The 46739-nt window shown below is 72.9% G+C and carries 36 protein-coding genes, 1 tRNA gene and 1 pseudogene; 20 read left to right on the forward strand and 18 right to left on the reverse strand.

Features of this window, described 5'->3' with window-relative positions; translation table 11 throughout:
• Positions 1-198: 198 nt before the first annotated feature.
• A complete protein-coding gene (locus ACWENR_RS09665; RefSeq protein ID WP_452276596.1) occupies positions 199-879 on the reverse strand; it encodes a DUF3159 domain-containing protein in 681 nt (226 codons plus the stop codon).
• An 84-nt stretch (positions 880-963) separates the two neighbouring features.
• Here ACWENR_RS09665 and ACWENR_RS09670 point away from each other — a divergent pair, with 84 nt between their 5' ends.
• Positions 964-1860 (forward strand): phosphatase PAP2 family protein, encoded by an 897-nt coding sequence (locus ACWENR_RS09670; protein ID WP_452276597.1) that lies wholly within the window; start codon positions 964-966, stop codon positions 1858-1860.
• Between the two features lie 90 nt (positions 1861-1950).
• On the opposite strand, the gene ACWENR_RS09675 is transcribed toward ACWENR_RS09670, so the two are convergent.
• Positions 1951-2403, reverse strand: coding sequence for a YbhB/YbcL family Raf kinase inhibitor-like protein (locus ACWENR_RS09675; protein ID WP_452276598.1), 453 nt, complete (start codon positions 2401-2403; stop codon positions 1951-1953).
• Positions 2404-2526: 123 nt separating this feature from the next.
• On the opposite strand from ACWENR_RS09675, the gene ACWENR_RS09680 reads away from it, so the two are divergent.
• Complete coding sequence (locus tag ACWENR_RS09680) at positions 2527-3195, forward strand: maleylpyruvate isomerase N-terminal domain-containing protein (RefSeq protein ID WP_452276599.1); 669 nt, start codon at positions 2527-2529, stop codon at positions 3193-3195.
• A gap of 32 nt (positions 3196-3227) precedes the next feature.
• On the opposite strand, the gene ACWENR_RS09685 is transcribed toward ACWENR_RS09680, so the two are convergent.
• The gene (locus ACWENR_RS09685; RefSeq protein ID WP_452276600.1) at positions 3228-4112 is read right to left on the reverse strand and encodes a DUF1028 domain-containing protein; all 885 of its coding nucleotides are present in this window, start codon (positions 4110-4112) and stop codon (positions 3228-3230) included.
• A 250-nt stretch (positions 4113-4362) separates the two neighbouring features.
• Between ACWENR_RS09685 and ACWENR_RS09690 the strand changes: the two genes are divergently transcribed.
• The 6 genes from ACWENR_RS09690 (at position 4363) to ACWENR_RS09715 (ending at position 10531) form a co-directional block, all read left to right on the forward strand.
• On the forward strand, positions 4363-4788 hold the full coding sequence (locus tag ACWENR_RS09690; RefSeq protein WP_452276601.1) for a Fur family transcriptional regulator: 426 nt from the start codon (positions 4363-4365) through the stop codon (positions 4786-4788).
• Between the two features lie 23 nt (positions 4789-4811).
• Positions 4812-7088, forward strand: a complete 2277-nt coding sequence (katG, locus tag ACWENR_RS09695) for a catalase/peroxidase HPI (protein ID WP_452276602.1) — start codon at positions 4812-4814, stop codon at positions 7086-7088.
• A 204-nt stretch (positions 7089-7292) separates the two neighbouring features.
• Entirely contained in the window at positions 7293-8267 is a 975-nt protein-coding gene (locus ACWENR_RS09700; protein ID WP_452276629.1) for an LLM class F420-dependent oxidoreductase, read from the forward strand.
• The gene (locus ACWENR_RS09705) at positions 8264-9055 is read left to right on the forward strand and encodes an SDR family oxidoreductase (RefSeq protein WP_452276603.1); all 792 of its coding nucleotides are present in this window, start codon (positions 8264-8266) and stop codon (positions 9053-9055) included. Before ACWENR_RS09700 ends, ACWENR_RS09705 begins: the two co-directional genes overlap by 4 nt.
• Before the next feature lie 77 nt (positions 9056-9132).
• Positions 9133-9945 carry an SDR family NAD(P)-dependent oxidoreductase gene (locus tag ACWENR_RS09710; protein WP_452276604.1) on the forward strand — a complete coding sequence of 271 codons (813 nt, stop codon included), beginning with the start codon at positions 9133-9135 and terminating at the stop codon, positions 9943-9945.
• Positions 9935-10531: a TetR/AcrR family transcriptional regulator gene (locus ACWENR_RS09715; protein WP_452276605.1), complete on the forward strand. Its 597-nt coding sequence runs from the start codon at positions 9935-9937 to the stop codon at positions 10529-10531. Before ACWENR_RS09710 ends, ACWENR_RS09715 begins: the two co-directional genes overlap by 11 nt.
• A gap of 11 nt (positions 10532-10542) precedes the next feature.
• On the opposite strand, the gene ACWENR_RS09720 is transcribed toward ACWENR_RS09715, so the two are convergent.
• A complete protein-coding gene (locus ACWENR_RS09720; RefSeq protein ID WP_452276606.1) occupies positions 10543-11154 on the reverse strand; it encodes a TetR/AcrR family transcriptional regulator in 612 nt (203 codons plus the stop codon).
• 92 nt (positions 11155-11246) lie between these two features.
• Between ACWENR_RS09720 and ACWENR_RS09725 the strand changes: the two genes are divergently transcribed.
• Entirely contained in the window at positions 11247-12155 is a 909-nt protein-coding gene (locus ACWENR_RS09725) for a zinc-binding dehydrogenase (protein WP_452276607.1), read from the forward strand.
• A gap of 211 nt (positions 12156-12366) precedes the next feature.
• Here the strand turns inward: ACWENR_RS09725 and ACWENR_RS09730 are convergent, their stop codons facing one another.
• Positions 12367-13602, reverse strand: coding sequence for an MFS transporter (locus ACWENR_RS09730; RefSeq protein WP_452276608.1), 1236 nt, complete (start codon positions 13600-13602; stop codon positions 12367-12369).
• Positions 13603-13684: 82 nt separating this feature from the next.
• Between ACWENR_RS09730 and ACWENR_RS09735 the strand changes: the two genes are divergently transcribed.
• A complete protein-coding gene (locus ACWENR_RS09735) occupies positions 13685-14170 on the forward strand; it encodes a winged helix-turn-helix transcriptional regulator (RefSeq protein WP_452276609.1) in 486 nt (161 codons plus the stop codon).
• 91 nt (positions 14171-14261) lie between these two features.
• Here ACWENR_RS09735 and ACWENR_RS09740 read toward each other — a convergent pair whose 3' ends face one another.
• The gene (locus ACWENR_RS09740; protein WP_452276610.1) at positions 14262-14753 is read right to left on the reverse strand and encodes a hypothetical protein; all 492 of its coding nucleotides are present in this window, start codon (positions 14751-14753) and stop codon (positions 14262-14264) included.
• A 109-nt stretch (positions 14754-14862) separates the two neighbouring features.
• Here ACWENR_RS09740 and ACWENR_RS09745 point away from each other — a divergent pair, with 109 nt between their 5' ends.
• Positions 14863-15636, forward strand: a complete 774-nt coding sequence (locus tag ACWENR_RS09745; protein ID WP_452276611.1) for an ABC transporter permease — start codon at positions 14863-14865, stop codon at positions 15634-15636.
• Positions 15637-15750: 114 nt separating this feature from the next.
• A complete protein-coding gene (locus tag ACWENR_RS09750; protein ID WP_452276612.1) occupies positions 15751-16200 on the forward strand; it encodes an Rv0361 family membrane protein in 450 nt (149 codons plus the stop codon).
• Positions 16201-16261: 61 nt separating this feature from the next.
• On the opposite strand, the gene ACWENR_RS09755 is transcribed toward ACWENR_RS09750, so the two are convergent.
• The 7 genes and pseudogenes from ACWENR_RS09755 to ACWENR_RS09785 all read right to left on the reverse strand — a co-directional run.
• Positions 16262-17329 (reverse strand): DUF2855 family protein, encoded by a 1068-nt coding sequence (locus tag ACWENR_RS09755; protein ID WP_452276613.1) that lies wholly within the window; start codon positions 17327-17329, stop codon positions 16262-16264.
• A gap of 85 nt (positions 17330-17414) precedes the next feature.
• Positions 17415-19703 carry a transglutaminaseTgpA domain-containing protein gene (locus ACWENR_RS09760; RefSeq protein ID WP_452276630.1) on the reverse strand — a complete coding sequence of 763 codons (2289 nt, stop codon included), beginning with the start codon at positions 19701-19703 and terminating at the stop codon, positions 17415-17417.
• A gap of 68 nt (positions 19704-19771) precedes the next feature.
• Positions 19772-20944 carry a DUF58 domain-containing protein gene (locus ACWENR_RS09765; protein ID WP_452276614.1) on the reverse strand — a complete coding sequence of 391 codons (1173 nt, stop codon included), beginning with the start codon at positions 20942-20944 and terminating at the stop codon, positions 19772-19774.
• 12 nt (positions 20945-20956) lie between these two features.
• Positions 20957-21952: an AAA family ATPase gene (locus tag ACWENR_RS09770; protein WP_452276615.1), complete on the reverse strand. Its 996-nt coding sequence runs from the start codon at positions 21950-21952 to the stop codon at positions 20957-20959.
• A gap of 25 nt (positions 21953-21977) precedes the next feature.
• The gene (locus tag ACWENR_RS09775; protein WP_452276616.1) at positions 21978-24602 is read right to left on the reverse strand and encodes a fibronectin type III domain-containing protein; all 2625 of its coding nucleotides are present in this window, start codon (positions 24600-24602) and stop codon (positions 21978-21980) included.
• Positions 24603-24759: 157 nt separating this feature from the next.
• Positions 24760-25476: a fibronectin type III domain-containing protein gene (locus ACWENR_RS09780; protein WP_452276631.1), complete on the reverse strand. Its 717-nt coding sequence runs from the start codon at positions 25474-25476 to the stop codon at positions 24760-24762.
• Between the two features lie 1731 nt (positions 25477-27207).
• A pseudogene (locus tag ACWENR_RS09785) lies at positions 27208-27672 on the reverse strand (tetratricopeptide repeat protein); the annotation flags it as partial.
• A gap of 224 nt (positions 27673-27896) precedes the next feature.
• Between ACWENR_RS09785 and ACWENR_RS09790 the strand changes: the two are divergent.
• The 3 genes from ACWENR_RS09790 to ACWENR_RS09800 all read left to right on the forward strand — a co-directional run bounded on the left by ACWENR_RS09790 (position 27897) and on the right by ACWENR_RS09800 (position 29654).
• A tRNA-Leu gene (locus ACWENR_RS09790) sits at positions 27897-27983 on the forward strand.
• Positions 27984-28273: 290 nt separating this feature from the next.
• Positions 28274-28618 carry a hypothetical protein gene (locus tag ACWENR_RS09795; RefSeq protein WP_452276617.1) on the forward strand — a complete coding sequence of 115 codons (345 nt, stop codon included), beginning with the start codon at positions 28274-28276 and terminating at the stop codon, positions 28616-28618.
• Positions 28608-29654, forward strand: a complete 1047-nt coding sequence (locus ACWENR_RS09800) for a tyrosine-type recombinase/integrase (protein ID WP_452276618.1) — start codon at positions 28608-28610, stop codon at positions 29652-29654. The genes ACWENR_RS09795 and ACWENR_RS09800 overlap by 11 nt, the downstream gene beginning before the upstream one ends.
• A 45-nt stretch (positions 29655-29699) precedes the next feature.
• On the opposite strand, the gene ACWENR_RS09805 is transcribed toward ACWENR_RS09800, so the two are convergent.
• Positions 29700-30179: a hypothetical protein gene (locus tag ACWENR_RS09805; RefSeq protein ID WP_452276619.1), complete on the reverse strand. Its 480-nt coding sequence runs from the start codon at positions 30177-30179 to the stop codon at positions 29700-29702.
• Positions 30180-30663: 484 nt separating this feature from the next.
• Here ACWENR_RS09805 and ACWENR_RS09810 point away from each other — a divergent pair, with 484 nt between their 5' ends.
• Entirely contained in the window at positions 30664-31023 is a 360-nt protein-coding gene (locus tag ACWENR_RS09810; RefSeq protein ID WP_452276620.1) for a hypothetical protein, read from the forward strand.
• A gap of 319 nt (positions 31024-31342) precedes the next feature.
• Positions 31343-32086: a hypothetical protein gene (locus tag ACWENR_RS09815; protein ID WP_452276621.1), complete on the forward strand. Its 744-nt coding sequence runs from the start codon at positions 31343-31345 to the stop codon at positions 32084-32086.
• Positions 32087-32293: 207 nt separating this feature from the next.
• Here ACWENR_RS09815 and ACWENR_RS09820 read toward each other — a convergent pair whose 3' ends face one another.
• From ACWENR_RS09820 to ACWENR_RS09835, 4 genes are all read right to left on the reverse strand, one after another.
• On the reverse strand, positions 32294-32719 hold the full coding sequence (locus ACWENR_RS09820) for a hypothetical protein (protein ID WP_452276622.1): 426 nt from the start codon (positions 32717-32719) through the stop codon (positions 32294-32296).
• A gap of 179 nt (positions 32720-32898) precedes the next feature.
• Positions 32899-37992, reverse strand: a complete 5094-nt coding sequence (locus ACWENR_RS09825; RefSeq protein WP_452276623.1) for a hypothetical protein — start codon at positions 37990-37992, stop codon at positions 32899-32901.
• Positions 37993-38997: 1005 nt separating this feature from the next.
• On the reverse strand, positions 38998-42915 hold the full coding sequence (locus ACWENR_RS09830) for a hypothetical protein (RefSeq protein ID WP_452276624.1): 3918 nt from the start codon (positions 42913-42915) through the stop codon (positions 38998-39000).
• A gap of 531 nt (positions 42916-43446) precedes the next feature.
• On the reverse strand, positions 43447-43722 hold the full coding sequence (locus tag ACWENR_RS09835; protein WP_452276625.1) for a hypothetical protein: 276 nt from the start codon (positions 43720-43722) through the stop codon (positions 43447-43449).
• Between ACWENR_RS09835 and ACWENR_RS09840 the strand changes: the two genes are divergently transcribed.
• The 3 genes from ACWENR_RS09840 to ACWENR_RS09850 all read left to right on the forward strand — a co-directional run.
• The gene (locus tag ACWENR_RS09840; protein ID WP_452276626.1) at positions 43721-44770 is read left to right on the forward strand and encodes a tyrosine-type recombinase/integrase; all 1050 of its coding nucleotides are present in this window, start codon (positions 43721-43723) and stop codon (positions 44768-44770) included. The two genes, ACWENR_RS09835 and ACWENR_RS09840, sit on opposite strands and share 2 nt — an antisense overlap.
• Before the next feature lie 255 nt (positions 44771-45025).
• Positions 45026-46492, forward strand: coding sequence for a DUF3375 domain-containing protein (locus ACWENR_RS09845; protein ID WP_452276627.1), 1467 nt, complete (start codon positions 45026-45028; stop codon positions 46490-46492).
• A partial coding sequence (locus ACWENR_RS09850) for a DUF4194 domain-containing protein (RefSeq protein WP_452276628.1) occupies positions 46467-46739 on the forward strand: 273 nt, incomplete at its 3' end. The genes ACWENR_RS09845 and ACWENR_RS09850, both read left to right, overlap by 26 nt.

Genomic DNA, 46739 nt, shown 5'->3' on the forward strand with positions numbered 1-46739 from the left:
GCCAAGATGCAGGCCCGCGAGGCCGCGAACCGGGCGACTCCGGCCGACGCAGCGGAGCGGACCGGCCCACCCCACCACCCGGATACGCAACGGGCGCGAAAAAGCCCGCAAAAACAGGGCTCGCGGGATCACACGCGCGACCGCGACGGAGTAACGTACGTCACCGGAGAGGCCGCTCCCCCCGTGGCGGCCTCTCCCTTATTCTGCCGCCGCCACGACCCGGCCGACCGGGTGCCGCAGCCCCGGATGACCGGCCGGCAGCGACCGGCGCACCACCACCCAGCTCACCGCCAGCGCCGTGGCCACCAGCGGCCACGTCAGCGCCACCCGGGCGACGGTCAACGCCACGACCTGCCCGGCCAGCCACAGCGGCAGGAACACCGCCACCCGCAGCACGTAGGTCGCCGCCCACACCCAACTGCCCCGGCCGTAGGCGCGCAGCAGCGCCGGGTCGCGCCGCCACCGGCCGCGCTGCCCGAGCGCGACGCCCACCACCACCCCGAGCAGCGGCCAGCGCACCACGATGCTGACGACCCAGGCCAGCGCGCTCGCGGCGTTGGAGAGCAACTGGATGAGGAAGAAGTCCTCGGCGCGGCCCGTACGCAGGGCGATCAGCGCCGCCACGCAGACCGCCAGCAGCCCGACCAGCACCGAGCGGGGCCGGTCGCCCCGGCGCAGCCGCCAGGCGGCCAGGGCCGTGCCGGTGACCACCGCCGCGCCGACCCCGGCCCACAGCGAGTGGCCGCCGAGCAGCCAACCGGCCGCGAACGCCACCGGCGGCAGGGTGGCGTCGACGGCGCCCCGGCGCCCGCCGAGCAGGTCGGCGAGGGTCTCCGGTCGGTCCGCCGGGGCCGTCCCGCGCTCCGGTGTGCTGGTCACCGCGCCCTCCTCACGTCCGCCCCCAACCTATCCGCCGCCGGCGGGTGGGCCACCGGGCGGCCGGGGCGGCTCGGCCGTTACCGTGTGCGGGTGCGAGCGACGCCGAGGGGTTGGACCGCGGTCTGGTTGGTCGTCCTGGCTATCGTCCAGGCGGCCGCGCTGCTGGCCGTCTGGCGCGTCGCCGTGCACACCGAGATCGGCCAGTGGGCCGACACCGTCGCGTTGACCGGGAACCGCATCGGCCAGGACCGCATCGACGGCCCGGTCGACCGGATCCTCAACGCCATGTCGGTGGTGTCGCTGCTGGCCGCGACCGCGGTGATCGGCTTCATCGCGCTGATCCGGGGCCGGATCGCGCTCGCGGTCACGGCCACGCTGCTGATCGCCGGCGCCAACGGCGCCACCCAACTGCTCAAGCACGGCCTGGCCCGCCCGGACTTCGGCATCGACCCGGAGCGGATCTACGCCGGCAACAGCCTGCCCAGCGGGCACGCCACGGTCGCCGCGTCGGTGGCGGTCGCGCTGGTGCTCGTGCTGCCGCGCAAGGTGCGGGCGGTCGGCGCGTTCCTCGGGGCCGCCTACGCCGCGGTCGCGGGGGTGGCCACCCTCTCCGCCGGCTGGCACCGGCCCAGCGACGCGGTGGCGGCGTTCCTGGTGGTCGGGGTGTGGGCGGCCCTGGCCGGGCTGCTGCTGCTGGTGACCCAGCGGGAACAGGCGCAGGTGGAGCCGGCCGACGCGCACCGGGTCGCCGCGACGGTGCTCGGCGTCGGCGGGGTGCTGGCGGCGGTGGCCAGCGGGCTCGCGCTGGCCTGGCTGGTCGACCTGCACGGCACGCCGCCCGTCCTGCCCGCCGACCTGGCCCGCCGGCCACTGTTCGTCGGCTACGCGGGCAGCGCCGCCGGCATCGCCGGGACGATGGGCGTGGTGATGGCGCTGGTGCTGGCCGTGGTGCACCGGCTGGTGCCGCGCGTGAAGGGCTGACGGCGCTCCGTCGGGCCGGCGTCGGCGCCGCGTGTGAAGGGGCTGACGGCGCTCCGCCGGGCCGGCGTCGGCGCCGCGGGCCGTCCCGCGTCAGCGGGAGAAGGTGCCCACCATCGTCCCGCTGGCGATGTCCCGCTGGGCGAGGGCCCGGTGCACGTCGGCGGCGCGCGGCGGGTCGGGCAGGTCGAGGGGCCGGTCCAGCGCGTAGAGGCGGAAGAAGTAGCGGTGCGGGTCGTCGCCCTGCGGCGGGTGCGGGCCGCCCCAGCCGGTCGTGCCGAAGTCGTTGGGCCACTCCCGGCCGCCCAGGGGCACCCCGCCCTCGGGCGCCCCGGCCGCGCTCGGCGCGATCCCCGTCACCAGCCAGTGCAGGAACGGGGTCTTCCCGGCGTCCGGATCCTCGACGAAGAGGACCAGCTCGGTCGCGGACTCCGGCACCTGCGACCACTCCAGCGGCGGTGAGACGTTGCCGCCCTCGCGGGAGAAGCGGCTCGGCAACATGTCGTGGTCGTTGAACGCGGTGCTGCGCAGCATGATCCCGGCCATCGGTGGCGCTCCTCTCCTCGGCCCGGCGCGCGTACCCGCCCGGTGCCCGCCGAAACGGCCCCGCACAGGCGGGACCGGCGGTCTGGGAGGATCTTGGGAGGTCGCGGACGGAGGGGGAGCCGGGTGGAGCGGGTACGGGCGGCGTTCCGGGACGAGTGCGAGCGGCTCGGCGAGGTGCTGCGCGGCGTCGACGAGGCGGCCCTCGACCGCCCGACCGACTGCCGTCCGTGGACGGTGCGCGAGCTGCTGGCCCACGTGCGCACCGGCGCCGGGCGGCTGGTGGACATGCTCGCCGCGCCTGCGCCGCCCCGCGCCGAGGTGGACGCCGCCGGCTACTTCGGCGCGGCGAAGTTCACCCCGCCCGTGGACGCCGCCCGTGTCGACAGCGGCCGCCGCGAGGCCCGGGAGCTGGACGGCCCGGCCCTGGTGGTCGACTTCGACCGGGCGTGGCGGGCCGCCCTGGCGGCCGTGGACGCCCAGCCGCCGGGCCGGTCGGTCCGCACCCGCCACGGCGACGCGATGACGCTGGTCGAGTTCCTGCGTACCCGCGTGGTGGAGGTCGGGGTGCACGGCCTGGACCTGGCGGCGGCGCTCGACCGGGAGCCGTGGCTGACCCCCACGGCGGCGGAAATCGTCGCCGAACTGCTGACCGGCGGGCGGCCCGTCCCGGCGGAGCTGGGCTGGGACCGGCTCACGCTGATCCGCAAGGCGACCGGCCGGGCGCAGCTCACCGACCGGGAGCGGGCCGTCGTCGACGCGGCCGGCTTCCGCTGGCTCTCCTTCGGCGGCTGACCGCGCGGCGGGGTCGGTCGGCCGCGGGAACGTCAGGCGTCGGCGCCCAGCGGATCCGCCCCGGGGCGGGGCGCGGGCACGCGCGGGACGGACTTCCGCAGGTGGTCCAGCACCACCGGGTCGATGCGGCCGGGCACCAGCCGCTCCTCCAGGTTCTCCATCCCGGCCCAGGCGAACAGCGCCTCCTGCGGCCCCTCGGCGTCGACCGGCAGGCCCAGCGCGGCGAGCAGCGCACCCACCTCGGCGGCGACCGCGCCCGTCAGGTCGAGCAGGGTGGCCGGGTCGGGCCGGCTGAACAGCAGGGTGTGCACGGCGAGCAGCCGACCCAGCTCGGTCACCGGGTCGGGATGGTCGTCGACCCGCAGGTCGACCAGGACGTCGCTGGTGCCGCCGTACCCGCCGCCGCGCTCGACGACCAGCAGCCCGGCGCTCTGCCGGCCGCGCCGGTCGCCGCCGGCCTGGTCCCCGGCGCGCAGCGCGGCGACCAGCCGGTCGGGGAACGGCAGTGCGGCCCCGCCCAGCCAGGCGTCGCGGACGGCGTCGACGACCTGCGGGCCGGCCAGGATGTTGCCCTGCGCCGCCCAGCCGTCCCCGGCCTGGCCGCCGGCCCACGGGTGGCAGGCCGGGCCGGTCCAGCTCGCGCCCGCGCCGGTGGCGGCGACCACGCCGAGTTGCCGGTGGTCGCGGTCGGGGTCGGCGGCGACCAGGCCGGCGACGACGTCGGCCGCGGCCACCCCGGTGCGCAGCAGGGTGAGCCCCTGCGGCCGGTAGGCGAGGTTGACGTGCGCCTGGGTGGCGAGCGCGCCGACCTCGGCCTCGGCGGCCGGGACCAGGGCGCCGGCGGCCAGGAAGCGGCTGGCCACGACGACACCGTGCAGGCGGCCGTCGTCGGAGCGGGCGACGAGCGAGAAGGTCACGCACGGAGATTAGCCGCCGCGACCACGTAACGTCACGGTCGTCCGGCCGGGGGTCGCCGGGCGGGCTCGGGGGCGCGTCGGGCGGGCGCGGGTCGACACTTCCGGAAATGGCCGAGACGGGCCGCCGCGACCACTACCGTCACGGTTGTCGGGTCGAGAGCGGCCGGACGGGCCGAAAGTCGCCGGACACGTGCGGGTCGACACCTCCGAAAACTTGATTGATTCCAAAAAAGTGGGCTAGGGTCGCCGCATGACGTCCGACTTCGAGGCCGAGTTGCGGGCGGTCTCGTTGCGCGTGACCCGACCCCGGTTGGCGGTGCTCGCCGCACTGCGTGACCACCCGCACATCGACACCGACGCGGTGATCGCGCTGGTCCGCGCCCAGCAGCCCACGGTCTCCCACCAGACGGTGTACGACGTGCTGCGGGCGCTCACCGACGCCGGCCTGGTGCGGCGCATCCAGCCGGCCGGCGCGACCGCCCGGTACGAGTCCCGGGTGGGGGACAACCACCACCACGTCGTGTGCCGCTCCTGCGGCGCGATCGCCGACGTCGACTGCGCCGTCGGCCAGGCACCCTGTCTCACCGCCTCCGACGACCACGGCTTCGTGGTCGACGAGGCGGAGGTCGTCTTCTGGGGCACCTGCCCCGACTGCGCGACCCGCACCTCCCACTGATCCACCAGTTCGGAAGGAAGTAGATGAGCGACATCCAGGACAACGGCCCCGCCAGCGCCCAGGGCGTGGACAAGAAGGCGGCGGCCGGCTGCCCGATCGCGCACGACTCGGTGACCGCCCACGGCAGCGAGAGCGAGAACCCGGCGATCGACTCGCCCACGCCGAAGACGGGCGGGCGGCCGCGCACCAACCGGGACTGGTGGCCCAACCAGCTCGACCTGTCGGTGCTGCACTCCCGCTCCTCCACGGCCAACCCGCTGGGCCGGGACTTCAGCTACGCCAGGGAGTTCGCCAAGCTCGACGTCGAGGCCCTCAAGCGGGACATCGTCGAGGTCCTGACGACCTCGCAGGACTGGTGGCCGGCCGACTTCGGCCACTACGGCGGCCTGATGATCCGGATGAGCTGGCACTCGGCGGGCACCTACCGCATCCACGACGGCCGTGGCGGCGCCGGCGACGGCGGTCAGCGCTTCGCCCCGCTCAACAGCTGGCCGGACAACGCCAACCTCGACAAGGCCCGCCGCCTGCTGTGGCCGGTGAAGCAGAAGTACGGCCAGAAGATCTCCTGGGCCGACCTGCTCGTGCTCGCCGGCAACGTCGCCCTGGAGTCGATGGGCTTCAAGACCTTCGGCTTCGCCTTCGGCCGGGAGGACGTCTGGGAGCCCGAGCAGATCTTCTGGGGCCCGGAGGACACCTGGCTCGGCGACGAGCGCTACGTCTCCGAGAAGGAGATGTCGCCCGAGGTCGGGGCGACCGAGATGGGCCTCATCTACGTCAACCCGGAGGGCCCGCGCGGCAACGCCGACCCGATCGCGGCGGCGCACTTCATCCGCGAGACCTTCGCCCGGATGGCGATGAACGACGAGGAGACCGTCGCCCTCATCGCCGGCGGCCACACCTTCGGCAAGACCCACGGCGCCGGCGTCGCCGACGACCACGTGGGCCCCGAGCCGGAGGCCGCCCCGCTGGAGGCGCAGGGCCTGGGCTGGCTGAGCACCTACGGCAGCGGCAAGGGCGCGGACACGATCACCAGCGGTCTCGAGGTGACGTGGACCGACGTGCCGACGCAGTGGAGCAACCGCTTCTTCGAGATCCTCTTCGGCTACGAGTGGGAGCTGACCACCAGCCCCGGCGGCGCGAAGCAGTGGGTCGCCAAGGACGCCGAGGCCATCATCCCGGACGCCCACGACCCGTCGAAGAAGCACAAGCCGACGATGCTCACCACCGACCTGTCGCTGCGCTTCGACCCGGCGTACGAGAAGGTCTCGCGCCGCTTCCTGGAGAACCCGGACGAGTTCGCGCTGGCGTTCGCCAAGGCCTGGTACAAGCTGCTGCACCGCGACATGGGTCCGGTCAGCCGCTTCCTCGGGCCCTGGGTCCCGGAGCCCCAGCTGTGGCAGGACCCGGTGCCGGCCGTCGACCACGAGCTGGTCGGCGACGCCGACGTCGCCGCGCTCAAGGCGAAGGTCCTGGAGTCGGGCCTGACCACCGCCCAGCTGGTCACCACGGCGTGGGCCTCGGCGGCCAGCTTCCGCTCCACCGACAAGCGGGGCGGCGCCAACGGCGCGCGGATCCGGCTGGAGCCGCAGCGCAACTGGGAGGTCAACCAGCCCGAGCAGCTCGCCACGGTCCTGGAGACCCTGGAGGGCATCCAGCGGGAGTTCAACGCCGCCGGCGGCGCGAAGATCTCGCTGGCGGACCTGATCGTGCTGGCCGGTTCGGCCGCCGTCGAGAAGGCGGCGCGCGACGCCGGCGTCGAGGTGACCGTGCCGTTCCACCCGGGCCGCACCGACGCCAGCCAGGAGCAGACCGACGTCGAGTCCTTCCGGGTCCTCGAGCCGCGCGCCGACGGGTTCCGCAACTACCTGCGTGCCGGTGAGAAGACCCAGCCGGAGGTGCTGCTCGTCGACCGCGCGTACATGCTCAACCTGACCGCGCCCGAGATGACCGTCCTCGTCGGCGGCCTGCGCGCCCTCGGGGCCAACACCGGCGGCACCCGGCACGGAGTCCTCACCGACCGGCCCGGCGTGCTCACCAACGACTTCTTCGCCAACCTGCTCTCCCCGGGCACCCGGTGGAAGGCGTCGGAGTCCGAGGAGCACGTCTACGAGATCCGGGACCTGGCCACCGACCAGGTGAAGTGGACCGCCACGGCGGTCGACCTCATCTTCGGCTCCAACTCCCAGCTGCGGGCCCTCGCGGAGGTCTACGCCAGCGAGGACGCTCGCGACAAGTTCGTCGCCGACTTCGTCGCGGCCTGGACGAAGGTCATGGAACTGGACCGGTTCGACCTCGCCTGATCCGGCTCCGCGCGACGAGCCCCGGCCGATCCGTCAGCGATCGGCCGGGGCTCGTCCGTCCCCGCGTCCCGGTGGTCCGGAGCGGCCACCGGCTCCGCCGCCGCAGGCAGATCCGCCGATCTCGATGCCTGTGGGATCCCCGACGGGATCTTGCCCTGCGCCGCGGCGAGCGGGCACGATCGACCGATGACGACGCGATGGGGCATGACGGTGCCGCTGGACGGCATCCCGCTCGCCGAGCACGCCGCGGTCTACGCGGCCCTCGACGCCGCCGGGTTCACCGACGTCTGGTCCGCCGAGGTCAACGGCGCGGACGCGTTCACCCCGCTGGCGCTCGCCGCCGCCTGGCAGCCGAGGCTGCGCCTGGGCACCGCCATCGCGCCGGTGTTCACCCGGGGGCCGGGCCTGCTGGCGATGAGCGCCGCCGCGCTGGCCGACGCCGCACCCGGGCGGTTCGCGCTCGGCATCGGCGCGTCCTCGCCCGTCGTCGTCGGCAACTGGAACGCCGTGCCGTTCGACGAGCCGTTCCGGCGCACCCGCGACGTGCTGCGGTTCCTGCGCGCGGCCCTGTCCGGCGAGACCGTCGACGGGAAGTTCGACACGTTCGCCGTACGCCGGTTCACCCTGGACCGCAAGCCGGCCGTGCCGCCGCCGGTGCTGCTCGCCGCCCTGCGCCCGGGGATGCTGCGGCTGGCCGGCGCGGAGGCCGACGGCGTCATCCTCAACTGGCTCGGCGCCGACGACGTGCCGCGCGCGCTCGCCGAGGTGGGCGAGCGGCGTCCCGGCTTCGACGTGGTCGCCCGGATCTTCGTCTGCCCGACCGAGGACGCCGCGCACGCCCGCGCCCTGGGCCGCCGGCTGATCACCAGCTACCTCACCGTTCCCGCGTACGCGGCGTTCCACCGCTGGCTCGGCCGCGAGGAGACGCTCGGGCCGATGTGGCGGGCCTGGGCGGCCGGGGACCGGCGCGGCGCGGGCGCGGCGGTGCCCGACGAGGTGGTCGACGCGCTGGTGCTGCACGGCTCGCCGGAGCGGTGCCGCGAACAGGTCCGCCGCTACGCCGTCGCCGGGGTGGACGTGCCGGTGCTGGCCCTGCTCCCCACCCCCGAGCTGGCCGCAGGCGGCGCCGGGGCGCTGCGTGACCTGATCGCGCGGCTGGGCGGGGGTGGCGCGCGGTGAACCTCACCGACCGGGTGGCGGTGGTCACCGGCGGGGCCGGCGGCATCGGCGCGGCCCTGGCGCGACGGTTCGTCGCCGAGGGCGCGACCGCCGTGGTGGTCGCCGACCTCGACGCCGACGCCGCCCGCGCGGTCGCCGACGGCATCGGCCCGGCCGCCCACGCCGCCGCCCTCGACGTGACCGACGAGGAGCAGGTCCGCGCGCTGGTCGCCGACACCGAGCGACGGTACGGGCGGATCGACCTGTTCTGCGCCAACGCCGGCGTGGCCACCAGCGGGGGAGTGGAGGTCGACGACGCCGGCTGGGACCGCGCCTGGCGGGTCAACGTGCTCTCCCACGTCTACGCCGCCCGAGCGGTGCTGCCGGCGATGCTGGCCCGGGGCGGCGGCTACCTGCTGCACACCTGCTCGGCGGCGGGCGTGCTGACCGCGGTGGGGGACGCGCCCTACACGACGACGAAGCACGCCGCCGTGGGCTTCGCCGAGTGGCTCTCCGTGACCTACCGCGACCAGGGCATCCGGGTCAGCGCCCTGTGCCCGCAGGGCGTGGACACGCCGATGCTCGCCGAGGGGCTGGCCGCCGGCCACCTCGGCGCGCGGGTCATCGCCGCCTCCGGCGCGGTGCTCACGCCCGACCAGGTGGCCGACTCGGCGGTCGCCGGCCTGGCCGAGGAGCGGTTCCTCATCCTGCCGCACCCCGAGGTCGCCGCGTACGCCCGCCGCCGCGCCGAGGACCCGGACGGCTGGCAGGCCGGCCTGCGCAAGCTGGTCCGTCGCCTGCGGGCGTAGCGACCGGGGAGCGGACGATCGACGATTGTGGAAATTGGTTCTAGAACATCGCTCTAGTTTCCGCCTAGGCTGAGGCCATGACGAAGACGGCGGTCGTGACCGGAGCCAACCGCGGCATCGGGTTCGCGGTGGCCACCCGACTGGTGCGACAGGGCTGCCGGGTGGTGTTGGTGACCAGGGACCGGGTGCGCGGCGAACAGGCGGTCGCGGCGCTGACGGCGTCCCCCGACGGCGCGGGCGGCTCGGCGGAGCTGGTCGTGGGTGACCTGTCGGTGCTGTCGTCCGTCCGGGCCGTCGCGGCCGAGCTGCGCGACCGCTGCGAACGGATCGACGTGCTGGTGCACAACGCCGGCGTCTGGCCCACCCGGCTGGTGCGCACCGAGGACGGGTACGAGGAGTCGTTCGCGGTCAACCACCTGGCGCCGTTCCTGCTCAACCACCTGTCGGCGGAGCGGCTGGGACGGGTGGTCCAGGTCAGCGCCGGCCTCTACGTCAGGGGCAGGGTGGACCCGGACCGTACGCCCCGCGGCGAGGACTTCCACCGGATGCGCACCTACTGCGACACGAAGCTCGCGAACCTGCTCACCGTGCCGCTGTTCGCCGAGCACTGGAAGAACTCCGGGGTGACCATCGACGCGGTGCATCCCGGCGTCGTCAGGACCGGCCTGGGAGATCCCGGCGGCCTGCCGGGCCTGCTGCTCAAGGCGGTCAAGCGCCGGTGGGAAGCCCCGGCGGTCGGCGCGGCGCGGGTCGTGCGGCTGGCGTTCGCGCCCGGCGAGGAGTCCGGCCGCTACTTCGACGGCGACCGTCAGGTGCCGCTCGCGCCCGTGGCGGACGATCCGGTCCTGGCGCGACGGCTGTGGGACCAGGGGCTGGCGCATGTCGCCTAGGCAGCAGCGGGGCGAGGCGACCGCCGAACGACTGCTGACCGCGGCGCTGGACGTGTTCGACTCGGCCGGCCAGCCCGGCTTCACGGTCAACGCGGTGACCGCCGCAAGCGGGGTCAGCCTCGGCAGTCTCTACCATCACTTCGGCAGCTTCGACGGGCTGGCCGCGGCGCTGTACAGCCGGTGCATGTCGGCGCTGTTCGACGAGCTGATCGCGGGGCTGAGCCGGGCCCGGACCGCCCGCACCGGCGTCCGCGCCATCGTGCTGGCCTACCTGCGTTTCACGGCGGACAACCCGGCTGCCGCCCGGTTCATCCACGCCTCGGCCTACGCCGGCTACCTCGCCGCGCACGCCGACCAGGTGGCGGCCGCCAAGGCGCCGTTCATGGCGGCCGTCGCCGACTGGCTGCGCCCCCGCATGGCGGCCGGCGAGATCGCCACGCTGCCGGAGCCGCTGGTCGAGATGCTGCTGATCGGTCCGGTGGCGGAGACCGCGCGCCGCTGGCTCGCCGGCGTACCGGGCATCGACCTCGCGCAGGCGGCCCGCGTACTGCCCGACCGGGTCTGGCGTTCGCTCGCGGCGGCCTGATCGGAGCGGGGCTACGTCCTTCGTGCGGTGCCGCTCGTCGGCCCGGTCGTGCGGGCGTCGTCGCCGGGCACGACTGTGCGGGCCAGGTCGCGAACCGCTGCTTGAAGCCGACTGAGACCGCCTCGATCGGTCATTCGCCGGACGAGTTCGCCGTCGAACGAGCCGAGCAGCATGTGGGCGAGGAACTCGGCGTCGGCGTCGGGGCGGACCTGGTGGATGAGTCCCGCGAGGTGCTCATGCCAGCGCCGGTAGGTGGGGTCTTGGTGCTTGTCGGCGGCGCAGGCCTGTTCGTGCGCCGCGATCAGCGCGATGTTCTTCGCGGCGAGCCTGGCTAGTTCGTCGAGGAACCCGAGGAGCCGGACGCGGGGCGGCGCGTCGGGGCCCAGCGGTGGCGGACCGTGGTCGATCGCTTCGCGGATGCGGGCCGCGCGCTCGGCGAGCAGTTCCTGGAACAGTCCGGTGCGGCTGCCGAATCGCCGGAACACGGTGCCTTTGCCCACGCCGGCCCTGGCGGCGACAGCGTCGAGTGAGACGCGTTCCGGCCCGTGCAGCGCGAGTAGTTCCTCCGTCGCCCGCAGGATCGCCTCGCGGTTGCGCGCGGCGTCTGCGCGTTCGGCGGCCATCACACCCCCCTAGAAAACGGACCATGAGTCCGCATAGTATCGCAGGCGCAATACGGACCGTCGGTCCGTTTAGGGTTGTTGGAGGTGTCACTGTGCAAGCGCTGATCGCCGCTCCAGAGACCATGGAGGGTTTCCGGCTGGCCGAGGTTCCGGAGCCGGTGCCGCAGCCGGGCCAGGTGCTGGTCGAGGTGCGGCACGCGTCGCTGAACTTCGGTGAGGTTCGTTATCTGGGCGCCCAGCCGGCGGGTACGGTGCTCGGCTACGACGCGGCTGGACACGTCGTCCAGGCGGCCGAGGACGGCACCGGGCCGGCCGTCGGTGAGCGGGTCGTCGCCTTCGGCGCCGGAGCCTGGGCCCAACGAGCCGTGTTCGGCACCGACAGCGTCGCCGTCGTTCCCGAAGGGCTCAACCTCGCCGAGGCTGCCGCGTTGCCCCTGGTGGGCATCACCGCCCTACGGACGTTGCGCGCCGCCGGCTCCGTGCTGGGCCGCAGGGTGCTGGTCACCGGCGCTTCCGGCGGCGTCGGCCGGCTCGCGGTGCAACTCGCGCGGCTCGGCGGTGCGCATGTCATCGCTTCGGTCGGCTCGGCACAGCGCGGTGAGGGGCTGGGCGCGCTCGGGGCGAGCGAGGTGGTCGTCGGGCTCGACGGCATCGACGAGCCGGTCGATCTGGTGTTGGAAAACGTGGGCGGAGGGCATCTGGTCGCCGCCTGGGGCCTCCTCAGGCCCGGCGGCACTCTGGTCAGCATCGGCTGGGCATCGGGTGAACCGGCGGTGTTTCCACCCAATTCGATCTTCGCCCACGGTGCGGCGAAGACGCTGCAGTCTTTCGGCGACGCGTCCGACCCCGGCCCCGACCTGGCCACCCTCGTCGACCTTGCGTCCCGCGGGGTCATCTCCGTGCCGGTGGGCTGGCGCGACTCGTGGAACCGCGCCAGCGACGCCGCCGAAGCACTGCTCGGCAGGCGGGTGTCCGGAAAGGCCGTCATCGACATCGACTAGGTGTCCTGCCCACGGACGTTGGTGACAGGGCCGGGATCTCGAAGTAGGGGAGGACCTCCGGGTGAGGTGGAGCTTGTCGAAGGTCCGCATCACTCCGGAGGTCCTCGTGCCCCCCGCTGACGCACCCCTGACCGAGCGCGCCCGGCTGCGCCCGGCACCCCGCGTGGTTGACGATCATCGGCGTGTGGCGTTCGCCGCCGCCGGTCGGAGCTCACCCGGGACCGGCCTCGCGGCCGGTCGCTCCTGCGCCCACCGGCCGACGGACGGAGGGCGGGAACCGGATGTCACGGCGCGAGGCGGCCCACACGGCGAGCGCGGCGACGCCGTACGCGGCGCCCAGCAGGCTGGTGAGGGTCCAGCCCGCGGTGGAGTAGGCCCAGGTGGTGCTCACCGCACCGAGGGCGGAGCCGAGCGAGTAGAACACCATGTACGCGCCGATGGTGCGGCTGGCGGCCTCGGGCCGGCGGGCCGTGACGAGTTGTTGGCTGGTGACGTGTACGGCCTGCACGGCGAAGTCGAGCGCCACCACTCCGATCACCAGCAGCGCGAGGGAGTGAGGGGCCTGGGCCGTGCAGATCCAGGAGACGACGAGCAGTAGCAGGGACCACCCGGTGACCGGGGTCGACAGTCCCCGGTCCGCCCAGCGGCCGGCTCGCGCGGCCCCGAGGGCCCCGGTGAGTCCCGCGATGCCGAAGAGGCCGATCTGGGCCGCCGAGAGGTTCCATGGTTCGTCGCTCAGCGGCAGGGCGATCCCGCTCCAGAGCGTGCCGAACGAGGCGAACAGGAAGAAGCAGAGCAGCGCGCGGCTGCGGAACGTGCGGTCGGAGAGGGGCAGGCGGAGCGCGTAGGTGACGGTGCGCAGGTACCCGCGATCCCGGGTCTGCCGCGCCTCGCGCGGGAGCAGGGCCAGCACGGCGCCGGAGAGGGTGAGCGACGCGAACGCGGATACGGCGTAGACCGTACGCCAGCCCGCCACGTCGGCCAGGGCGCCGGCGACGGTACGGGCGGCGAGGATGCCGATGACGACGCCGGAGGTGACCGCGCCGATGTTGCGTCCGCGCTCGGCGGGGCTCGACACCGCCGCCGCGTAGGCGACGGCGATCTGGACCACGACGGAGAACAGTCCCGCCACCGCCGCCCCCGCCAGCACACCCACCGTCGTGTCGGACAGTGCGATCACGCCGGTGCCGATCGCCGTCAGCGCGACGTGGGCCGCCATCAGCAGGCGACGGTTCACCAGGTCGCCCAGCGGGACCAACGCGACCAGACCCAGCAGGTAGCCGACCTGCCCGACCCCGACGATCCAGCCCACGTGCTGCGCTCCGATGGCCAGGTCGGCGCCGATGCGGGCCAGCAGGGGCTGCGCGTAGTAGATGTTCGCCACCGCGACCGCGGCCAACGCCGCGAGCAACAGCCGACGGCCCGAGCCGAGCCCGCTGGATTCCATCACGTCTCCGATCGGTAGCAAAATAAAACCGATCGGAGGCTAGGTCATAATGGTCTCGGATCGCAACTCATCGGAGGTTGGTGTGACGTCGCAGTCGGTCGGCCCGGAGCCCGCCTTCGAGCGCTGGACGGACCCCGAGTGCCCCGTGGCCCGCGCCGTCGACCTGGTCGGAGACCGCTGGAGTCTGCTCATCGTGCGCGACGCGATGGACGGCGTGCGCGCCTTCACCGACTTCCAGCGCAGCCTCGGCGTCGCCCGGAACATCCTCAGCGACCGGCTCCGTCGGCTCGTCGCCCACGGCGTCCTGGCCCGCGAGATCGCCCCGTCCGGCAAGCGTCAGGAGTACGTGTTGACGGAGGCCGGCCATGACCTGTTCACCGCCGTTCTCGCCCTGCGCCAGTGGGGTGAGCGCCACGCGTTCGCCCCGGGCGAGACGCACTCCGTGCTCCTGGACGACACCGCTGCCGTCGTGCCTGAGCTGCGGCCGACAGGCCGCGGTGGACAGGGCCTGACCGACGGCAACACACGGGTACGGAAGGTCGAGGAGGGCCGCCAGTCGGGCGGGTGAGGCTCTCCGCGCGACCGCGTCGATGCCGCTCACCCGGTCACCGCCGGTTCGCGGCAGACGAAGGCCAGCGCCAGGGCGGCCCGGCCGACCGTCAGCGGTCCGCGTGGCGGACGCCGCGCAGACGGCCGTACGCCCACGCCGCCAGCGCGAAGAGGCCCCAGAGCACGAGGGCCCAGCTCGTCGGCGGGGTCCAGGCCGACAGCGATCCCGCGATGTCCGCCTCGCCCAGCGGGGCGCGCGGCCGCGTCCCCGACAGGGCCAGCGCGGCGAATCCGACGGCGGCGAGGCCGCAGAGCACCGGCACGACGGCGCGGCGGAACATGACCGCGGCGAGCAGGGCCGTCGTCAGCCACAGGGACGCCCCGGACAGGAAGGCGGCGGCGGTGGTGGCGCGGTCGGTCGGGGAGGGCTCCTCGCCGAAGAACGGCGCGGAGGCGACGATCGCCGCGTACCAGGACCACACGGCCCCGGGCAGCGCCATGATCAGCAGGATCCAGGGTTGCGCCCAGTGGCCTCGTTCGCGGGGTGCCGACGGCGGTGCGGCGGCACCGTCGTGCCGCCCGCCCTCCTTCGCGCTGATCATTCCCCGATCATGGTCCCGCCCGGCGCGGCCCGCCTGAGTCGCCGTACTCACCACGCTCGCCGGTGCCGCACTCGCACAGGGGGTCACCGGTGACCGGCTCGCCGAGACCATGGATCTCGCCGTACTCGAGGGCGACGTCGCGGACGTGCGGGGCAACGCGGTGGCATTGAGTCGGATCGCGGCGGGCACCCTCGGCGTCGCTGTCGGCGACACCGTCGATCTGCGTCTCGGTGACGGCACGGCGATCAGACCCAGGGTGGTGGCGCTCTACGAGAGAGGATTCGGCCTCGGTGACGTCACGCTGCCGCACGACCTCGTCCTGGAGCACACCACCGACCGCCTGGACTTCGCGGTGCTGATCGCGGCCGCCGCGGAAGCCGACGTCGGGGCACTCGGCGATGCGTTGCGAGCCGCCGTGCGACACCTCCCGACGGTCCAGGTCGACAACCGCGGGTCGTTCGCTGCCGCGCAGAGCGCCGCGGCCGTCGGCGAGTCGGCGGTGGGCCTCATCCTCAACGCGGTCCTGCTCGGCTACCTCGCGATCGCCGTGGTGAACACCCTGGTGATGGCGACCGCCGCACGCGCCCGCGAGTTCGCGCTGCTCCGACTGGTCGGCGCCACCCGCCGTCAGGTGCTCGCGATGATGCGCAGCGAATCGCTGATCATCGTCGTCGCGGCTGTCCTCATCGGCACCCTGGCCGCGATTCCGTCGTTGATCGGCACGAGCATCGCGCTGACCAGGACGCCGATCCCGTCCGTTCCGCCGCTGGCCTACCTGGGGATCGTCGCGGTCGCCGCGCTGCTCGGCGTGGTCGCCATCATGACCTCGACTCGGATCGCCATGCGGTCGCGGCCGGTCGACGCGATCGGCGTTCGCGAGTGATGCCGGCGGCAATCACGTGTCCAGCGCTACAGATATCGGTCCGCATCGATGTGGCGGCCGCGGCGACGGCAGGAGCCTGATCATCGATTTCGTGCGTCTCCTACCATGCCAGCCATGACGTGCCCGCCGATGCCCGCGCCCGCCCCGAAGCCCAACCGGACCCTCCGCACGATCCTGATCGTCGTCGGGGTGGTGCTGGCGATCTGCTGTCTCGGCGGCATCGGTGGCGGGTTCTGGCTCTACCGCACATACGACAGCGCGGCGGGGCCTGCTCGGGACGCCACGGCGGCGCACCTGGACGACGTGCGGGCCGGCAACCACCGGGCCGCCTACGAGCGGATGTGCGCGAGGGTGCGGGCGAACACCACGCCGGAGGCGTTCGCCGCCGCCGCAAAGGCGGAGCAGGACATCAGCAGCTACAAGTTCACCGGCACGAGCGTGTCCAACAAGAACGGGCAGGTCAGCGGGGTGGTCACCGTCCGGATCGTGCGGGCGACGGGCGAGGAGCAGACCCAGAGCATCTCGCTGGTCAAGGAGGGCGGCCAGTGGCGGGTCTGCCAGTGACCGGTCACGGGCGCGCGCGGGCGCGGCGCGCCGAGGAGCGCCGCCCGTGCCGCGTCGCCGCTCACAGTTGGACGATCTGACCCACGCGCGGCGGCGTCCGACCGGCGAGGACCTCCGACCACGCGCGTCGCAGGGCGTCGGGGCCGGATCCGACCTGGACGTCGAGCCAGCCCTCCACGACACCGGTGAACCGCTGCCAGGCGTCGGTGAACCGCCGGTCGAGCCCGTCCCGGCCCCAGTCCAGGCGGCGCTTGCGCATCTGCACCGGGGCGAAGAACACCTCTCCGGCGGCGTCGGCGTTCGGTACCTGGGTGGTGAGCCCGACCGCGATGTCGCGTACGAGCCGCTCGCGGAGGTGCCGCCGCAGGACGTCGCGGGTGGCGGGGGAGCCGGACAGGTCGAGGTAGGCGGTCGGGACGGCGTCGAGGGCGGCGATGTCGTCGTACGCGACGACGTCGTCGTAGCAGCCGAGGGACCGGGTGAACGAGACGTTGCCGGGCGACGTGAGCCCGACCAGGCGCGGGCCCCGGCCGTGCAGTTCGAACGCGGCGGCGTACGCGGTCTTGCTGGACGCCGACGACAGCACCAGGGACCTCGCCCCGTGGAAGTCGTTGTCGATGATCCAGTCGGCCAGCATGAAGGAGGTGAAGAACAGGGGCCGGAACAGCACCAGCAGGTCCTCCTGGTCCGGCCGGTACGCCGGATCGCCGGTGGTCGACCGGTACACGTTGTACGGCGAGGGCAGGTCGGCCCGGTGCGCGCTCGCATCGCGGAACCCGGATGCGTCCACCCGGTCCGGGCGCACCAGCAGGTGACCCGCCGGCGGAAGGTAGCCGTAGACCCGCTGCCCGGTCTCGACCCCCTCGATCGCCGATCCGACCACGTCGGCGAAGCCCCACAACGGTGGGAGTCCCCACTGCGGTCCCAGCCCTCGCGCCGCCGGCGGGAAGAACTGCCAGTACCGCATCGAGTCGCCGAGCACCGCGTAGGTCACGTTGTTGGCGGTGAGGCCGACGCGGTCCACCCGCAACAGCGCTTCGCCGTCGGCCAGGGTGGGCGTCGTGCCCTCGACGAGCGTGGTCCGGCTCAGGTCGTCACGGGCGACGGCGAAGGTCCACGAAGCAGGCATGGTGCGACGCTAAGCAGCCCGGCAGGTCTGGGCAAGTGCACTGTCAGTGCAAAATCCCACAGTTCTCGCCGAAGCCCTGCGCCGCTCAGCGGTGCCAGCGCAGCGGGCCGGGGCGTACGGACCAGAGCAGGCGGCGCCAGCGGGGACGGGCCGCCCGCAACCGCGTCACGTAGGCGGTCGCGGCGGCGGCAGCCCGCTCGGCCTGTTCCGCCGTCGCGGTGCCGGGCGCGAAGGCGACCCGGTTGAGCAGGTCGGCCAGCTCGTCGAGCCGGGCGTCCCGGCCGGCGGGAGAGCGGGCGGCCGTCGCGTCGGCGAGGGCGCGGTGGGCCCGGGCGGCGACCTCGGTGGCCGCGAGGTCACCGCCGACGGGCCGGCCGGCCAGGCGCAGCGCGTCGGTGACCTCCCGCCAGGCGCCGGCGATGCGCTGGCCGGGGTCGCCCCGCTCCAGCCGCGCCCGGGTCTGGGCCCGGCGCATCAGCAGCAGGACGAGCAGGGCGGCCACCACCAGCAGCAGCGTGCCGCCCGTGCCGCCGCCGACGAGCAGCGCCGTCGACGGCCCGCCGGCGTCGGCCGGCCCGCCCGGCGCGGCCACGGGCTCCGGCGGCGGGGTGGGCTCGACGGTCGGCTGCGGCACCTCGGACGGGGGGGGCTCCTCGGGCGTCGGACGGAAGTCCTCCTCCACCGGCCGCGGCTCCTCGTCGGGCCGGGGCAGCGGGTCGAACGGCACCCAGCCGAGCCCGTCGAAGAGCACCTCCGGCCAGGCGTACGCGTCGCCGGCCCGGACGGGACCGTCGCCGGTGGAGCGGAAGCCGACCACCACCCGCGTCGGCAGCCCGGCCAGCCGCCCCAGCACGGCGAACGCCGCCGCGAACTGCTCGGACGTGCCGCGCTGGCCGCCGGCGCCGCGCGGTCCGAAGAGGAAGAAGTTCAGGTTCGGGTACGCGTGCCCGCTCGGGGCGTCGGCGACGAGGCGGTAGTGCTCGGCGAGGAACTGCTCCACGGCGGCGGCCCGCGCGTACGGGGCGCCGTTGGACTCGGCGAGCTGGGTGGCGAGGCGGCGCAGCGGGTCGGGCACCCCGTCGGCGACGCGCAGCACCCGGGCCACCTCGTCGCCGGCGGGCACGTCCGCCGTGCTGAGCAGGGTCGTGTCGGGCGTCTCGGCGGCCGAGGTGACGGTGTAGCGCAGGCCCGGCGTGAGCCCTTCGGGCCGGATCAGCGTGCCGGTGCCCGGGTCGTACGCCACCCGCGCCCCGGTGACCTCGCGCGGGGTGGCGACGGCGGGCAGCAGCCGCCCCGTCAGGTCGGCGACCGTGATCTCCTGGCGTACGGTCCGCACGCTGCTGTCCGGGGCGGGCGCGGTCGCCGGCAGGATCCGCCCCGCGTTGCGGTACGTCGCGCCGACCCGCCAGGTCACCCCGTCGTAGTCGCTGAGCACGGCCAGCCGGATCGGCGCGGAACGGCCGGTGCCCTCCGGGCCGGCGCCGGCCTCCGGGGCGGGCCCGGGCGTCCCGGTCGGCGCCGGGGCGGCCGGCCCGTCGGCGCGTACGTCGAGCAGCTTCTGCCCCGGGTTGAGCGCCCAACCGGAGATGCGGATGAGCGGGCTCTCGTCCAGCGCCTCCACCTGCGGCGGCTCGACGTAGCGGCGGGGGTCCACCGGCCGGCCGTCGACCCGGCCGGCGAGGGCCGGGCCGAGCAGGGCGGCCAGCGCGACGACCACGGCCAGCCCGGCGGCCGAGGCGGCGGCGAGCCGGGCCCGGACGGCGGCGCGGACCGCCGGCGCCAGCCCGGCGGCCGGGTCACCCGCGGCCGGCCCGGCCGACGGCACCGCCAGGCCGACCGCCGCCACGGCCACGAAGGCCAGCGTGGGCCCGATCGCCGGGTCGGCGTTCGGGCCGACGACGTAGAGCGCGGCGGCGTAGAGCAGCGCCGCCGGCAGGTAGCCGAGCAGCACCCGGCCCGCCCGCAGCGCCACCTCCGCGCCGGCGAGCCCGGCCAGCCAGGCGGCGACCAGCGGCACCAGCACCGTGTCCGGCGTCGGCTCGACCGGGATCATCGCGGTCAGCAGCCGGGGGATGCCGTTCGTGGCGGCGTCGGCGGTGATGTCGGCGAGGCCGCCGGGCAGCTCGGCCCGGGTCGCGGTGAGCCGCAGCGACCAGGCCGTCCAGCCGGCCATCGCGGTCACCGAGATCGGCGCGACCAGCCACGACGGCAGCCGGCGGCTGGCCACGCTGACCAGCACGGAACCCACCGCCGCGCCGAGCACCAGCCGGGTCAGCAGCGGGCCGGCGTAGACCCGGCCGAGGACGGCGCCGGCCAGGCCGATCATCGCGATCAGCGCCAGCGGCACCGGGGCCGCCCGCAGCGCCCGTCCCAGCGCCCGCCCCGCCCCGCCGGTTCCGCCGCCGACACCGGTTCCCGGCCCCGCCGGGGCGCCGGGCGCCGTCACCACCGACGCACCCCGTCCCACTCGGCGGCGAACGCGGCGCCGTCCGGGGCGTCGATCACGACCAGGCCGGCCGTGCCCGCCGGCGCCGGCTCCGCCGCCCCGAAGATCCCGACCACCACCGACGGGTACGCGGCCCGCAGCGCGCCCACCGCGCCCAGGTCGTCCCGGCCGCCCGGGCCGGTGAGGAAGACCAGCGTGTCGCCGAGCCGCTCCCGCCGCAGCCGGGCGGTCGCGGCGTCGATGACGCCCTCGTCGGCGAGCCGCGCCGCGGCCAGCCGGTCCAGCGGCCCGCCGCCGTGCCCGCTGGCGTCGCCGGTCGCGTCCGGCCCGGACGGCTCCGGGGCGACCGTCAGCAGCACCACCGGCAGGTCCTCCCGGTAGGCGGCGGTCACCACCGAGGCGGCGGCCTCGCACGCCGACTCGAACGACTCGGCCACCCCGTCGAGGTGTTCCGGGTGGGCGGCGGCCCGGTCGTCCAGCAGCACCACGATCCGGGGCAGGCTGGTGTCCACGTTCTCCCGCACCATCAGCTCGCCGACGCGGGCGCTGGTGCGCCAGTGCACCCGCCGCAACTCGTCGCCGACGACGTACTCCCGCAGCGAGTCGAAGGTGATCGACCCGTGCGGCACCCGGTCCACCCGGCCGTCGAGGCTGCGGCCCGCGCCGGTGGGCACCGCGTGCAGCGGGTGGATGCGCGGGTGCACCCAGACCGGCACCGCGCCGCCGTAGGGGCGGGCCAGCGTCACCAGCCCCAGCGGGTCGCGGCGGGTCACCCGCAGCGGCCCGACCGGCACCACCCCCCGGCGGTGGGTCGGCACGTCGTAGCGGACCGTGGTGTCGCGGCCCGGCCGCAGTCGCAGCAGCGGCACCGGGACCGGCCGGTCCCCGCACCGGTCCTCGGCAACCAGGCTGGCGGCGCGCAGCCGCCCGGTGTTGCGCACGGTCAGCGTCATCGCGGCCGGCTCGCCGCGCGCCACCCGGTCCGGGTCGGCGCTGCGGGTCACCTCCAGCCGGGGCCGCCAGGCCGCCGTCGCCAGCGCGTAGCCGACGGCGACGCCGGCCGCCGCGCCGAGCAGCGTCAGCTCCGGGTACGCGAAGCCGAAGCCGGCGCCGAGCAGCACGACGGCGGCGACGAGCAGCCCGACACCTCGGGCGGTGAGCGCGGACACCGGCGTCGCCGGTCAGCCCTGCACCGGGGCCGGCTGGCCCGACGGGAGCGGCACCGGCACCGAGGCGACCGCCTGGCGCAGCACCTCGGCGGCGGTCACCCCGCGCACCTGCGCGTCGGGGGTGAGCAGCAGCCGGTGGGCGAAGACGGGCTCGGCCAGCGCCTTGAGGTCCTCCGGCATGATCCAGCCCCGCCCGTCGATCAGCGCGTACGCGCACGCCGCCCGGGTCAGCGCGATCACGCCCCGGGGGCTGACCCCGACCCGCACCTGCGGATGGTTGCGGGTGGCCGCGGCCAGCCGCACCGCGTACGTGTAGAGGGGTTCGGCGATGTGGACCCGGCGGGCCATCCGGACCATCTCCCCGACGGTGGCCGTGTCGGTGACCGCGGTGAGCGCCTCGGGCGAGCGGACCGTGGCCCCGCGCAGCACCTCCACCTCGACGGCCTCGTCGGGATAGCCGACGGAGAGCTTCACCAGGAACCGGTCGAGCTGGGCCTCGGGCAGCCGGTAGGTGCCGTCCATCTCCACCGGGTTCTGCGTCGCCACCACCAGGAACGGCTGCGGCACCGGATGGCGGACGCCGTCGACGGTGACGGTGCGTTCCTCCATCACCTCCAGCAGCGCCGACTGGGTCTTCGGCGACGCCCGGTTGATCTCGTCGGCGATGACGATGTTGGCGAACACCGGCCCCGGGTGGAACTCGAAGCCCCGGGTGGCCTGGTTGAAGATGGTCACCCCGGACACGTCCGACGGGAGCAGGTCCGGGGTGAACTGGATGCGCCGCCACTGCCCCTTGACGGTGGCGGCGACGGCGCGGGCCAGGGTGGTCTTGCCGACCCCGGGCACGTCCTCCAGCAGCACGTGCCCCTGCGCGAAGAGCGCGGTCAGCGCCAGCCGGACCACCTGCGGCTTGCCCAGCACCACCGCGTTGACGTTCTCGGCCAGCCGGGCGGCGAGGGCGGCGAAGCCCTGCACCTCCGGCTGGGTGAGCGGTTCTGGGGTGTTCACGGGTGGTGCTCCTCGCCTGGGTGGGTCAGCAGGTGGGCAGGACGTTGATGTTGTCGCCGCCCTCCAGGTTGAGCCACGCCCACGGGATGTAGTTGCGGCCGGAGTATTCGACCTGCACCCACCAGCTGCTCTGCTTCTGGTTGTTGTAGATCCAGGAGTCGACGTTCTCGCCCGACTTCTTGCAGTACGCCTTGAGCCGGGTGCCGGGCTTGGCCCAGCCGACCTGCCGGTCGTTGTCCTGCCGGGGCACGGAGAAGATCTCGTTGCCGTTGCGGCCGTCCACGTCCTTGTCGCAGTAGGTGCGCTGGTCGCCGTCGGGGCCGTTGTTGCAGGTCGCGATGCCGTAGAGGGCGTCGGTGGCCTGGGCGCGGCTCACGGTGCCCTTGCCGGCGGCGTTGCTGGCGGTGACGGTGAAGGTGTACTTCGTGCCGGGCGTCAGGCCCGTCATCGTGATGCCGGAGCAGTTCCCGGTCTTCGCCGCCTCGCCGGGCGTGCTCAGCGAGCAGGTCGCCTTGCCGCCGCCGGCGTCCACGGTGAACGTCACGGTCGCCGAGGTCGCGGTCGCCGACGAGCCGGTCACGGTGACGCGGGGCTCGGCGACGGTGCGGGCGGTGGCGGTGGCCTCCGGGCCGGGCCCGGCCTCGTTGACCGCCTTCACCTTCACGGTGACGTTCTGGCCGTTGCCCAGCCCGTCCACGGTGGCCCGGGTGTCGGTCACCTCGCTGCTGCGCCCGCCCACGTCCACCAGGTACTTCGTCACCGGGCGGCCGTTGGCCTCCGCCGGCGACCACTGCACCGCCACGGAGCCCGGCCGGTCGGCCACCGTGCTCGCCCGCAGCCCGGCCGGCCGCCCGGGGGCCGCGTACGGCACGACGGTGTTGCTGACCGGGGAGGCCCCCGAGCCGGCGCCCCGGTCGTTGACGGCGACGACCGTGAACGCGTACTGGGTGCCGTACTCCAGCTCGCCGGCCGGCACCACCAGCTCGGTCTTGCGGGACTCGCCGGCCGGGGCGTTGGTGCCCGCCGAGGTGGCCGTGACCACGTACTTGGCGATGGTGTTGCCCTGCCCGTTCGCCGCCGGCCACTTCACCAACACCGTGCCGTCCGGCCGCTCCTGCGCGGTGACGCTGGCCGGCGGGTCGGGCACCGCGGCCGTCGGCGTCACCGGGTTGCTGGTGCGCGCCGGGCCGTCGCCCTTGGCGTTGACGGCGTGCACCGAGAACCGGTACGTCTCGCCGTTGGTCAGGCCCTTGATCTCCACGGCCCGCTGGTTGGCGCCCACCTGCACCCGCTGGCCGGCGCCCTCCACCACGTACCGGGTGATCTCCGCGCCGTTGGCCGGGGCCGGCCGCCAGCTCACCCGCGCCTGCGCGTTGCCGGCGGCGGCGGTGACGCTGCGCGGCGCGCCCGGCTTGCCCACCTTCGGCTTCTTCGGCGGGGGCGGCGGTGGGGGAGTGGGCGGCGGGTCCCCGCCGAGCACGTCGTTGGCGTACTTGTCGACCTCGCGCACCTGGTGCCGGTCGTCCACCACCCGGGCGGTCGCCGCGTCGGGGGCGTTGATGAACAGGTGGTTCTCCCGCACCTCCAGCTCCAGCGGCCCGGTGCCCCGGCTGCGGATGGTGTCGACCAGTCGGCCGCCCGCGTCGAACGCGTAGACGGTGCCGGACGCCTCGTCGGCGCAGTAGAACCGGCCGGCCCACGCCACGGCCGGGCTGAGCCGGTCGCCGGCGCCCGGCACGGTGAACGCGCTCACCTCGCCGCCGTCGCCGACCACGTGCACCCGCCGCTCGCCGGGCACCGTCACCGGCACCGTCGGCCCGCTGGTGCGCGCCGGCAGAGCGCCGGGGGCGTTCATCTTTAACGGCGTCGGCCTGACCTCGCCCCGCCGCACGGTGACCAGCGCGCCGGCCGTGCGGTCGAGCACCGCCACACCGTCGTCCAGGGTGGAGACGACCAGCTCGTGGCTGGCGTCGGCGACGTCGTACGTCTCGACCTGCTTCGGGCTCAGGCCCGCCCCGGCGGGGGCCGAGACCGGCGCGGAGGGCAGCTCGGCGGCGGTGATCGCCGAGACGGTGCCCTCGCTGGGCACCGCGATCCAGAGCCGGCCCTCGCCGTCGAACGATCCGCCGGTGATGCCCGGCGGGTAGCGCACCGGCTCGCCGACCGGCGTCAACGATCGCGGGTCGAGCTGCCGGACGACGCCCTGCACGGCGTCGACGACGAACGCCGCGTCCTCGTGCAGGGCGACGTTGACGCCGAGACCCGGCGTGGTGCGGGTCGTCGCGGTGATCTGCAACGTGGCCAGGTCCAGCGAGCTGACCTGGCCGGTGTTCAGGTCCCGCAGGATCAGCAGCCGGTCGGTCTGGGTGACCTGCATCGGGTGCCGGCGGGCGCCCGGGACGCCGACGCGGGTGTCGACGCGCGCGGTGACCCCGTTGACCCGGGCCAGCTCGCTGCGCGCGGCGCTCCACAGCCAGGAACTCGCGTCGTGGCTCGCCACCGCGTTGTCCGCCGCGCCGAGACCCAGGACCGTCAGCCCCATGGCGGCCAGCAGCGCGGCCACCGTGCCGATGGTGACCAGCCCGCCCCGGATCCGGCGGTTGCGGGGGCGCGGAGCGCCGGCGGTCACGGCGTCGTCGATGGTGGCCACTCGCGGCTGCCTCCCGTGTCGTCCTGGCAGGTGGCGCCCCGTCCGGCGGCGACCCTCCCCTGAGCCGGGTGCCATCATATGGCCCGGCCGGGAACGGGGGGAACCCGCAGTGTCCCGCCGTGGACACCCAGCGTGTGCGCCACGCGCGGCCGGCGCCTCAGGTCGCCGGCGTGCCGTTCTCCCGCTCGGTGCAGACCTGCCCCGACGTGGCGAACGTGTCCGTCGAATAGACCGCGAGCACCGTGAAGCAGTAGTCCACCCGCGAGTTCAGCCCGTTGACCGTGTAGCTGGTCTGGCCCGGGTCCACCGTGGCCATCACGCCCAGCTTCTGCCCGGCCCGCCCGCCGGCGACCATGAACGGCACGCCGCCGCCGGTCGGGTCCGTCCAGCGCAGAGTGATCGTCGCCGAGTCGTCCCGCAGCGTCAGGTCGGTCGGCGGCGGCCGGTCCGCGCTCGGCGCGCCCGTCGTGGCCGACGCGGCCACCGGCGAGGCGGGCCCCGACGGCGGCGCGGCCTCCCGGCTCAGCAACAGCACGCCCACCCCGACCAGCGCCGCGAGCGCCAGGACCGCGACCACCACGGTGACGATCATCGCCGTCGGGTTCCGGCGGGGCTCGTCCTGCTCTCCGAACATCGGGTACGCCGCCGGCGGCGGCGGGACGACCGGCCTCTGGTGGAACGCCTCGGGCACCTCGTGTCGGGGCAACGCCGTCATCGGGAACGTCTCGATGTCGGGGTGCGCCGGCGCCTGGTCGTGGCCCTCCTGCCCCTGCGCCGGCTCCGGCCCGCCCACGACATCCTGGTGGTAGGCGCCGTGGTGGTTGTGCTCGTCGCCGGTGGTGGTCGGCCCGGTCGGCGCCTGCGGGGGCGTCATGCTGCTCCACGGTGGCGCGGTCATGCTCCACGGCGGCGCGGCCGCCCCGCTGACGGGCTGCGGCGGCGCGCTGACCGGCGGGTAGCCGGGCGGTCCGCTGGCGGGGTGCGGCGGCGCGCTGGTCGGTGGGGCGCTGACCGGTAGATAGCTGGGCGGTCCGCTGGCGGGGTGCGGTGGCGCGCTGACCGGTGGGTAGCCGGGCGGTCCGCTGACGGGGTGCGGAGGGATCACCGGTGGGGCGCTGACCGGCAGCGGCGGGGGCGGTGGGATCACGGGTCCGCCCGCCTGTGCCGGGAAGCCCGCCTGCGCCGGGAAGCCCGGCGGGGCCGGTGGGGCGCTGACCGGGGGCGGTGGCGCGCTGACCGGCCGGGGCGGCCCGGTCGCTGCGCTGGCAGGCGGGGCGCTGACCGGTGGCGTGGGCGGCGGGCTGACCGGTGGTGCGCTGACCGGGGGTTCGGGCGGCGTGCCGGCCGATCCGGTCGGCGCGAGCGGGTGCGACGCCGGGGCGGCGTGCGCCGGCGACGCGACGGTGGCCGGCGAGGGCGTCCCAGGCGGCGCAGGACTCAGCGGGGCGCCGCTGTCCGCGTCGGGCTGCGGCGTGCCGCCCGCGCGGGCGATCTCCTCGGCGAGCAGGGGCTCGATCTGCCGTACCTGGATCGTCGGATTGTCCCACCCGGGACCGGACCGCTCCGGCCGTTCCGGCGTCTCCGGCTGGTCGGAAGCGACCGCGCCCGCCGCGGGGAACCGGCGCGACTCGGTCGCCGTCGGCGAGGTGGCCGCCTCGGCGGGTGCCGGCGGCGGAGAGGCCGCGATTGCGGGAGACGACGTCCCGGCGGCGGGCGACGACGGCGCGGAGCGACGGGTGTCGGGCGTCGGTGGCGCGGACGCCGCGCCGGCCGGCTGCGCCGGGTCGGGGTGGGCGGACGGCGCCACGTGTCGAGGGACGGAGGCATCCGGCGGCACGGGCGGGCCGAACATCACGGGGGCGGCCGGCGGTGCCGCGTGTCGCGGCGGGGACGGCGCGGCCGGCGGCGCCTCGCTCGTCGGCACGGCGGGGAAGGACGACACGGGGGACTCCGCCGCGGGCGGGGCTGGTGGTGGCGGAGCGGCCCTGCCGGCCGGGGTGGGCGCGGCAGTGCCCTGCGTCGCCGGCGTGGCGGGACGCGACGGGCCCTGCGGGGCTGGCGGCGGCGTCGGGGTCGCGGAGGGCTGGCCGGGCGCCGGTGCCCACGGAGACGACGCGGCCGTGACGCCGGGGCGCTGCGCCGGTACGACCGGTGGCGGCACCACGGGTGGCGGCGGGATCTGTTGTGCCGGAGGGTCCGGCGGGCCGGCCGGTCCGGCCCCGGTGGTGTGCGGCGGGGCGGGCGGCGTCGGGACCCGGGCGCGGGCGGAATGCGGCAGGTCCGGCACCGCGGGCGGGGCCGGCGGTGCCCAGGCGGAAGGCGGCGGCGCTGGTGGCGCCGGGGCGGCGGGCTGCTGCGGCGGGTACGGAGACGTCGCGGTGTGCGGCGGAGCCGGGACCCCCAGCTGGGGCGGAACGACCGGCGGAGGCGGGACCGGCGGGGCGTGCGGCGGGGCAGGCGGGCCGCTGACGACGTGCGGTGGGATCGGCTGCGCGCCCGGCGGCTGGGCGATCGGTCGCTGCGGCGGGCTGGCGGCCGTGGCCGGCTCGTGGGGCCGCCAGGCCGTGGAGAGGACCGACAGTGACATCGTCGGTTCGGACAGTGCCGGCATGCTCGGCTGGCCGCCCGGCTGGGGGGCGGGAGCGGCGTCGCCGAGATACTGCCGGGCCGTACGTACCGCCGGGTGGTCGGCGCCGAGCGCGGCAGGCCCGAGTGCGGCGACGCGGGTGTAGTTGCGGCGGGCCTCGTGCCGGTTGCCCAGTTCGTCTGCCACCGCTGCCAGCTCGAAGGAGAGCGCCAGCATCAGCGGGTCGCCGTGTGGCCAGCTCCGCTCGCCGGCGGCGAACGCCTCCTCCAGCACCCGGCGGGCGGTGCCCGGTTCGTCCGCCTCGCGGTGCAGACGGGCCAGCAGGTGCGCGGTGCTCAGCACGTCCGGGTGATCCAAGCCGTACGGCGGCCGGGCGGAACCGACGGCATCGGCGAGTAGCCGACGGGCGGCGTTGAGATCGCCCGCGGCGCGCAGGGCGAGGGCCCGATGCTGAACGGCGGCCAGGGGAGAGGGTTGGGACACGTGGTCATGCTGCCGGGTCGGGGCGGCCGAACGCTACCCGGGCCCGCCGGTTACCGGCGGATGGACGACCCACGGAGCCGTCCCGACCTGCGCGGACCCACCGGTCGGAAGCCGATGTGCATGATCCACCCGGGGCGTGTACAGTAACTCCCCGTGCGGCCCGCCGGGGCCGGCCGGGGCGGTGAGTTGATCACCTCGGTCGACACGGTAGGCTGGACGAGTAAGTCCGGGTGGCGGAATGGCAGACGCGCTAGCTTGAGGTGCTAGTGCCCGTATAGGGCGTGGGGGTTCAAGTCCCCCCTCGGACACCACTCTTCGTGCCAGATCACGGGAGCTCACCACCGTGGTGGCTCCCGATGAGGGCGCCGCGTAGCAGCCGTGCAAACATCGAAGATCAGGGCTCTCAGCTCCACGCGCTGAGGCCGCGCGAACGCCTGCGGTGGTCACCATGACGGCCGCCCGGCAACCTTCCCGCCGACGCCTCGAAGAGCAGTTGATCGGTGCGGTCATACCGGCCCCGCTTCCTCGCTCGGCACCGCCACCGGCTCCGATGCCGGCGCTGCCCGCAGCCCTGCCAGCTGCGCGGGAACCGGTCGACGACATGCTCTTCGACGTGGCCCGCCCGGATCCCGACGGCCGGGTCGCAGCCCGGGCGTTGCTGCGGGCGCTGGGCTGGCCGTCCGGTCACCGCCTCCATGTCGACGTCACCGACGGCCTGCTCCTGGCCACCACGAGACCTGACGGGAAGCACACCATCGGCGCCCGCGGGGCACTTCCCCTGCCCGCCGCGGCCCGGCAACTCTGCGGCATCCACGCGCATCGGCCGGTGCTGCTGGCCGCGATCCCCGCGCGCGATCTGCTCGTCGTGCACCCCTCGAACACCATCACGCGGCTCCTCGCGGAGCGGCACGCCGCCGTCCTCGGAGGCACTTCTCATGCCGGCTGATCCGTCACGCATCGTCACCGCCCGGCAGATGCTCGCGCACCTTGGACTCACCCCGGCCGACCTCGCCGCTCAGCCCGAGCCGGCGCGTCGCATACCGACGCTCGCCGAGTACCTACCCCTCGTCGTGGCAGCGGCCAGCCCGGGCACCCGCCGCACCTACGGCACCTACTGGAACCGCATGGCCGTCGTCCTCGGCCATCTGCGGCTCGACGAGGTGACCGCCAGCGACATCGAAGCCCTCATGCGCCAGGTCACCGCCAGCGCCCGCTCCCGACGCACCGGCCGGCAGGGCCGCCACGCCGGGGAGCACGTCATCGCGGCCGCCCGCGCCGTCTACCGCCGTGCCATCGCCGACAGCTACCTCACCGCCGCGGACAGCCCAGCCCACCGGATCACCAAACCACGCCGGCTGCCCAATCCCCGCCGCGCCCTCACCCCCGGTGAACTGCAGGACATCAACGTGGTCGCGCGTACCAGCGGCAACGACGTCATCCTCGACGCCCTGCTGCTGCGCCTGCACACCGAAACCGCCTGCCGACGCGGCGGCGCCCTCGCCCTCCGCCTGGTCGACCTGGACACCCGACACGCATTGGTCCGCCTCACGGAGAAGGGCGGCACCCTACGCTGGCAACCCATCACCCCGATCCTCGCCGTCCGCCTGCAGGAGCACGCCCAGGTTCGGGGTGCGGTCCTGCCCGCAGACCGGCTGTTGCGCTACCGCAACGGCCAAGCTCTCAGCAGCCGCCGCTACGACCACCTCTGGAAACGCATCGGAGACCACCTGCCATGGGTCGCCGCGCAGGGCATCTCCACCCACTGGCTACGCCACACCACCCTCACCTGGGTCGAACGGCACTTCGGCTATGGGATAGCCCGCGCCTACGCCGGCCACACCGACCGCCGCGGACCCGCCACCACCACCTACATCAAAGCCGACCTCCACGCCGTCGCCACCGCTCTCGCCGCCATGACGGGCCAGCCCCACCCGCTAGCCAGAGGACAAGACGGGCAGTCCGTGCCAGCATGTCAGGGGTGACGGCGGCTGGGTCGCATAGCCCGGCAGTCGCCGTTGAACCAGTCCTCAGGAGACGCCGCTCGCAGACGTGCTGGTGTCGGCGCTGGTGGGCAACGGAGGGATATCCGGCTGCAGGTAGCCGATGCCCGCCGCGACAACCCACTGGGCTGCCAGCGGCTGGAGGGCCCACGGCTCGCGCAGAAGGGTCGTGCACAAAACGCTGCGGTCCGCCACCTGCGCAGGTTCTGGCCGCAGTCGTCGACGCCGCTGGTCGTCAGGACCCCAGTGCCGATGCGATGGCTCGTCAAGGGCGGTGACGAAGTCGTCGACCAGGCTGGGCCAGGTCGGCGTTCCCCACCAGTGGCGGCACGCCAGCCCACCGTGTGCTGCGGCGCGCCAGGCGGCGTGTCGGCCACCCCGTTCCTCGGCTGCGGCTGCCCACCCGCCCAACACGTCCGCGACGTGGTCGCTGAAGTCTGCGAGGTCGTCGCCGGCGATCTCGACGAGCCGCGAGCCACCTGGGAGCAGGCGCTGCGGGTTGATCAACCAGCGCCAGATCCGTACGGCCAGCCCAGTCCCAATCGTCCACGCCGACGCCGTCAAGCCGCCCAGCGTCGGCATCTGCCGCCAGGCCCACCTCACGGCGCCAACGCCGGGTGATCTGCCGTACCCGCCAACATGTGTGTGAATTGATGCGGAGCATGTCGCCGTCGCTGAGCGGCCCGTCCCCGGCGTGCCAGTCCTCCACCGGGCTGTTGCGCCACGCGTTGTTGACCACACCGACCGCAGCGAGATCCAGAACCGGCCCCACCCGATCCGGATCGATCCCCACCTGATGAGCCAGCATCGCCCGCACGAGCGCCGACTCCTGCTGCCGCGTCAAGGCGTCGTCGGTATTGCGGCGAGCGACGTCTCCATGGACACCGAGAATGCCAGCTCTTGCTCTCGATTGGCCGGACCGGCCAGTACCCGGTCTGGCCGGCGGCAAGACGACGGGTTGGATCAGCCCGGCGGGCTCTAGTCTGAGGGCATGCTCGAAGCCGGTAGCCGGACGCGCAGTCAGCCGCCCCCACCGGCCATCGTCTTCGAGGCACTCACGGAGCCCGACCGCGACCTGGCGCGTCCCTGGCTGCAGTTGCTGGACGACGAACAGTCGCCGCAGGTCCTGCGCGCCGAGCACCCACACCTGGTCATCTGGTCATCCCTGTGGCCCAAGCGGCCGGATGCCCAGGTGCGCTTCGACCTGCAGTCCGACGGCAGAGAAGGCACCCAGCTGCGCTGGACGCTGTTGGTCGCCGAACCCCTACCCGACCCGTCGCTGCTGGGACACCTTCGGAAGCGGCTCAACGAGCTGATCAACGCGAACCTGCGCTACACCTTCGGGCAGTAGCCCGACCAAAGGTTGGTGGGCAACAGCCACTGGCGGCCGCACCACGACGACAAGTGCTGCGAGTGCATGAGGCCGTACGCTGACGATGGGTGCCCCTTGTCGCTTGTCCTATCCCTTGTTGATGCGCCGGCTGCCTGGTGGCTGTGCGGTGATCGGCGATCGGAGCGAACCGCTCCGGTATCCGGATCTGGCCGAGAACAGCGCGCCGCATGGTTGCTAATACAACCGGTAGGATCGGCGCAGTTAAATTCCGGCATGGCGGCGCGATGGCGCTCCGCCGTAGCTGCAAGGGGTGGAATTGCGTAGGGTATTAGCTTTAGTGGCCACCGCCGCCGACTTAATTGCGGTAATCACCATCCTGGCTGTCCCGTCGGTCAAGGGATGGATCAACAGTCATGGCATCTGGTTTATGATAGTCAGTGCGCTGCTGCTTTTCGCTCTGTTGGTCGTGTTGGAATTGCGAACCTCAAAAGAGTCTGATCTCAAGGAGCGTTTTGAAAAAGCCGAGAGTGAGCAGGAACGACTTGCAGCGGAGGTGAACCGCTACCGTCAGCGCCTAGAGGAGCTATCCGCGAAACCTACGGAGCGAGACCAGGAACTATATCGGCAGCTGACGGAGACCCTTCCGGTTGATGGAGGCCCGACGGCCTTTTTGAGGCTAAGTTTCTCTGGGGCCATGTGGCCGGAGTCCGCTTTCGAAGGCATGCGAATTTTCTTGCTCAAGTGGCATAGAGGTCACGACTTCGATAATGCGCAACTTGAGCAAGCTCGAAAGGCGCTCTACGATGCGGCCGACCGCCTCTACTCTGCGATGTCTCGTGCAGGGGAGCGTGACGTGAGGCAGCCTGATGTTTTCCGACTGTACGAGGAAACGCCCGCGCAAGAAGCGCGCAAGATTAAAATCGATCTACATGACTTCAGTCAAGACTTCGTAGCTGCCCGAGATAACTTCGATAGAGTTGCACGCGATTCCAAGCTGATCGTCATTCCGCGCCAATGGCCAGCGGAAGGGGTCGCGGAACCGGGTGGCCGACCTGTTGGCCATTCCACGTCGGACGAGTAGACGTTGCGGATGCAGTCCACTAGAGGAGAGTTGTCGGCGTTTGGTGGGTGTCAACTCCGGGAGCAGTGTGATCCGACAGCGCGACACATCTCCGTCACGTGATGCGCAACCGCGCGATGAAGCTAGGGCACATCAGTGCGCCTCGGGACGTGCGGATCTAGCCGATGTGCGCGCTTAGTGGACTGCAACGTCAAACGGCCCTACTGCTCAGTCGTCTTCGATGTATCCCGTGGTGGGGTCAACGATGGCCAGGAAGTCGCGGATGTTCTCCATGTGCTCGTCGAGCGACAGGTTCGGGGTCGGACTCACGCCGAATCCGTAGCCGGGGTTGGGCCCGCTAAGCCACGTGTAGTCGGTGCCGCCGAACTCGTTTGGGCGGAGGGCGAACATCTCTCCATCGACTTCAAGCGTGAGCGCCGTGGCGTCGGCCGCACCTTCAGCTTCGGTGCGCAGGCCGGACACGGCCTCCGGGTGGGCCTCCCAGTCGCCATCGCCGTTGTCTGGGTAGATCGCCTTCACGCCAGCCATCTTCGTGGATTTGCCTGGCCGGCGCCCTGATCTGCCGACGAACTGGCCGAGGATCAGAGCCCTGCCGGCCTCCGCTTCGGGCCGGGCGTCCGCGGTGAGCGTCACCGTCGTGGCGTAGAGCAGCCCGTCGGCGCTGGCGGTCGCTGCCGTGAACCCCGGCGCCGTGGGCAGCCACCGCCAACGCGACGGCCATATGCGTTTTGCGGGACCCCTGGCGGTCGAGCAAAGTAAGTCCGCATTTGCCTGGACGAACGCCAATGTGGCTGGCCGGTGGTGGGATGCGGTCAGGTCAGGCTGTTGAGGAGTTGGCCGGCCACGGTGTTGCCTCGACTGTGGAGGCGGGCGAGGACTTGCCGTCCGTTGTCTGCGGTGGGGCCGGTGCCGTGCAGCGGGCTAGGGGTGCGGGTGGAGATGGTGACCAGGAACTCGGTGACCGCGGTATCCAACCGCTCACTCGTGGGGGCAGAGGAGTGTTCGCGGTCGGCGAGCCAGCTGACGGCGTCGTGGACGAACACTGTCGCAGCCGGCTCCCGGAAGAAGCGGACGGCCGCGTGGGCGAAGTCGTTGCGGGCCATGTGCTGGCCGAACCACGTCGACCACGCCGGCACGGCTGCGTGGATGGCGGCGATCTGCTGCTCGGTGAGCGGCGAATGCCCCCACTTGTCGAGGCCGGCGGCGGCGAGCGCCAGGACGCCCGTGTCGCTATGGCCCTGCCAGGTGCTGGCGGTGGTGGCGAAGTCGAGCATGTCTGCGACTAGGGCGGGGAACGTTGCTGGCCACGGGTCCCTCGTGCAGGCGGTGCTCCAGACCTGGCTGAGGTAGTTGCCCACGTAGGAGGAGGCGGTGGCGCCGAGGGTGAGGATCGGCTCCCAGATCGTCTGGGCCTGTGCGGTGCCGGCGCTGATCGTGACATCGGCGAGTAGCCCAAGAGCGCGACGTTCGTCGTCGTAGGGGTGGCGGGGGAAACGGTAGGCGGCGTTGGTCGGGGGCAGCCGGGAGACGAGGAGCGTCGTGAGGTCGGCGGCGAACTCGACCGCCCGGGCCCGCGTGCGCGCATCTGCCGCATCAGCCAGGGCCGTGAAGTGCGGGCGGGAGGCGACGAGGTAGCCAAGGTCGATGGTGCGCAGGATGTGGGAGTGGCCGTTAGGGAATCTGGTCGTGGGGGTGGTGGCGATCCAGTCCGTCAGCCGTGGCACCTCGGCGGGCAGGCTGCCGTCGGCGAAGGCGTCGAACGCGGCCTCGCTGGCCGCCTCCAGCTCTGCAAGTCCGTCGATCGGGCCGCGGCCGGGCTCGTCGTTCTCCGGGTCCACGTCGAGTCCTTCGGCTTCCTCCGAGTCGGTGTTGAAGTCGAAGTCTTCTTCCAAGTAGGGGTCGATTTCGTTGTGCCACATCGACAGCCGCGCGCAGTACAGCGTCAGGTACTCGAGCCGGCGGAGGTCGTCGGCGAGGTGGGGGTGTGCGGCGGCGAGCCGCATCACGGTGGTGACCGTGATGCGACGGGCAACGAGCAGCCGCGCGACGGCCGCGCGCACGGCGACATCGTCGGGAGTCTCGGCCCACAGGGCGGTGAGCGCTTCGGCGCAGAAGACGTCCCATTCATCGTCGGAGGGGCTGTCGGGGTCCGCGTGGGATCGCGTGGCGGTCGGGTCGGTGAGGGGACGCAGTAGCACGGCCCGGCACCACTCATCGCGGTCGGGGTGGTTCCGCAGCCAGTCGCGGGCGCACAGCACCAGCCACGCCGCGTACCCGCACCGCAGGTCCTCCACACCGCTGATGGAGCTCGGCGACTCAGCGTCCGGGACGAGAGCGTCGAGTTGGGGCTGGACGGTGGCCCACTGCTCCTCGAGCTCGGTGTCGCTGGGGCGGACATGGTCAGTGATGTTGCGGCGCATGGTGTGGGCGAACACCAGCCAGGCGCGATCGCGGTCGAGGTGGTCCCGCATCTCGCGGGCTTCTTCCTCAATGGCCGCCGGCGGGGTGTACGCGAGGTAGGTTTTTCCGTCCGTGGCGCGGACGGCGTGGTAGTTCGCGATGTCGGTCGCGGCGAGCATCACCCGCCACCGGCGTGCGTCTGTCGCGGCCCAGTGCTCTCGGGCGGTAGTGAGCTGCTCGTTGAGCCGGCCGGTGACGAATGCGCCCAGGCGCACCAGGTCCAGGAGCGGGGTCTTGCGGTGGTCCATGGTGTGCCAGTCGCGGGCTCGCTTCGCTCGGGTGGGATCCATGACGAGCGGGAGCAACCTGAAGGAGCGCAACTGCACGCTCATCTGGTCCTGGTCGAGCAGGTCGGCGCTGGTGACCAGGGGCGCAAGCGGGCCTTCCAGCAGTGCAGGAGTGTGGCGGGCGATATCGGCGAGCAGCCCCCACATCGCGACCGATCGGCTTCCGGTGAGCTGAACGAGGAGCGCGGTGATGTCGCGGCCGTCGTCGAGGGCCTGGTAGAGGTGAGCCTCCAGGGCCATCATCGCCGCCGCCAGGATGTCCGGCACCTGGTGGCCACCGTGGCTCCAGGCCAGGACGGTGGCGTCACCGACCAGCGCGACGGGCGCGCCGTCGATGAGCAGCTCGAACGCCGGCCGCTCCTGCGTGGGTTCCTGGCCGCCTGACATCGGGGCGTTGCGGGTTCGTCTCCAATGGATGGTTGCGTGCTCGACGAGGGCGAGCACCACGTCGACGCCCTGCGGTTCGGCGTTGATGAGCATCGCGCGGAACGGCCCGCACTCGGGGATCGGATCGAAGGAGCGCGGGGCGCTGGCGATGCCGAGGCCGTCACGCAAACGGTGGTGGAAGTGATGGCGGTGATGGCGGTCGAAGTCGACGGCTGCCCGCAGCACCAGGTCCCGGGCCATCTGGGCGGACGCCGGCAGCAACGGCATCACGGTGTCGACGTCCAGCAAGGCTGCACGGAGTCCCGTCTGGCCGCGACGCTGGCGGCCACTGACCTGGACGCTGTGCTCGAGCTGGCTGTCAACATGGGGCAGCAGCGTGTCGAGGAAGGTGGCGACGGCGGCGGGTTCGACCGCGCCGGCGGCGATGACGCACCGCCACAGCACCGGCTCGACCCTGTCGTCGAAAAAGCCTCCGCCGTCGGTGTGCGCGAGGATGTGCCGTCCGACCGCCAGGCCGATCACAGCAGCCTGATCGCGGGCCGGCCACGTGTCGGGGGCGCGTCGCAGCCACAGGTCGGCGATCGCGGCGACCTCCGGGGCGGCCGAGGCGACCGCGGTCTCATGCTCCGCCGCCAGGACGCGCAGGACCGGAAGCCACAGCGGCCACACCGGCAGCCGCGACTGCGCGGCGGCGTACACCGCCACGTCCGGCATGTCGGCGAGCACAGTGATCCAACTGGAGTCTGGCACGGTCGCGGAGAACCGGAACCTGCGCAGCAGCCGTGCCAGCAGAGCGCTGTCGGCGGCGAGGCGCGACCACAGCTCGCCCAGAAGCCGGTCGGCGTCGTGGGCGTAGAACACCGCGTCGAGGTACAAATCCGCCACGAGCGGCTGGTCGGCGGCGTCCAGCGCAGACCGGTCGGCCTCCCACCGGTCGACACCGTGCTCGCGGAGCACGCCGGCGGCATACAGGCGGATCGCTCGGTGCCACGACGGCAGCGCCGCCTTCTCCGCGATCACGCCGATGACGTCGTCACGGGAGCGCAGGTAATGCAACAGCGTCCAGTCGTCGAACAGGTCGTGGGCGAAGGAGACCCGGCCGTCGACCTCGGAGAGGATCCCGTCGACGCGCAGCGGGTCGACGAGCCCAACGGCGTCGACCGGGAGGTCGTCCAGGGGAGTGTGGGCCCGCAGACGGTCGGCCTGCTCGACGGCGATCCGCCGCAGCAACGTCTGGCGGGTGGCGCCGTTCCGGCCCGCGCCGGCCAGCCGCTGCCACCACAAGCCAGCGATCGACGGCTCGTCACGGATAGCGGCAACCGTAGCCCCGGGCATCCGCAGCACCAGGTCGAGGACCTTCGGGCGTCGCAGGACACCACGGAGCCCACCGGCGACGACCACCGCGGCCAGGTCTGGGTGCCCGCGCAACACCAGATTGACGTCGGCGTCAGACAGGTCCCCCATTACGAGCGGGGCGGCCTGCGGGCCGTTGGCCTGCACCAAGTGCTCCGACACTCGGGGGAACTCCGATTGCTGCGAGGTGATCAACAACCGGATCCGACCGCCGGTGGCGGCCGCGAGGCGTGCCAGGGCGGCCGTCGCGGCGAACGGCTCGTCGGTATAGACCCGGTCGAGGCCGTCAACGGCGACGCGGACCTCTCCGGGGGCAAGCGTCAGGACCTCCTCCAGGCCTCGGGTCAGCCCGAGTCTCGCGCCGACGCCGGCCTCGAGGTCCGCGGCCGACAGCCAAACCGCCCGGTGCGTGCCCGGGGCGGCCAGCCACCTCTTGGCCGCCACGGTCTTGCCGCAGCCCGACGGCCCCGACAGCACGCTGACCGCCCCGGCGTCGGCCAGCACGGCGGTCACGTCCTCACGGACCAGGACCACGTCGTCGCCGAGCCGGTCCCGGACCCGGGCCGTCATGTTGATGGTGTGCGCGGTGAGAAGGCCCCAGTCGGGAGCGACATCCGGGCGCAGCTGGAACGCAAACTGCCCGCCCAGCCGGTCAGCCAGAAGCTGCCAGGTGACTGCCCCGCCTTTGGGCCGCAGGTCGGCGATCACCTCGAGCAGCGCCGTCCACAGGTCCATGACCCTCCCGGCCTGCTGCGGCACGAGCGCGGCGCGGCACCACCGGATCGCGTCCGCGATCGCCTGGGAGGTAGGGGTGAGGAAGTCCAGACGCAGAGGCAGAAGCAAGGCCAGCAGCCGGGCGGGAGAGGAGTCGACGTTGACCCCGTGCTGCTCGGCGAGCTCCGTCGGACACTTCGCCGACTCCCACAGGGAGCGCTTCGCCTCGTTGAACGCGCCGGGCACGCCGATCCGCGAGGCGATGCCAGCCTGGTCGGCGGCGGCCTCCCCGATCAGCTCCCCGAGCTCGACCCAGGTGCCCTGCGCCGCAGACCCTGACACCAGACCGACCCGGTCTGCAGCGCGCCGGAACCTGTCGGCAAGGATGTCGCGCCAGGCGGCCTCCACGAACTCCGTGTGCAGCCTGGCTCCGGTCAGCATGTCGAACGACTTCACCGACGCCGACCACCGCGGCCTACCGGCCGCGTCACCGGTGACGACCATGTCGTCGAGGAAGAACCCCGACGCACTGCCCTGGAACCGCACCTCCACCGGGACCGCGACCCCGAGGCCCAGCGGCATCTCGCCAGCGGCCATCGCAGCGGCGAGCCACGCACCAACACGGTCTTCGAAAGTGAAGCCGCCACCGCCCGTGATGAACGCCGTCGCCACCGGCCGCCCGTCCGACGCCTCGCTGCTCGACATCGCCTGAGGCTACCGGCCCGCACCCCACCCGGCCGCCGTCGGCCCGGTGAGCGTCGAGATCGACGGGATGCACCGGTCGTACGTGTGCCTGCTCACCGACGGCAGCCACAGCAGCACCCTGTTTGTTCCCGGCGTGCCCGGGGCCACCGTCGGGGCGGAGGAGCAGCTGGCCCGCCTGGTGTCGGGGGCGGGGTTGCCGCCCACCCGGGCGGTCGTGCGCCACCCGTGGCAGGCCCCGCCTGCCGACGAGCTGCGCCACAGCATCCCCGCCGACGGCGTCACCGTCGTACGCCGTTCCGCGCATCCCACGCCCTGCTCACCGAGGGGGAGGGGGATCCGGAAACCCGCCCGCTCTCCGCCGACCCGTCGTCGACCGAGTTTGTCGGGGCGGTACCGGTCGACGACGATCGGTTGCGCGAGGTCCTCGCCGGGCTGGTGGAGCCCTCCACCTCCGTTCCGATGGGTGAGTACGTGATGGTGGACGAGGGTGGCAGTCGCCGTACGGCGTCGCGAACCGCCGCATCGGCGAACGTCTGCCATGGGTAGCCGCACAAGGATCTCAACCCACTGGCTGCGGCACACCACTCTCACCTGGGTCGAACGCCACTTCGGCTACGGGGTTGCCCGCGCCTACGCCGGCCACACCGACCGCCGCGGACCCGCCACCACCTACATCAAAGCCGACCCGCACACCGTCGCCACCGCCCTCGCCGCCATGACGGCGAACCTCACCCACTCGCCACCGTCACGGTCACGGTCACGCCCGAGAGTAGACGCCAGTCGTGCGCGGCCAGCGGAGGAGGGCGTTGCCCCGAGGACCTACGATTGCAGCCCCGATCGGTCACACCGCGTAACGGGCTCCCCAACTTCGGCGAACCAATCCGCATCTGCTTCTCGCCCATGAGCGGATGTTCATATGACTCCGACTTGGAACTCCTTGAGGCTCGGACACCGGAGTAGGGCGGATGACCGGACGGGGGTTGCGTGAGTCGCGCTGACCAGCCGTCAACGATCGCCCTGGCTCTCAGCCGAGCGGTCTTCCCGGCGGGCGTCATCGCGGTAGGACCGGCTCAGCCCGTCGAGCAGCGCTCCCGAACGAGGCCACCGGCCGCGTACCCGGTCTGCCGCCGCGCTGTACTGGTCGGCGAGCGCGCGCTCCTGCGCTCCGCCGTCGTAGACACCGCGGCTTGTGACGCCGCGCTGGTTCATCCTTGCGACAGCGAGGTGCTCGTCGAGGTTTGTGTCTCCGAGGATCTCGAGGGCATCCCGGACTGGCTCGCTGGGCCACGTGCCGTCGTCGTCTGTGACGGCGCCGGACAGCGCATCGCCCAGAACGATGGGCAGCACCCGGGCGCGGCCGGACGCGGTGAGCATCTCGCGTACCGATTCCACCCATCGCAGCATGTCCTCGGTGGTCGGCAACTGTCCGTCGACGGAGCCTGGGAGCGGCGTGCGCCACTCCCGCAGAATGGTCCATGCCGCGCTGAAGGCCTGTGACGACGCAGCGTTGTCCCTCGCCTCTTCGTCGGCTGAGTTCGCGCCGGTGTCCGGGTCCGGCCGGTACATCAAGGACACGAGGCCGACGAAGCGGGCGGGATTGCGGGCGAGTTCTCGGTGCAGGGCGGTCGGCCTGCGGCTGTGGTCGAGAAGCGGCTGGTAGAACCACTCGAGGTCTGCGAGCAGATTGTCGTCCGCGCCTGCTTCATCGAGACGGTCGAGCAGCCGTCCGACCGTGTACTGCGGCGACCGTGCGCGCGAGATGTCTTCGGTGGCTGGGAGGGCCGGCGCCTTCAGCGCCTGGATGGCCAGGTCGAGGTCGGCGTCGAAGCCGGCGTGGCTGAGCAATTCGATCGCCGTCCAGGCCCGGCCGCGCTCGAGCAGGCGCCGCGCGACGGTCGGCGTCAGGTCGTCCGGAACTCCCAACGGTTGCATGTCGCGCCAGAACTCGTCTTGCGTGTCCGGCTCCAGGCCGTCCACGAGCGTCAGCAGCGCTTCGTCGATCGCCGCGGTCCGGCACAGCGCTGCGGCCTGCGCGGGGCTGGCGGCTGCTGTGGCAGCGAGCCAGCCTGCGTCCTCCCGCTGCCGGTGCGCGGCCAGTCCGGCGGCCATCGCGTGCAGGGGCTGCGACGAGCCCGCGAGATGCTCGAGGGCCGCTGGGTCGTGGTCGGTTGTTACTGAAGCCAGGGCGTCGCCGACTGCTGCCGGATGTTCGGACGCCTCGGCCAGGCGAAGGACCGCTGGGAGCCCGTCGTTGAGGCAACGTCGGACCGCTTCGGCCCTCGCGGACGCGAGCGCCTCCGGATCGGGGTCCTCGCGGTCGAGGTTGAGCCCGCGTCGAAAAGGCAGCCATGAGAACAGCTCGGCGTCGTCGGGGTGGCTCCCCGGGAGGGCGTGGGCGTCCAGGAACGCTTCAAGGGGGTGGAGGGCTTGGTCGGGCAGCGCCCAGTCCGCGTCCGGGTGTCGGCGGTGCATCGCGACCCTCTCCGCGAGGCTGGCGAGGACGGTGCGACGGCCCCCCTCCTGCAGATTGGGCCATGCGGTCTCGGCTGCGTTGAGTAGCGCGAGCCTGCCGGGCTCCCGGAATCGGTCGACGAGAGCGAAGGCGGCGGCGAGCCGGTCCGGGTCGGCTCCGGCATCATCGGCGATGCGTGGGGCCAGGGCGTCCAGTGCGTCGACGATGTCGTTGACGGTGGCGTGCGGGGGCCGCGGCCAGTCTCGGAACTTCGGGCCGCTGACCAGAATCATCCCTCGGTTGGCGTGGCTGACGAGGTCGAGCGCGAGCCGCCAAGCCGCCATCGGCGCGACGGTTCGGACGGCGTCGAGCGCGGCGATACGCGTCGCCGAGTCGCCCGCGCCTTGCGGGATGCGCAGGTGCAGGGCGGCAGCGAGAGAGGCGCTGGGCCGGTTGGCGAGCCGCCGGCCCGGGTCCCGGTCGGCGAGGCGGCCGAGCACGACAGCTACCCGAGACAGCAGTGCAGGGGACCAGGCGAGGCTCTCCAGCGCCCACAGCAGCGGGGAGTGGGCGCTGTGGCTGCCCAGCCCGAAGTCGTCGGGCGTTTCGGCGAACAGCGACATCACCGGCGGGTCGGTTTCGTCGAGGGAATGCTCGACGCACGCGAGGAAGTTCTCGGGCGACGCCTCAGCTAGCAGCGGCAGCAGATCAGCGACCGCGTGCCAGCGCGCGGCGTCGGCGCCGTGGAGCAACTCGCGGACGACTCGGGACGCGCGCTGCTGACCGGTGAGACCGCCGGGAAGTTCACGGTCGCCGACGACCGCGCCGAGGATCGCCGCGGTCGTGGCCATCCCGCGGCGAAGCATGCTGGAGTACCGTCGGCGCGGCACGCCGGTCTCGCTGAGCGAGGCAGCGATGCGCTCTTGTGCGGTTAGCCCTGAAGCGGGGTCGCTCTCGCCCAGCACGCCAGGCGCTAGCGACTGGAACGCATCGAGATCCTCGGCCGTCAGGGCGTGGTTTAGGGCGTCCCATGCGTCCACGGGATCGGCGAACTCCCACCGGCGGTCTCTTAAGAGCAGCGGTGCGTCCTCGCCTGAGGTCAGTGTGCTCAGGTCCCGGGCAGTCGCCCGCCAGCCGCGGTCGGTCAAGCTCTGCAGCGCTTCTAGGTCGCCCTGGACGTCGTCGGCCCAGGCACCGGCGAGCAGCAGCGGAGCGAGCAGGTTCGCTGTGGTGTCCGAGGCCCACGGCGGCTGGCGGAGCCAGCCGGGCCGGCCGATGCGCCGACGCAGCGATGCCAGGCTCCGTCTCGCTGCTCGTCCGTACTCGTCGGCACGGTCGTGGTCGAGCCCGGCGGCGATCCAGACCTCCCGTGCGAGGTGCCGGTGCAGCCGTGGGAGCCGGTCGTCGGCGGGCCGGCCGGCGCGGGGCAGCACGACGTGGTGGCCGACGCGGAGGGCGTCGCCGATCTCAGGCTCGGCGAACACAGGCACGAGCACCGTCGGGCTTTCGTGAGCGGCCACTCGCCGCCATGCCCGCACGTCCTCGACGACGAGGGCCCGTTCGAGGAGCGCCTCGAGTTCGGCCGGCGTGCCGGTGGCGCGCGCGAGCCCCGTTGCGGCGTCGCCCTCCTCCGCGGTGGACGGTCCGACGGGCTCGCCCGGCTCCGTATCCGCAACGGCGCTGACCGGTTCCTCCGACCTGCCGGGCGCGTCTACCGGCGGACCTTCGGACGTCTGGCGCGGCGTCGTGGTGGCGTCCTGCGGCGGCTCCGCCATCAGACTGGCCGCAACGAACGCCACGGACTCGTCACGGCTCGCCGAAGCCACCACCTGCTCGCATGGCTCGGCGCGGAGCCGGTCCCGAAGGCGGCGAACTTGGTCGTCGCGGCCCGCCAGTAGCAGCGCTGTCGGGATGGCCGGCTGGGTGCGCTCCGCCCAGTTCCGATACCAGTCGCGAAGACCGATCACGCCGTGCGGGTCCCGCCCGAGCTGCTCGGACGCCAGCCAACGGTGTACTCCAGGGCACAGCGCGAGCCACGCAGCAAAGTCTTCCGCGTCGAGCACCCGGATGTCCGCCCAGCCATCGTCGTCCTCCGTGCGCCGATCGACCCAGTCCTGCGAGTCGGGCCACCGCCGGCTCGTCACGAACACGAAGACGGCGCCTGCGCGCTCGTCCCGGGTTGACCCATCGACCCGCTTTCGGTAGTCGCGCTGCGCCTTGTCCTGGGGATCGCGGCCCGTGCCCAGCTCCCAGACGGAGCGGCCCGGCGGCACGAACGGCGGCGCGCCGGAGGGGCTGGTGACCTCGCCATCGAGGCCGGGCAGCCCGACGGCTTCGGCGGCGGGCATGCGGAGTGTCTCCGGAGCGGCCACCGCGAGGATGAGGCGCCGGACCAGCGTCGGCAGGTGCTCGCGCGAGTCGTTGCGCTCCGACCACTGCTCCAGATCGGTCGCGGTCAGCAACTCGGTCATCGGACCTCCCTTGCCGTCTCAAGATAGGGCATCCGGACAACATGTTGTCGCCGCCGCGGCGCTGCGTGCGCGTCACGACTGCGGTCCCGGCCCGTGCCCCGCTCGGGGCGACGCGGACCGCGGCGTATCCGCTCATGGCCGCCGTGCGCGGGGACGCAGGTCGATCCCGGCCCGTGCGGATCTTGCCGTAGTTGGAAGGTACTGCCTCGAAGGGGTGCCCGATCATTGGGCTGAGAGGTGCTGCACAGAGAGTCGTTGGCCACCGATCGCTTCCGGCCGTCGGGAACGACGTGGCCCACGACGTCGTCTCTTGTTGTCACCGCCATGACACGACCTTCCCCCCGACCGGGCGGTGAGCAGCTTGTCCGTCCGCTTGTTCCGCGTGCCCTGCCCGCACGTCCGCGTCCCCGCCCAGTACCGATACCGGTACTACCCGCCCGAATTCAAATACCGGCGGCGGTCACTGCTCCTGAGCTTCTGCTGGGGATGGCTCTCCCATCCCGCTGCGGCCGAGTGACCGCGCAGCACCTCCTACAACGGCTGGGCTGGCAGCCGGGACACCGCCTCGACATCCAGCCGCACCGAGGGGTGCTCGTCATCGCCTCGGCCAACGATGGTCGGCACGGGGTGGGCAGCCGAGGGCAACTGCCACTTCCGGCTTCCGCACGGCGGATGTGCCGGATCGAGTCCGGCCAGCCGGTACTGCTGGCCGCTCTTGTCGCCCATGACCTGATCGTTGTGCACTCGATCAGCGCTGTCGCTCGCCTGCTCGCCGACCTGCACGCCGAAGTGGCGGGAGGCGACCATGTCTGCTGATCCCGCCACGGTTGCCGCGGCCCGGCAGGTCCTGGCCCACCTTGGCGTCACCTTGGCCGATCTGGAGTCCGACGCCGGCGTGCCGGTGTCGCTGTCGACAGTCGCGGAGTATCTGCCGCGCGTGATCGCGGCGGCGGGCCCGGGTGCGAGACGGACCTACGGCACATACTGGGAGCGCATGGCCGCCGCGTGGGGTGATTGGCCCCTGAACCGCGTCGCGGCCAGTGACATCGAGGCGATGAAACAAGAAATGATCGCTACGGCGCGGTCGCGGCGTAACAGCCGCAACGGTCGGCACGCTGGCGAGCATGTCATCGCCGCTGCTCGTGCCTTCTACTCCCGGGCTGTTGCTGACGGTCTGATCGACGCGTCGGCCAGTCCTGCCCATCGTGTCGCCAAGCCCCGCCGCCTCCCGAGCACGCGTCGCGCCTTGACGCCGTACGAGTTGGAGGAGATCAACGCGGTGGCGCGGACCAGCGGCAACGATGTCATCCTCGACGCCCTGCTGCTGCGCCTGCACACGGAGAGTGCCTGCCGGCGCGGCGGTGCCCTCGCCGTGCGGCTTGTTGACCTGGATCGCCGCAGCGGGCTCGTGCGCCTGACCGAGAAAGGCACCGTGCGGTGGCAGCCGATCAGCCTCGACCTCGCCGAACATCTCTACGAGCACGCCCACGCCCGCGGCGCCCTGATGTCCACCGACCGCTTGTTGCGTTACCGCAGCGGCCAGCCGATCAGCAGCCGCCGCTACGACCACCTCTGGAAACGCATCGGCGAGCGCCTGCCGTGGGTCGCCGCCCAAGGCGTGTCCACCCACTGGCTGCGCCACACCACCCTTACCTGGGTGGAACGCCACTTCGGCTACGGGGTAGCCCGCGCCTACGCCGGGCATACAGACAGCCCAGGACCTTCCACCACCACCTACATCAAGGCCGACCTCCAAGACGTCGCTGACGCCCTGTCGGCGATGACCGGACAGCCGCACCCACTCGTCACGACGCGCGAGACCTCCAACGGTCTGGCGACAGGAATCTTGCCCTGATCGGCCAATCTGGCTTGCCCCAGGCGGCGCGGTGGGGGAGTGGCTCCCCACCGCGCCGCAGCACGGCACGGCACTGCAGGTTAAGGATTGCGGGTTGGGCGACACCATCACCAGAGCGCAGTCCTCCGTGGATCGGTGGTGGCGCTTCACCGCATAGCCTTGCGCCGACAGCAATTGATCACTTCGTGCGATGGTTTCGTCGCACTGTGCGGGTAGCCTGACGCCGGCTGAGTGAACCCGAGAGGGAAGACGCCCGTGGAGTACGACGAGATCGATTGGTTGCGTCGCCAGGACCCTGCCTGGCGGCTGCTCCGTGCCGACCATGCACCGCTGGTGCTGCGGTTCCTCGGCCGGGTGTTCGTTGATGACAACGTCAGGTCAATCTCGGGGGATCGGCTTGCTGAGCGTCTCGACGACATGCTGTTCGCACTGAATGACCAGTACGGCGAGGGGACGTTCCCGAAGAGCGCCCGTGCCTACCTCGGGGACTGGGTAGACGCGGGCTGGCTACGCCGGTACTACCCGCCGGACTCCGACGAGGTTCACTTCGACGCAACCCCGGCCGTGGAGCGCGCGCTGGCATGGGTACGCAGCCTGCAAGCACGCGAGTTCGTGGGAACAGAGTCCCGCCTCAACATCGCCGTGGACCTGCTACGGCAGATGGCCTTCGGCGCGGAGACCGATCCTGACGCACGCCTTGAGGTCCTGCAGCGACGCCGCGCGGAGGTCGACGCGGAGATCGCTCGGGTCCGCGCCGGTGACTTCACCGTGCTTGATGACGCCGCCCAGCGCGACCGTTATCAGCAGTTCGTGGCGACGGCGCGGAGCCTGCTCGGGGATCTGCGGGAGGTGGAGGACAACTTTCGGGCCCTCGATCGGCGGGTGCGTGAGCGGATCGCGGCGTGGCAGGGATCCAAGGGCGAACTGCTCGATGAGATCGTCGGTAGTCGGCAGGCCATCTCCGGGTCCGATCAGGGCCGCAGCTTCGACGCGTTCTACGACTTCCTGCTCTCGCTACGCCGCCAGGAGGAGTTCACCGATCTGCTGGAACGGGTGCAGGCCCTCGACGCCATCGGCCATGCAGACCCACGCATGAACCGTGTGCAGTACGACTGGCTGGAGGCAGCCGGCCGGACACAGGCCACCGTGCGCCTGTTGTCGGAGCAGCTTCGTCGATTCCTTGACGATCAGGCGTGGCTGGAAAACCGCCGGGTCATGGACGTTCTCCGCAGCATTGAGGCACGCGCACTCGCGCTACGAGATGTGGACACGTCGAGGGTGAGAACGTCACTGGACGACACTCGGGTCGAGGTCGTGCTGCCAATGGAGCGGCCGCTGTACCAACCCCGTGCTCGGCACGCCGTCAACAGCACCAGCACCGCCGACCCTGTAGTCGACGTTGACATGTCGGCGCTGTTCCAGCAGGTGTATGTCGACCCCACGCGTCTGGTCGCGGCAGTGCGCGACGTGCTTCGCGGAGCATCTCAGGCGTCGCTGCGGGACATTATCGGCGCTCACCCACCGACGGACGGGCTCGCCGAGCTGGTGGGCTACCTGTCCCTGAATGACGCCTCCTTCGAGGTGGTCTTCGACGAGTCACGCCGCGAGTCGATTACCTGGACCGATTCCGAGGGCAACCGCCGTACGGTCACCGCTCCGTCGGTGACGTTCGTCCGGACGAGGGAGGGGAGAGCGAATGAACGCGCTGGACACACGGGTTGAGCCGTCGCTTTCCGTGGCGGTAACGCAGCTCATGAAGGGTGTGGTCTACCGAGACACCCATGCGGCGGCCTGGCAGCATTTGGCGGCGCTGCAGCCCCAAGTCCGTGATTACGTCGCTGTGCTCGGGCTGGTCGTCGTCATCGACGAGTCTGAGAGCGTGTTTGAGAAGGTCTGTTGTGGACGGCGTGGTGGCATGACTTCCACCGGCGAGACGGGCAGGGTGGCGCGGTGTCTGCACGCCGTGGCT

It is taken from the genome of Micromonospora sp. NPDC004336 (genome assembly GCF_053602615.1).

What these genes read in the sequence shown, in the direction of transcription:
- ACWENR_RS09675 (WP_452276598.1), bottom strand. Translation starts at nt 2,403, where the DNA reads ATGGCCGGGATCATGCTGCGCAGCACCGCGTTCAACGACCACGACATG.
- ACWENR_RS09690 (WP_452276601.1), top strand. Translation starts at nt 4,363, where the DNA reads ATGACGTCCGACTTCGAGGCCGAGTTGCGGGCGGTCTCGTTGCGCGTG.
- katG (WP_452276602.1), top strand. Translation starts at nt 4,812, where the DNA reads ATGAGCGACATCCAGGACAACGGCCCCGCCAGCGCCCAGGGCGTGGAC.
- ACWENR_RS09700 (WP_452276629.1), top strand. Translation starts at nt 7,293, where the DNA reads ATGACGGTGCCGCTGGACGGCATCCCGCTCGCCGAGCACGCCGCGGTC.
- ACWENR_RS09710 (WP_452276604.1), top strand. Translation starts at nt 9,133, where the DNA reads ATGACGAAGACGGCGGTCGTGACCGGAGCCAACCGCGGCATCGGGTTC.
- ACWENR_RS09715 (WP_452276605.1), top strand. Translation starts at nt 9,935, where the DNA reads ATGTCGCCTAGGCAGCAGCGGGGCGAGGCGACCGCCGAACGACTGCTG.
- ACWENR_RS09720 (WP_452276606.1), bottom strand. Translation starts at nt 11,154, where the DNA reads ATGGCCGCCGAACGCGCAGACGCCGCGCGCAACCGCGAGGCGATCCTG.
- ACWENR_RS09730 (WP_452276608.1), bottom strand. Translation starts at nt 13,602, where the DNA reads ATGGAATCCAGCGGGCTCGGCTCGGGCCGTCGGCTGTTGCTCGCGGCG.
- ACWENR_RS09740 (WP_452276610.1), bottom strand. Translation starts at nt 14,753, where the DNA reads ATGATCAGCGCGAAGGAGGGCGGGCGGCACGACGGTGCCGCCGCACCG.
- ACWENR_RS09745 (WP_452276611.1), top strand. Translation starts at nt 14,863, where the DNA reads ATGGATCTCGCCGTACTCGAGGGCGACGTCGCGGACGTGCGGGGCAAC.
- ACWENR_RS09750 (WP_452276612.1), top strand. Translation starts at nt 15,751, where the DNA reads ATGACGTGCCCGCCGATGCCCGCGCCCGCCCCGAAGCCCAACCGGACC.
- ACWENR_RS09755 (WP_452276613.1), bottom strand. Translation starts at nt 17,329, where the DNA reads ATGCCTGCTTCGTGGACCTTCGCCGTCGCCCGTGACGACCTGAGCCGG.
- ACWENR_RS09780 (WP_452276631.1), bottom strand. Translation starts at nt 25,476, where the DNA reads ATGACGCCCCCGCAGGCGCCGACCGGGCCGACCACCACCGGCGACGAG.
- ACWENR_RS09795 (WP_452276617.1), top strand. Translation starts at nt 28,274, where the DNA reads ATGCTCTTCGACGTGGCCCGCCCGGATCCCGACGGCCGGGTCGCAGCC.
- ACWENR_RS09800 (WP_452276618.1), top strand. Translation starts at nt 28,608, where the DNA reads ATGCCGGCTGATCCGTCACGCATCGTCACCGCCCGGCAGATGCTCGCG.
- ACWENR_RS09810 (WP_452276620.1), top strand. Translation starts at nt 30,664, where the DNA reads ATGCTCGAAGCCGGTAGCCGGACGCGCAGTCAGCCGCCCCCACCGGCC.
- ACWENR_RS09825 (WP_452276623.1), bottom strand. Translation starts at nt 37,992, where the DNA reads ATGTCGAGCAGCGAGGCGTCGGACGGGCGGCCGGTGGCGACGGCGTTC.
- ACWENR_RS09830 (WP_452276624.1), bottom strand. Translation starts at nt 42,915, where the DNA reads ATGACCGAGTTGCTGACCGCGACCGATCTGGAGCAGTGGTCGGAGCGC.
- ACWENR_RS09840 (WP_452276626.1), top strand. Translation starts at nt 43,721, where the DNA reads ATGTCTGCTGATCCCGCCACGGTTGCCGCGGCCCGGCAGGTCCTGGCC.
- ACWENR_RS09835 (WP_452276625.1), bottom strand. Translation starts at nt 43,722, where the DNA reads ATGGTCGCCTCCCGCCACTTCGGCGTGCAGGTCGGCGAGCAGGCGAGC.